At 40.0% G+C, this 47604-nt stretch carries 50 protein-coding genes, 1 other RNA gene and 1 pseudogene; 15 read left to right on the forward strand and 37 right to left on the reverse strand.

The genetic code is table 11. The features are described 5' to 3' along the window. Positions 1-545: 545 nt before the first annotated feature. The 8 genes from DW862_RS26640 to DW862_RS21720 form a co-directional block, all read right to left on the reverse strand. The gene (locus tag DW862_RS26640; protein ID WP_256371942.1) at positions 546-677 is read right to left on the reverse strand and encodes a hypothetical protein; all 132 of its coding nucleotides are present in this window, start codon (positions 675-677) and stop codon (positions 546-548) included. Between the two features lie 248 nt (positions 678-925). After that, complete coding sequence (locus DW862_RS21690; protein WP_120070384.1) at positions 926-2140, reverse strand: clostripain-related cysteine peptidase; 1215 nt, start codon at positions 2138-2140, stop codon at positions 926-928. A gap of 91 nt (positions 2141-2231) precedes the next feature. Then, positions 2232-2633, reverse strand: coding sequence for a hypothetical protein (locus DW862_RS21695; RefSeq protein ID WP_004310274.1), 402 nt, complete (start codon positions 2631-2633; stop codon positions 2232-2234). A 77-nt stretch (positions 2634-2710) separates the two neighbouring features. Continuing rightward, positions 2711-3334: a murein L,D-transpeptidase catalytic domain-containing protein gene (locus DW862_RS21700; RefSeq protein ID WP_118408815.1), complete on the reverse strand. Its 624-nt coding sequence runs from the start codon at positions 3332-3334 to the stop codon at positions 2711-2713. Between the two features lie 130 nt (positions 3335-3464). Beyond that, a complete protein-coding gene (locus tag DW862_RS21705) occupies positions 3465-4325 on the reverse strand; it encodes an RNA polymerase sigma factor RpoD/SigA (protein ID WP_002561589.1) in 861 nt (286 codons plus the stop codon). A 183-nt stretch (positions 4326-4508) separates the two neighbouring features. Further along, on the reverse strand, positions 4509-6044 hold the full coding sequence (locus tag DW862_RS21710; RefSeq protein ID WP_004317638.1) for a trypsin-like peptidase domain-containing protein: 1536 nt from the start codon (positions 6042-6044) through the stop codon (positions 4509-4511). Positions 6045-6263: 219 nt separating this feature from the next. Then, positions 6264-7415: a dipeptide epimerase gene (locus tag DW862_RS21715; protein WP_118408813.1), complete on the reverse strand. Its 1152-nt coding sequence runs from the start codon at positions 7413-7415 to the stop codon at positions 6264-6266. A 113-nt stretch (positions 7416-7528) separates the two neighbouring features. Beyond that, on the reverse strand, positions 7529-8509 hold the full coding sequence (locus DW862_RS21720; RefSeq protein ID WP_008025366.1) for an NlpC/P60 family protein: 981 nt from the start codon (positions 8507-8509) through the stop codon (positions 7529-7531). A 98-nt stretch (positions 8510-8607) separates the two neighbouring features. On the opposite strand from DW862_RS21720, the gene rnpB reads away from it, so the two are divergent. Next, positions 8608-8971, forward strand: an RNA gene (gene rnpB, locus DW862_RS21725) — RNase P RNA component class A. A gap of 22 nt (positions 8972-8993) precedes the next feature. Beyond that, entirely contained in the window at positions 8994-10313 is a 1320-nt protein-coding gene (locus tag DW862_RS21730; protein ID WP_008025368.1) for a YihY/virulence factor BrkB family protein, read from the forward strand. 368 nt (positions 10314-10681) lie between these two features. Here DW862_RS21730 and DW862_RS21735 read toward each other — a convergent pair whose 3' ends face one another. From DW862_RS21735 to pstC, 6 genes are all read right to left on the reverse strand, one after another. Then, the gene (locus DW862_RS21735) at positions 10682-11218 is read right to left on the reverse strand and encodes a nitroreductase family protein (RefSeq protein ID WP_120070387.1); all 537 of its coding nucleotides are present in this window, start codon (positions 11216-11218) and stop codon (positions 10682-10684) included. A gap of 58 nt (positions 11219-11276) precedes the next feature. Beyond that, positions 11277-11879 carry a riboflavin synthase gene (locus DW862_RS21740; RefSeq protein ID WP_008025374.1) on the reverse strand — a complete coding sequence of 201 codons (603 nt, stop codon included), beginning with the start codon at positions 11877-11879 and terminating at the stop codon, positions 11277-11279. Between the two features lie 390 nt (positions 11880-12269). Then, complete coding sequence (phoU, locus tag DW862_RS21745; RefSeq protein ID WP_004317629.1) at positions 12270-12959, reverse strand: phosphate signaling complex protein PhoU; 690 nt, start codon at positions 12957-12959, stop codon at positions 12270-12272. A 75-nt stretch (positions 12960-13034) separates the two neighbouring features. Further along, entirely contained in the window at positions 13035-13793 is a 759-nt protein-coding gene (gene pstB, locus DW862_RS21750) for a phosphate ABC transporter ATP-binding protein PstB (RefSeq protein WP_074559003.1), read from the reverse strand. Positions 13794-13801: 8 nt separating this feature from the next. Continuing rightward, complete coding sequence (gene pstA / locus DW862_RS21755) at positions 13802-14677, reverse strand: phosphate ABC transporter permease PstA (protein ID WP_008025376.1); 876 nt, start codon at positions 14675-14677, stop codon at positions 13802-13804. Between the two features lies 1 nt (position 14678). Beyond that, positions 14679-15875 (reverse strand): phosphate ABC transporter permease subunit PstC, encoded by a 1197-nt coding sequence (pstC, locus tag DW862_RS21760; protein WP_008025379.1) that lies wholly within the window; start codon positions 15873-15875, stop codon positions 14679-14681. Positions 15876-16054: 179 nt separating this feature from the next. Here pstC and DW862_RS21765 point away from each other — a divergent pair, with 179 nt between their 5' ends. The 4 genes from DW862_RS21765 to DW862_RS21780 all read left to right on the forward strand — a co-directional run bounded on the left by DW862_RS21765 (position 16055) and on the right by DW862_RS21780 (position 20885). Beyond that, the gene (locus DW862_RS21765; RefSeq protein WP_008025380.1) at positions 16055-16867 is read left to right on the forward strand and encodes a phosphate ABC transporter substrate-binding protein; all 813 of its coding nucleotides are present in this window, start codon (positions 16055-16057) and stop codon (positions 16865-16867) included. A gap of 48 nt (positions 16868-16915) precedes the next feature. Then, positions 16916-18655 (forward strand): glutamine--tRNA ligase/YqeY domain fusion protein, encoded by a 1740-nt coding sequence (locus DW862_RS21770; protein ID WP_004317618.1) that lies wholly within the window; start codon positions 16916-16918, stop codon positions 18653-18655. Between the two features lie 99 nt (positions 18656-18754). Beyond that, entirely contained in the window at positions 18755-20206 is a 1452-nt protein-coding gene (locus DW862_RS21775) for a lipopolysaccharide assembly protein LapB (RefSeq protein WP_008025382.1), read from the forward strand. 31 nt (positions 20207-20237) lie between these two features. Further along, complete coding sequence (locus tag DW862_RS21780) at positions 20238-20885, forward strand: DedA family protein (RefSeq protein WP_008025384.1); 648 nt, start codon at positions 20238-20240, stop codon at positions 20883-20885. A 68-nt stretch (positions 20886-20953) separates the two neighbouring features. Here DW862_RS21780 and DW862_RS21785 read toward each other — a convergent pair whose 3' ends face one another. Then, positions 20954-21838, reverse strand: a complete 885-nt coding sequence (locus tag DW862_RS21785; RefSeq protein ID WP_004317613.1) for a DUF3078 domain-containing protein — start codon at positions 21836-21838, stop codon at positions 20954-20956. 190 nt (positions 21839-22028) lie between these two features. After that, the gene (tpx, locus tag DW862_RS21790; protein ID WP_004296650.1) at positions 22029-22529 is read right to left on the reverse strand and encodes a thiol peroxidase; all 501 of its coding nucleotides are present in this window, start codon (positions 22527-22529) and stop codon (positions 22029-22031) included. A gap of 137 nt (positions 22530-22666) precedes the next feature. Here tpx and DW862_RS21795 point away from each other — a divergent pair, with 137 nt between their 5' ends. The 4 genes from DW862_RS21795 (at position 22667) to DW862_RS21810 (ending at position 25470) form a co-directional block, all read left to right on the forward strand. Then, positions 22667-23230 carry an HdeD family acid-resistance protein gene (locus DW862_RS21795; RefSeq protein WP_004317609.1) on the forward strand — a complete coding sequence of 188 codons (564 nt, stop codon included), beginning with the start codon at positions 22667-22669 and terminating at the stop codon, positions 23228-23230. A gap of 83 nt (positions 23231-23313) precedes the next feature. Next, a complete protein-coding gene (locus DW862_RS21800; protein WP_004296648.1) occupies positions 23314-23793 on the forward strand; it encodes a DUF4494 domain-containing protein in 480 nt (159 codons plus the stop codon). Between the two features lie 6 nt (positions 23794-23799). After that, positions 23800-24468 (forward strand): YggS family pyridoxal phosphate-dependent enzyme, encoded by a 669-nt coding sequence (locus DW862_RS21805; protein ID WP_008025386.1) that lies wholly within the window; start codon positions 23800-23802, stop codon positions 24466-24468. Between the two features lie 24 nt (positions 24469-24492). Continuing rightward, complete coding sequence (locus DW862_RS21810; RefSeq protein ID WP_049702526.1) at positions 24493-25470, forward strand: dihydroorotate dehydrogenase-like protein; 978 nt, start codon at positions 24493-24495, stop codon at positions 25468-25470. An 88-nt stretch (positions 25471-25558) separates the two neighbouring features. Here the strand turns inward: DW862_RS21810 and DW862_RS21815 are convergent, their stop codons facing one another. Further along, the gene (locus DW862_RS21815) at positions 25559-26884 is read right to left on the reverse strand and encodes a PhoH family protein (protein WP_008643360.1); all 1326 of its coding nucleotides are present in this window, start codon (positions 26882-26884) and stop codon (positions 25559-25561) included. Positions 26885-27016: 132 nt separating this feature from the next. On the opposite strand from DW862_RS21815, the gene DW862_RS21820 reads away from it, so the two are divergent. Beyond that, entirely contained in the window at positions 27017-28507 is a 1491-nt protein-coding gene (locus DW862_RS21820) for a folylpolyglutamate synthase/dihydrofolate synthase family protein (RefSeq protein ID WP_120070390.1), read from the forward strand. Here the strand turns inward: DW862_RS21820 and DW862_RS21825 are convergent. The 4 genes from DW862_RS21825 to DW862_RS21840 all read right to left on the reverse strand — a co-directional run bounded on the left by DW862_RS21825 (position 28475) and on the right by DW862_RS21840 (position 30359). After that, positions 28475-28849, reverse strand: coding sequence for a RidA family protein (locus DW862_RS21825; protein WP_004327226.1), 375 nt, complete (start codon positions 28847-28849; stop codon positions 28475-28477). The two genes, DW862_RS21820 and DW862_RS21825, sit on opposite strands and share 33 nt — an antisense overlap. A gap of 79 nt (positions 28850-28928) precedes the next feature. After that, complete coding sequence (locus DW862_RS21830; RefSeq protein WP_165861959.1) at positions 28929-29222, reverse strand: RyR domain-containing protein; 294 nt, start codon at positions 29220-29222, stop codon at positions 28929-28931. A 133-nt stretch (positions 29223-29355) separates the two neighbouring features. Next, entirely contained in the window at positions 29356-29862 is a 507-nt protein-coding gene (locus DW862_RS21835; RefSeq protein ID WP_120070395.1) for a DUF805 domain-containing protein, read from the reverse strand. A gap of 137 nt (positions 29863-29999) precedes the next feature. Next, positions 30000-30359 carry a hypothetical protein gene (locus DW862_RS21840; protein WP_087323381.1) on the reverse strand — a complete coding sequence of 120 codons (360 nt, stop codon included), beginning with the start codon at positions 30357-30359 and terminating at the stop codon, positions 30000-30002. Between the two features lie 153 nt (positions 30360-30512). Here DW862_RS21840 and DW862_RS21845 point away from each other — a divergent pair, with 153 nt between their 5' ends. From DW862_RS21845 to DW862_RS21860, 4 genes are all read left to right on the forward strand, one after another. Next, positions 30513-32837 carry a DUF3987 domain-containing protein gene (locus tag DW862_RS21845; protein WP_120070397.1) on the forward strand — a complete coding sequence of 775 codons (2325 nt, stop codon included), beginning with the start codon at positions 30513-30515 and terminating at the stop codon, positions 32835-32837. Positions 32838-33095: 258 nt separating this feature from the next. Then, a complete protein-coding gene (locus DW862_RS21855) occupies positions 33096-33581 on the forward strand; it encodes an HU family DNA-binding protein (RefSeq protein WP_008025406.1) in 486 nt (161 codons plus the stop codon). Positions 33582-33655: 74 nt separating this feature from the next. Continuing rightward, positions 33656-33754, forward strand: a complete 99-nt coding sequence (locus DW862_RS26075) for a smalltalk protein (RefSeq protein WP_004303901.1) — start codon at positions 33656-33658, stop codon at positions 33752-33754. 16 nt (positions 33755-33770) lie between these two features. Further along, on the forward strand, positions 33771-34214 hold the full coding sequence (locus DW862_RS21860) for an N-acetylmuramoyl-L-alanine amidase (RefSeq protein ID WP_008025408.1): 444 nt from the start codon (positions 33771-33773) through the stop codon (positions 34212-34214). Between the two features lie 86 nt (positions 34215-34300). Here DW862_RS21860 and DW862_RS21865 read toward each other — a convergent pair whose 3' ends face one another. The 16 genes and pseudogenes from DW862_RS21865 to DW862_RS21935 form a co-directional block, all read right to left on the reverse strand. Continuing rightward, positions 34301-34534 (reverse strand): DUF4248 domain-containing protein, encoded by a 234-nt coding sequence (locus DW862_RS21865; RefSeq protein WP_008025410.1) that lies wholly within the window; start codon positions 34532-34534, stop codon positions 34301-34303. Positions 34535-34936: 402 nt separating this feature from the next. Further along, positions 34937-35641 (reverse strand): WecB/TagA/CpsF family glycosyltransferase, encoded by a 705-nt coding sequence (locus DW862_RS21870; RefSeq protein ID WP_055236187.1) that lies wholly within the window; start codon positions 35639-35641, stop codon positions 34937-34939. Beyond that, positions 35638-36801 (reverse strand): non-hydrolyzing UDP-N-acetylglucosamine 2-epimerase, encoded by a 1164-nt coding sequence (wecB, locus tag DW862_RS21875; protein WP_120070401.1) that lies wholly within the window; start codon positions 36799-36801, stop codon positions 35638-35640. Before wecB ends, DW862_RS21870 begins: the two co-directional genes overlap by 4 nt. 14 nt (positions 36802-36815) lie before the next feature. Further along, complete coding sequence (locus DW862_RS21880) at positions 36816-37868, reverse strand: glycosyltransferase family 4 protein (RefSeq protein WP_055236185.1); 1053 nt, start codon at positions 37866-37868, stop codon at positions 36816-36818. A gap of 27 nt (positions 37869-37895) precedes the next feature. Further along, a complete protein-coding gene (locus DW862_RS21885; protein WP_055236184.1) occupies positions 37896-38843 on the reverse strand; it encodes a glycosyltransferase in 948 nt (315 codons plus the stop codon). A gap of 11 nt (positions 38844-38854) precedes the next feature. Further along, on the reverse strand, positions 38855-39829 hold the full coding sequence (locus tag DW862_RS21890) for a glycosyltransferase family 2 protein (protein WP_055236203.1): 975 nt from the start codon (positions 39827-39829) through the stop codon (positions 38855-38857). Positions 39830-39835: 6 nt separating this feature from the next. Continuing rightward, entirely contained in the window at positions 39836-41131 is a 1296-nt protein-coding gene (locus tag DW862_RS21895; RefSeq protein ID WP_240141823.1) for an O-antigen ligase family protein, read from the reverse strand. A gap of 90 nt (positions 41132-41221) precedes the next feature. After that, positions 41222-42427, reverse strand: a complete 1206-nt coding sequence (locus DW862_RS21900; protein ID WP_055236182.1) for a glycosyltransferase family 4 protein — start codon at positions 42425-42427, stop codon at positions 41222-41224. Continuing rightward, on the reverse strand, positions 42424-43839 hold the full coding sequence (locus DW862_RS21905; protein WP_055236181.1) for an oligosaccharide flippase family protein: 1416 nt from the start codon (positions 43837-43839) through the stop codon (positions 42424-42426). The genes DW862_RS21900 and DW862_RS21905 overlap by 4 nt, the downstream gene beginning before the upstream one ends. Positions 43840-43865: 26 nt before the next feature. Further along, the gene (locus tag DW862_RS21910) at positions 43866-44876 is read right to left on the reverse strand and encodes a glycosyltransferase family 52 (protein ID WP_055236180.1); all 1011 of its coding nucleotides are present in this window, start codon (positions 44874-44876) and stop codon (positions 43866-43868) included. Positions 44877-45382: 506 nt separating this feature from the next. Continuing rightward, positions 45383-45583 (reverse strand): hypothetical protein, encoded by a 201-nt coding sequence (locus DW862_RS21920; protein ID WP_055236179.1) that lies wholly within the window; start codon positions 45581-45583, stop codon positions 45383-45385. After that, positions 45525-45802 (reverse strand): annotated as a pseudogene (locus DW862_RS26495) (transposase); the annotation flags it as partial. The pseudogene DW862_RS26495 and the gene DW862_RS21920, both read right to left, overlap by 59 nt. Before the next feature lie 140 nt (positions 45803-45942). Then, positions 45943-46662, reverse strand: coding sequence for a cytidylyltransferase domain-containing protein (locus DW862_RS21925; RefSeq protein ID WP_055236178.1), 720 nt, complete (start codon positions 46660-46662; stop codon positions 45943-45945). A gap of 64 nt (positions 46663-46726) precedes the next feature. Then, positions 46727-47134, reverse strand: a complete 408-nt coding sequence (locus DW862_RS26500; RefSeq protein WP_243636520.1) for a cytidylyltransferase — start codon at positions 47132-47134, stop codon at positions 46727-46729. A 74-nt stretch (positions 47135-47208) separates the two neighbouring features. Further along, positions 47209-47409, reverse strand: a complete 201-nt coding sequence (locus DW862_RS26505) for a cytidylyltransferase domain-containing protein (RefSeq protein ID WP_225479948.1) — start codon at positions 47407-47409, stop codon at positions 47209-47211. Between the two features lie 72 nt (positions 47410-47481). Then, positions 47482-47604 (reverse strand): sugar transferase (locus DW862_RS21935; RefSeq protein ID WP_133304338.1); only part of this gene is annotated, 123 nt, incomplete at its 5' end.

Genomic DNA, 47604 nt, shown 5'->3' on the forward strand with positions numbered 1-47604 from the left:
ATCCAAATATATTAAACTCTTTTTTCGAAGTTTTTTTGAAAGAATATGCTAAAACGCTGATTCAGAAGTGTGTTGTAGAACATATTTTTGATAGGATTAGGAAAGTTTAGGAACAGATAAGGAAGTGAGGGTAATAGTAGAGCATTGAGAGAGGCGCTTAGAAAAGCATAGCTTTAGAGAACGTAAAGCTATGCTTTAGCACTCGTAAAGCACCGCTTTAGCATTGACAAATCACTGCATTGTTTATAACGGGCGGGTACAGAAGGGACACTTTTCAGGGAGCCCCTTCACACACACCCGCGCGCGTACTAAAATAGTCTCTTCATCATCTACATTGATAAACACTATGCATTGGGTCAGGCGTTTCAGTCAGGTGAGTGCAGTATTTTCCTTTATCCCATGCCGACTGCCATACCTATGCGCGGGTGAAACCTGCTCTCAATTTGCCAAAGAAGAAATTCTCATCATCATCAACATTCATCAGATGGCTAATTTCTGTAAGGGGAAGGAACAACAGGACATGCGTGGCTTGGCAGTAGAGAGATTCACAAGTTGAAGTGCAGTCTTAAAGTCGGCGAAAGAATGATTATATTCTGGCAGCACTTCTTCATCGTCATAGTAGAAGCATCTTCTTCGCCGTACTCTCCTTCTTCTCCCCACGTTTCATCATTTTCCACCTTATTTATACGCGCGCACGTGTGTGAGAAATTATTAGGGTGTCCCTACTGTACCCTTTGTCCCTGCCTCACTGTTCATAACTTTGTTTTTTTGCATAAGGGAACGCCTGCAGTTTCAGCGAGACAGAAGTACAATTGCTCCTTTCACCGCCTTGAAATCAAGAGTTGTTATAGCATTGGCAGCCCATACATGTTCTTTGTTCGGTTCATCTATACCCTCTTTATGCAAGTACATTACAGACTTTTAATTACCAACCAGTCTCATCCCATCCGGCAGCAGAATACCATTGTAATGTTCGATAAAAATTATTTATTTTTGAATCAAAGCTTCCACGAGGTATATAAGTGGACAGCCCTTCCGCCTTTTCCATAGAAAACATACTATAAGTAATTCCCGAATAATTTTTCGGTGTAGTTTTCCTATAAATTACAGCCTCATCAAAAGCTTGACGCCATGACTGATAATCAGCATTATCTTTTCCTCCTGTTAAATTTTGAATCAAATTATCAAAATCATAATTTGCTTTATCACTGCTAAAATCATAAAGCTGTATATCATCACGCTGCACCACTCCCGCATCTTGAATATATTTAGGAATAATAGTTTTAACAACCATAGCTAAGTTATCCAAAGCAGCACTATTAATTACAGATGTTGCAACTCCTCCCGTCCAATTTGTATTAACCGATGGTACCTTGCCAGTATAAAACTTTTCATAATAATTGAAATAAGCACTAGCTATATTTATAGCCAAATTATTCTCTGTAAACATCTCCGGCACAACTACACTATAAGGAGCCCCAGGACCAGGAATTTCAGTTGGTGAACCAATAAAATATTCAGCACAATCACGTAGTTCATAAGCTACTTCCACAGCCTGCATCGAACATGAATCAAACAGAATAAATTTCAAAGGTCTAGGAAAAGAAGATAACAATACATCATGAAAATCCGGAATATTCATTTGAGTTCTACGATAGTACCCGATTGAACGAGAATTCGCATCATTGGTAGCCGGCACCCATGAAGAACTATGAGATAAAAACACAAAGCCATAACTATCTGCCGGGAAATAACTTACCGTTTGAGAAATAACAGAAGACATAACCTCTTTAGCCAAAGGGTTCTGTTCCGAATAGGTAAAAAGAGTGTCTGCTACCACTTTTCCGTTCTGTTTTTTTAATGAAACAAGACGAGGAACATCATTAACCATTTCACTATAAACAACTAAATTACATTTTGAATAATCTACCTCTTTCATACCCTCTTTCATATCTTCAAAATTGGTTTTAAAGAGATCAGATAATTCATTAACGCCATTATCACCTACAATATATACCAACACAGTGCGCCCAACTTGTTCACGCGGTTGAGGTATAATAGGACCTTCTTCATCATCGTGACAAGCTGCCACCAACATTACAACACAGAACAAAAGCGATAATATTTTAATCTTTTCCATAATATTCCTCATTTATAACAGGGACAAAGATAAAAAAATAAGAGATGCAAACCTGCATCTCTTATTATATTAACAATAAAGTTATTGTTTATTACTCTTCCGGTTTCGTAAAGCGGAATTTATCTGAATCAATCCGCGATACCGTCATTCTATTATTCTTCTTATATTTATTCAGAATCTTCGTTGCTTCTTTTTCCAACTTCTTTCTGTTTTCCGAGAAGTAAATCATACATGTACTATTCTGCTGCAGTTGGTTATCCTCCAGATAATTTTTCAACTGATAACTATATAATTCACGATGAGCCAAGAACCCTTCTTTGCTAACCTTCGCACTATCTAATATCTGAATATCCGTGAAATAGACTACCGTATCCGTAAATGAAGCAGAAATTCCAAAAGCATAAACCGGTTTAGAATGGTCTTTTTTCAGAGAAAAAGCGGAGCACATGGTAAACACAAGTGCAATTGCAAATAGTATTTTTACGTATTTCATATCATATAATTTTTAACTTCGCAAAGGTAACAAAAAAGAAGAGACTACCTCGATTTATCTCAAATAAATAGCATTTCTTAATCATAAATCCATAACAATACAGGTTTCTTTTCTGCCTTGAGCAGCCTGTCAACCTTCCTCATCACCTCATCAGATATCACAGGGCACCCTTGACTGATTCCTAATGGAAGATGCAAAGGATACACCTCCGTTTCCGGCATCGGAGTATAAGAATGTAACACGATATACCGTTTAAAAGCATTGTTATTCGTTGCTTCCAATCCATGCAATTTATAATGAACATTAATCCCCCACTTGCTATACGACCGTATCCCTACTTTATATTTTCCTAAAGAAGAGCAATAACTACCTTCCACATTACTAAATACAGGCTTGGACAGCGTACTGTTTTTCCCGTATCCATGCGCACAAAGACTTGCATACTTCACAGAATCTCCCTTGAAATCCCATACAAAGAAACGCCTTTTACCGGAATGAATACTGAAATCTACCAGAAAGCAATAATTTGTATTATACCCGTTCTTATCACAATAAGCCTTTCCCACCTGCGCTTTTTCACGCAAACGTTGCTCTATTTTAACAGGCACCGTGTCAGAAGATAATGTCGCATATCTTGCGTATGCCATCACCCCTGCTCCCAAAACAACCAGAACAAATGATATTAAAACAGATTTCTTCATAAAACTCACATAGCACAAGATTAAATTATAGAATGGGACTTATATAAAAAGTCGCATAAGTACATTCTTCTACATGAAAAGTGCGACTTATGCGACTCAAATTCTTTTTTCAGAAACTGATATTCCTTACTTATCCCAAGTAAGATTTGAGCAATTTACTACGATTACTTTGTCTAAGTCTTCTAATTGCTTTTTCTTTAATCTGACGAACGCGCTCACGTGTGAGGCCAAATTTATCGCCGATTTCTTCTAATGTCATTTCTTGTTGTCCGATACCGAAAAACATCTGAATGATTTCTTTTTCTCTATCGGTTAACGTAGAAAGAGCTCTATCAATTTCCCTCGCAAGAGACTCATTAACCAGAGAGCGGTCCGCCATTGGCGAATCATCGTTAACCAACACATCCAACAGGCTGTTATCCTCTCCTTCCACAAAAGGTGCATCCACCGAAATATGACGGCCGGATACCTTCAGCGTATCAGAGATTTTATCAACCGGAATTTCCAGTTCGTCTGCCAACTCCTCGGGAGACGGACGCCGCTCGTTTTCCTGTTCAAACTTCGAGAAGGCTTTGCTGATCTTATTCAGCGAACCTACCTGATTCAACGGGAGACGAACAATACGCGACTGCTCTGCCAATGCTTGCAGAATAGACTGGCGAATCCACCATACAGCGTAGCTAATGAACTTAAATCCACGTGTCTCATCAAATTTCTCGGCAGCCTTAATCAGTCCTAAATTGCCTTCATTAATCAAGTCAGGCAAACTCAAACCCTGGTTCTGGTACTGTTTAGCCACAGATACGACGAAACGAAGATTGGCACGTGTCAATTTTTCCAATGCTACACGGTCACCCTTACGAATGCGTTGAGCGAGTTCCACTTCTTCCTCGACAGTAATCAGGTCTTCACGGCCGATTTCCTGCAAATACTTATCAAGAGAAGCGCTCTCTCTGTTAGTGATACTTTTGGTAATCTTTAGTTGTCTCATTCTTTAAAAACAGATTTGGAGTGCAAAGTTACGACAAATAATTTGTTAACATACAAAATTAAGTAACTTTTACACTATATTTTTCATCTAATAAAACAAAAAGAGATGCCGACAAGTTGATTGTCGGCATCCTTTTTCTATTTCATTAGCTTATCCTGCAATCTTCTTACTTTATTTTATATATTACTCTTGAGTCAGATCGACTGCGAAGTATCCGCGTTTACCGGATGGGAACACACCGGTCAGGAACAATACCTGATTCGGAGACTTAACAGCAGCTTTCATCACCTCTTCCAGATCGCTGACTTTGCGCATCGGCTGGTCATTAGCTTTTAGGATAATGAAACCTTTACGAACTCCTGCATCTGACATCTTACCGGAAGAAACCCCTGTCACTTGCAAACCGTAACCCAGATTCAATTGTTTCTTCAAATCATCCGGCAATTCTTTGAAAGCAGCTCCCAAGATTTCCATGCCTGCATCTTTCACGATTTTGGTAGTACCTTGTTCGTTCTTCAACGTTACTTCAACGGTCTTTTCCTTCTTATCGCGCATCAGTTTCACTTTCACCTTATCACCCGGACGATGTTTCGCAAGAGCTTCCTGCAAGTCGGCCATATTGGATACTTTCTTATTATCCACACCGATAATTACGTCGTCCACTTTGATGTCAGCTCCTGCAGCAGAACCATTCTCTACGATTTCAGAAACCCACACTCCTTCTACAACACCCAGTTCTTTAGCTTTATCTGCCAGTGTCTTACCGGATTTATCAATCGGTTGACGGTCGTCCATCAAACTGCTACCGATAGAACCACCACGAATACCGAGCAATGCACGTTGTACTGTTCCGTATTGTTTCAGGTCGGCAATTACCTTCGTCATAATGCTGGTCGGGATAGCGAAACCATATCCTGCATAAGCACCTGTCGGAGAAGAAAGCACCGAATTGATACCTACCAGTTCACCTTTGGCATTTACCAGCGCACCGCCACTATTCCCCTGATTGATAGCAGCATCCGTTTGGATGAATGATTCTATACCACCATTATATACACCCAGAGAACGGGCTTTCGCACTTACGATACCGGCAGTTACAGTAGAGTTCAGATTGAACGGGTTACCTACCGCCAATACCCACTCTCCTACTTTCAACGCTTCGGAGTCTCCTACCGGAATAGTCGGGAAATCATCACCTTCTATTTTTACCAATGCAAGGTCGGTGCTGGGGTCAGTACCGATCACGCGTCCTTTAAACTCACGGTTATCATTCAGTTTCACACTGATTTCATCTGCACCTTCAATCACGTGATTATTCGTTACGATATATCCATCTTTCGAGATGATTACTCCCGAACCAAAACCTACACGAGGTTGAGACTGTACCTGACGCTGCTGTCCGCGTCCATCACCAAAAAAGAAATCGAAGATGTCCGGCGCTTGCTGAACAGTTCTTGTTTTAGCTTCTTGAGTAGACCTTATATGTACGACAGCATGAAGCGAATTCTCCGCAGCCTGAGTCAGGTCAACAGGTTGAGCGTTCACAGCGTCAAAAGCAGCCAATTTGACATTGGGATTCTGCTTGAACATCTCATTAAAAGATGTCTCTTTAGCAGCTTCGTTAGATTGCAACAATTTGTAAGTTGTCAATCCTGCAACTCCTGAGCTAAGAAGAATGATTGCTCCTACTCCCAGAATGTTCTTTGTTGTCTGTTTCATGATTTATAATTCTTTAAATTGTTAATATTCGACATTGTTTTAACTTTTACGACGTTAAAATAATAACAAATATCGTTCACTTATTCTACTTGTCACTCTTTTTTGTCCACTTTTAACAGAGAATATTTAGAGCTTAACAGCGGTTAACGACAGCACCTGACAAATTTACATTCGTTGTATGTCAGATGGCTTTAACACTCTGACATTCATTCAGTAAAGTCAGATTTTCATGACACCGATTCCGGGCAAATCATTTAAGGTGATCTTTCCTTTCACTACTTCTACCCCTTTAAAGCGATCATTAGAAATAAGCAAGTTACCATCCAGATCGGCAAAATCGACTAATGGCGAGAACTGTGAAGCTGCTGAAATAGCACACGAGGTCTCTGTCATACAACCCACCATCACACGCATACCGAGCGCATGAGCCAGCGTTACCATCTTCCATGCTTCACGCATACCGGTACATTTCATCAGCTTAATATTAATTCCCGTGAAAGCGTCTTTCAAAGCAGCTACATCTCCCAAACGCTGCAACGATTCATCTGCAAATATCGGCAATGGACTTTGTTGTGTTATCCAGGCAATGTCGTCTAGCTTCTCCTTCGGCATAGGCTGTTCTATCATCACAATGCCTTTTTCTTTCAGCCAATGAATCATATCAAGCGCGTATTGACGGTCTTTCCAGCCTTGGTTGGCATCTATCGCTATCGGCAGATTCGTTACCGAGCGGATGGTTTCAATCATCTCCTTATCATTGTCCCGTCCCAGCTTTACCTTTAATATATTAAACTGATCGGCGCACTCTTTTGTTTTCTCCCTTACCACATCAGGTGTATCAATACCTATCGTGAAGGTGGTAGAAGGCGTCTTTTCTTTGTTCAATCCCCATATTTTATACCAGGGAGCATCCAACAGTTTTCCCACCAAATCATGAAGGGCGATATCTACCGCAGCTTTCGCCGCCGTGTCTTTTGGCGAGAGGCTGTCAACGTATGACAAAATGTCATCTAGCTGAAAAGGATCACTAAACTGTTCCAGATTCACTTTCCCCAGAAAACTCATAACCGATTCTACCGTCTCTCCCAAATAAGGAGGCATAGAGGCCTCTCCGTACCCCGTTATTCCTTCATATTCTATTTCCACCTGTACATCAGGAGTCGTTGTGCGTGAATATGTGGCAACCGTAAACACATGCTTCAACTTCAATTCATAAGGGAAAAAGCTCATTTTCATCTTTCCTCCCAAACCGAGCTTATTTATATAGACGTTAGAAAGCGATGATTCTCCGGCTAATGTCCGACGGACAACCAACCCTGAACCCAAAGCAGCCAAAGTCGCTGTTTTCAAAAAATCTCTTCTGTTCTGCATGCTTTAATAGATGATAAATTACAAATGATAGGTGATAAATGACAGGTGACAGATAATAGATGATAGATATTTATACAAAATACTCACAATAACTATCAAACATCATTTATCGACTATTTATAATAAGGATTATTATCCGTAGTATTCATTCCCTTCTCCTTATTAATATAAGGTAGGAAGCGAACGGCAAAAAGTAGACGTTTCGTGTTGAACTCGTCATAGTTCTTATCCGCAGGGTTCATACTACTGATGTGTACATCGCCCAAAGCGTGGATAAACTGTTTATTACCAAGGTAAATACCAACGTGAGAGATTCCTTCTTTACGCTCCGCAGTTGCTTTACGGCCGAAAAACACTAAATCCCCCCGTTGTACATTGGCAAAATCAGGAGCAATCTCAATATGTTCGCCCACATAAGCCTGTTGAGACGCATCTCTCGGAATAATAATATCATGCATAAAAAGCACGGTACGTACCAAGCCGCTACAATCTACTCCTTTGGAAGAGGTTCCTGCCCACAGATAAGGAATTCCCATCATCGAATAAGCAGTCGCAATGATACTTTCAACATCTTGTTTCAATGAGGCCCTCCATTTTGTTTCCGGTTGAGAAATAGATTTAGAAATGTATGCTTTCCGACCGTCGGGATAAGATACTTTGTAGAAATGCCCTTTGCTTCCCTCCCACTTCAGACGATTGCCTGCAACCACGTCGGACACAGGTTGAGAACTTTCATCCGGTTTTTCATACGCAAATCCGTAGTGCGAAGTAACCACTATCTTTTCCGCCCGGTTCCACTCATCATAACGTTCCTTCGACATGGGGGTAATCACCATCCGGTGTACCCATCCGGTATAATCATCCGGCGTTTGTATCTCGTACCAACCGGTATATTGAAGTACTTTGACCGGCATCCCCAACAATGCCTGCGTACTCATGCCGGAAGTAAATTTGCCTTCTTCGCGCAAATTGCAAACAGAGATATGCACTACCCCATAAGCTGAATCGGCAGGCATGGGACGTATTTCCTGTGCTTTCAGGCTGACTGCCGCAATCACCAGAAAACAAGAGAAAAGGAGGATATTCTTCTTCATTAAAATTCATTTTAATAATAGCAAAGGTAGAAATTATTTCTATTTGTGGTACTTTCTTTGGCTAAAACAAAATAAATGACGTATTTTTGCAGTCTAAAGCAGTTGGCCGGTCTGTCGCGTGCACGTTTCGTGCAGGAGGAAAGTCCGGGCAACATAGAGCATCCTACTTCCTAACAGAAAGCTGTCCGTGAGGGTAGAGTAACGTAGAAGAAAATAACCGCCGCTCCTTTCGGGGAGAGGTAAGGGTGAGAAGGTGGGGTAAGAGCCCACCAGCCGCATGGTGACATGTCGGGCTGTACGTCTTAGGAGTTGTAAGGTCATGTAAACCGGCGTTATGAGAGTTGCTCGCTCCATGTCGGAGGGTAGACCGCTAAAGTGTCGTGGTGACACGCCACTCAGATAAATGACAGACACCTTGTTTTATATAAGGTACAGAACTCGGCTTATAGGCTGACTGCTTTTTCTTTTAATTATCCGTTGAACTATGAAGAAGAAAATCACCGATATATGGAAGTTTCTTACGTATGACATCTGGCGCATTACGGAAGATGAAGTGACCCGAACCAAGTTCTCACTCTACAATATTATAAAGACCATCTATCTTTGTATCAACCGGTTTACCAAAGACCGGATGGCTAATAAAGCTTCCGCACTGACATATAGCACATTGCTCGCTATTGTACCGATACTTGCCATCCTGTTTGCCGTGGCACGCGGTTTTGGATTCGACAACCTGATGGAACATCAGTTCCGCAATGGTTTCGGAGGAAATATAGAAACAACAGAGGCCATTCTCTCATTTGTCAACTCCTATCTTTCACAAACCAAAGGAGGTATTTTCATTGGAGTTGGTTTGGTCATGTTGTTATGGACGGTTATCAATCTGGTCAGCAATATTGAAATCACCTTCAACCGTATTTGGGAAGTGAAAAAAGCACGGTCCATGTATCGCAAGATTACGGATTACTTCTCTATGTTCCTATTGATGCCGATTCTAATCGTAGTGTCCGGAGGACTTTCTCTGTTTATGAGTACCATTCTCAAACAGATGGATGATTTCGTCCTGCTTGCTCCTATAATGAAATTCATGATACGGCTTATCCCTTTCGTCCTGACATGGCTGATGTTCACAGGGCTGTATATCTTCATGCCGAATACGAAAGTAAAATTCAAACACGCGCTCATTGCAGGCATTCTGGCAGGGTCTGCTTATCAGGCTTTTCAGTTCCTGTATATCAACAGCCAGTTGTGGGTATCAAAGTACAACGCCATTTACGGTAGTTTTGCCGCACTTCCTTTATTTCTGCTTTGGTTGCAAATATCTTGGACAATCTGTTTGTTCGGAGCAGAATTGACGTATGCCGGGCAGAATATCCGCAGTTTTAGTTTTGACCAGGACACCCGGAATATCAGCAGACGATACCGGGACTTTATATCCATCCTGATTATGTCGCTCATAGCCAAACGGTTTGAGAAGAACGAGCCTCCCTATACGGCTGCAGAAATCTCGGAAGAGCATCAGATTCCCATCCGGCTAACCAACCAGGTACTTTATCAGTTGCAAGAAATAGAATTGATTCACGAGGTAGTCACCGACGAAAAAAGCGAAGAGATCGGCTATCAACCGTCAATGGATATCAATCAATTGAATGTAGCCATCTTATTGGATCGTTTGGATACATACGGTTCCGAGAATTTCAAAATTGACAAAGACGAAGAATTCAACGACGAATGGAAAGTGCTGACCGAATCCAGAGAAGAATACTATAAAAAAGCAAGTAAAGTATTACTGAAAGATTTATAAGGAAAAGGAAGCAAGCAGTGCAACGATCTCGAAAATCAGACTTTACAACCTGATATTCTTATCTATAATAAGTCCGAAGCCAGCCTGAAAGGAGAAGACGTCCAACTGAAAGCGGCAGTAGACTATTTGCTGAAGGATTTGTCAAAAAAGAAATAAATACTATATTATTAATGCCGCTTATTCAGCGGCATTAATAATAAGTTATATATCAATACTTTAGATAAAACACTTCTGGTTTTAAACAAACAGTCCGTTCCTTTAAAAGGAAAGCATCGTTGGTTTAAAAGGAACGTACTCTTCCTTTTAAACCAACGATGCTTTCTGTTATATGCTTATCCTAAAGAACTAAGAATATAATTATTTTTCAATCAATAACGGTTGTATGAAATCACCTTTTCTTTCGGCTTCCTCATCTTTTTGCGTTTTTCCTTTGCCGGATAGCCAATGACAATATCCAACAATAAACGTTTCGAGGCAGGAATACCGGCAAGCTGTTTCATTTCTTTTTCATCAAACCAACCCAGAATACAAGAGCCCAGCCCTTCGGCTTCAGCCGCCAAAGCAATATGAGCAGCAACTATTCCAATGTCGATCAATGGAAAATGCTTGCCTTTCACCTTTCCACCAAGCAGAGAGGTAATATTAGCAGATTCCTCTACCACCAGAATATGCACAGGAGCATCTTTAGCAAACTTATTCATCCCCAAACCAGCAGCAGCTTTCCCCGCTTTTTGAGCCAGTTCCTTATCCATGATGACTACAAACCTCCAAGGCTGCGCATTACAGGCCGAAGGCGCCAAACGAGCAGCTTCAAGTATCCGTTCCAACTTTTCCGGTTCCACCGGACGCTCCTTATCATACGAACGGTCGCTTTGACGAGCCTGTACCAATTGAAGAAAATCCATAAGATTGCGATTTTATGATTTACAATTTACGATTGAAATTCGCTTTCGCGACAGCCAACTATTTATACTGAATCATCCGGCTGATATACTTACCGATAATATCGAATTCAATATTTACCACACTGCCAATCTCAAACGTATGGAAGTTTGTATGCTCATACGTATAAGGAATGATAGCTACCTGGAAAGTATCATCGGTCGGATTACATACCGTCAGACTAACACCGTTCACAGTTACCGAACCTTTATCCACCGTGATATATCCACGTTTCGCCATTTCCTTATCAAACGCATATTGGAAGGTAAAATACCAACTACCTTCCGCATCCTTAATATCAATACAAGTAGCGGTCTGGTCTACATGTCCCTGAACAATATGTCCGTCCAGTCGGCCATTCATCATCATGCTACGTTCAACATTCACCTTATCCCCCACTTTCAGCAGACCAAGATTAGAGCGTTCCAATGTTTCTTTCATGGCAGTCACCGTATACGTATCATCTGTCAGAGTCACCACTGTCAGACACACACCATTGTGAGAAATACTCTGGTCGATTTTCAACTCATTCACAAACGAACACTTAAATGTAAAGTGTATATTCTCCTGGTCTTTCACCAGTGCTACCAAAGTAGCATATTCTTCTACGATTCCAGAAAACATAATTTCATTTACTATTTTACGATTTACTACTTACTATTTTAAGATTGAGAATACTCTCTTAATGCAAGGGTCAAAGATACGAATTAGAAAGGAGCTTAAAAAATAAGAGCAAAAAAAAATGGGGCTTTTCACAAAGCTCCATTTTTCAGTTTTCAATAGGTATTAGTTTTTTTTTAAGGTAAAAAGATTGTTTTCAGGATAACGGTGCAAATATAGGCGGTTTTACCGATACTATCCAAATTATAAAACATGTCATATAACATCTTTTTGAAAATTCTTTGGATTTATTATCATTTGAAGCAAAATCTCCTGTAACTTGTCCGTTATAGGTGACAAATATAGGATAATTTTTTAAGGAGCCCTAATTTCTGTTTAAAAATCCGCAAAAAATTACTTTTCCGGGTAGTTTTCGTCCGTTTTTCCACGATGTTTTAACACTTTGGCGTCAATGAAGAAAACAATCTCCTCGGCAATATTGGTAATATGGTCTCCCGAACGTTCCAGTTTACGGAACACACTGACCAAATCTACGCAGGTATGTACAGCTTCCGGATGTTCGATGATATAGTCAGAAAGAATACCTGTCGCATCCGCATTGATTTCATCCAGCAAATTATCCTTGGCAAACACTCCCGCTGCCAGGTCATTACTCTCTTCATTCAAGGCACGCTTCGCCAGTTCCAGCATCGACAACACTTCTGCCTGCATCTCTGCCAGACGAAGACGGTTCAATAATTCCGCATCCAACACCGGCTCTTTGCAACGAAGTACAAAGCGGGCAATACCTTCCGCAAAGTCACCCAAGCGTTCCAGATTCGTATTGATCTTCAGCATAGCCAATACAAAACGGAGGTCAATCGCCACCGGATTATATAATGCGATAATGTCTTCCACATCGCTATCTATCTTCAATTCAAAAGCATTCACCCGACGCTCGCGAACCATCACTTGTTGAGCCAACTCCTTGTCGAGGGTCAACACAGCCTCTCCGGCACGGTCAAGCTGGTTGTACACCAAGGTCCACATTTCATCAATTTCCTTCTTCAATAGGATAAGTTCCGATTCTATAAACTTTACCATAGTCTATTATATATAAATGATTAATATTCTGCTAATGACATTTCAGAAATAAATTTCAGGCACGGATTTCACGAATTACCCGAAGCGTCCCGTTATGTAATTCTGGGTAGCCTCTTTCTCCGGATTGGTGAATATCTTTTTCGTTTGATCGAATTCCACCATTTCGCCCATATAGAAAAACGCCGTCTTATCACTGACACGGGCTGCTTGCTGCATATTATGCGTAACGATTACAATCGTATAATCCTTCTTCAATTCATGGATCAACTCCTCCACCTTAGCCGTAGAAATAGGGTCGAGTGCAGACGCAGGCTCATCCATCAGCAATACCGAAGGAGAGACAGCCATCGCACGGGCGATACAAAGCCGCTGTTGCTGTCCGCCGGACAATGCATAAGCCGACTCCTTCAACTTATCTTTCACCTCATCCCAAAGAGCCGCTCCTTTCAACGTTTCCTCCACACGATGGCGAATGAAAGCATTGTCTTTTATTCCATTAACACGAAGTCCGTAAGCTACATTCTCGAATATACTTTTCGGAAAAGGATTCGGACGCTGGAACACCATTCCTACATTCTTGCGGAGTTCGTCCACTTCCACCCCTTTCGCATATATATTATGTCCGTCGATACGGATTTCTCCCTCCAGACGGGTAGCAGGAATCAAATCATTCATCCGGTTGAAAAGCCGGAGGAAAGTAGACTTACCGCAACCGGACGGTCCGATAAAAGCGACAACCGACTTTTCCTCAATCTGCATACTGATACCCTTCAATGCATGAAAATCTCCATACCAAAAGTTCACATCACGCGCATCTATTTTCACTGTATCCATATACTAATCTAGTTTGTTTTTACTCTTTTCTCAAAATACTTTCTCAATGCATTGGCCAGCAGATTCACGAACAGGATAATCATAATCAACACCAATGCCGTACCATAAGCCAGCGGCAATTGTGCCTCCATATCCGTTCCACTCGTGGAAATCACATACAAATGGTAAGGCAATGCCATACACTGATCGAAAATACCCGTTGGCAGTTGTGGCAGGAAGTATGCGGCACAAGTAAACAGAATCGGCGCCGTCTCTCCCGAAACACGTCCCAAGGCAAGAATCAACCCTGTGATAATGTTCGGCATCCCCATCGGCAGAATGACGTGCCAGATCGTCTGCAATTTCGTTGCCCCCAAGGCCCGGCTGCCTTCACGCATACTGTCGGGAATGGCTTTCAGAGCCTCCTCCGTTGTCCGAATGACCAAAGGTACGCAAAGCAAACCTAATGTCAAAGAACCGGCCAAAATACTATCACCAAATCCCATATAATTGACAAACAGCGCCATACCGAACAATCCGAATACGATGGAAGGAATACCGCTCAAGTTATTGGTCATCACCCGGATAAAGCGTACCAACTTACCTTTCGGCGCATACTCATTCATATAAATTCCGCTCATCACCCCTATCGGAAAGGCGAACAGCGCACTCCCCACCATCAGATAGAAAGTACCGACAATGGCCGGCCATATACCGCCACCTGTCATCCCGTCCGTAGGAGCCGAAGTGATAAAATCCCAACTGATAGCGCCGATTCCTTTATAGACGATAAATCCCAGAATTGCAAACAATATCAGTACAATGCAAAGGCTCAACAGCCGGAAAATCCCGAAAGCAACTTTCTGCGAACGGTGTTTAGCTTTATTATTACTCCGTATTTCCATCTTATTTGCTACGTTTTAATCCTTTAGAGGAAATATATTCCACACTAAAGTTGATAATCAATGTGATGAAGAACAGTACGACACCCAACAGGAATAACGCCTGATAGTGAGGTCCTCCCGCAGGAGCTTCTCCCAATTCGGCTGCAATCGTAGCCGGAATGGTACGCAAAGGCTCAAGGATCGTTGTCGGAATCACAGCCGCATTACCCGTCACCATCAATACTGCCATCGTCTCCCCGATAGCACGTCCGATACCGAGTACCACACCGGATGTAATCCCTGAAATAGAATAAGGAATCACTACCTTATATATCGTCTGCCATTGCGAAGCGCCCAATGCCAGACTCGCTTCCCGCATCGCACGCGGACAGTTGCGCATCGCGTCTTCCGTCACCGTTATAATAGTAGGCAATGCCATAATAGCCAGTACGATACTTCCCGCCAAGCCACTCTCTCCCACCGGAAGATCAAACAATTTCTGAATCAACGGAACAATGACAATCAATCCGAAAAAGCCATAAACAACGGAAGGAATACCGCTCAACAGTTCGATAATCGGTTTTAGCCAGTTCCGCACTTTCGGATTTGCCACTTCAGACATATAGATAGAAACCGACAGCCCGAACGGCAAAGCAAAAAGGATGGCAAACAGGCTCACCCACAACGTCCCGGTAATCAACGGCAGAAAGCCGAATTGAGCAGCCGGAGTGGCCGTAGGAAACCATTCGGCACCCGCAAATACATCCTTTACGGAAATAGTGTTATCCTCTATGAAATGTACCGCGTCCGGATGAACAATAAACTTCTGCGGAACAAAAGCTACGATGCCGGGTGTTTTCTCCACCAGCTCCGTAATCTTATCGCCTGCATATTCATAAGCAGGTCCCAACTCCTCTTCCGTATAATACTGCGTTATATCTTCCAAACGAAAAACCCGGATAGGGAGATCTTCCCCACCGAGTTCCTTCCAGTTTGTAATCTCTTCGTCAAAAACATTTTTTATCTGTGCGGGGCTCAACACGCTGACCTTGTTGCTCTTATTCAGCGCCAACACATATCCCTCTTCAATCACTTTACTCTTGAACAGCCCGAAAGCTTCAGTGAAAAGGAAGAGTACAATCAGCAGAATAGTAATACTTGTCACAAAGCCGCTACAAGTCAACATTCCTTCTATAATCTTTTCAAATACCTTTTTCATATACCTGCTATGATTTCTGATGCAAAGAAAGCATCTCTTTATTAAGGAGGTGTGACTAACGTTTGAAGGAAATGTTTCAATCATGTTACGTTTGTGTTACAAGTACCATTTCCACTCCGGATGAAATGAAAATGTAATATCCGATTGCTTAATTTGCAACGTTAATAAAACGAAGAAATATGAAAGTGAGAAGAAACTTATTAATCGCCCTTTCCTTACTCTCGCTCGGTGCCAACGCACAACGTATTAAAGGTAGCGATACGGTACTGCCTGTCGCACAACAGACAGCAGAGCGGTTTATGAACCAGCACCCGAATGCCCGTGTCACAGTGACCGGTGGCGGAACCGGTGTAGGTATCTCCGCTTTAATGGATCATACAACGGACATCGCAATGGCTTCCCGCCCGATCAAGTTCAGCGAAAAGATGAAAATAAAAGGAGCCGGAGAAGAAGTAGACGAAGTGATTGTAGCCTACGATGCCCTTGCCGTGGTGGTGCATCCCTCCAATCCGGTAAAGCAGCTGACCCGCCAACAACTGGAAGACATTTTCCGGGGGAAGATAAACAACTGGAAACAGGTAGGCGGAGACGATCGCAAAATAGTGGTTTACTCGCGCGAAACATCGTCCGGTACTTACGAATTTTTCAAAGAGAGCGTACTGAAAAATAAAAACTACATGGCAAGCAGCCTTTCTATGCCGGCAACGGGTGCCATCATCCAGTCTGTCAGTCAGACCAAAGGAGCCATCGGATATGTCGGACTGGCATACGTATCTCCCCGTGTCAAAACGCTTTCCGTATCATACGACGGCACCCACTATGCCACGCCTACGGTAGAGAACGCCACCAATAAGACCTACCCCATCGTGCGCCCGCTTTATTACTACTATAATGTAAAAAATAAGGAACAAGTCTCACCCCTGATTCAGTTTATTCTCTCGTCCGACGGACAGGACATTATAAAAAAGAGTGGTTATATTCCGGTTAAATAAAAAAAATGTCCTACTTTTGTAGCCTAAATACAGATAACATTAACCGTTATGACAGATATTAAAAACGAAGAAGCAGGCGAAAAGAAAAGCTTGAACTTTATTGAACAGGCAGTAGAGAAAGACTTGAAAGAAGGTAAAAATGGTGGAAAAGTGCAGACACGCTTCCCGCCCGAACCTAACGGTTACCTTCACATCGGCCATGCCAAAGCTATTTGCCTTGATTTCGGCATCGCAGAAAAACACGGCGGTGTATGTAACCTTCGTTTCGACGACACAAACCCGACCAAGGAAGATGTGGAATATGTAGAAGCTATCAAAGAAGATATTCAATGGTTGGGCTACCAGTGGGGAAACGAATACTACGCTTCCGACTACTTCCAACAATTATGGGACTTCGCTATCCGCCTGATTCAGGAGGGAAAAGCATATATTGACGAACAAAGCTCCGAACTGATCGCACAGCAAAAAGGTACTCCTACCCAACCGGGTGTGGAAAGCCCTTACCGCAACCGTCCTATCGAAGAAAGCCTCGAACTTTTTAAGAAAATGAATAGCGGCGAGATCGAAGAAGGTGCTATGGTGCTCCGTGCCAAGATTGACATGGCTAACCCGAATATGCACTTCCGCGATCCGATTATTTATCGTGTAGTGAAACACCCGCACCACCGTACAGGTACTACCTGGAAGGCTTATCCGATGTATGACTTCGCTCACGGACAGAGTGACTTCTTCGAAGGAGTAACTCACTCGCTGTGTACACTCGAATTTGTGGTACACCGTCCTCTTTACGACCTCTTCATCGACTGGCTGAAAGAAGGAAAAGACCTGAACGACAACCGTCCTCGTCAGACTGAATTCAACAAACTGAACCTAAGCTATACCCTGATGAGCAAACGTAACCTGCTCACACTGGTAAAAGAAGGATTGGTGAACGGATGGGACGACCCCCGTATGCCGACTATCTGCGGTTTCCGCCGTCGCGGTTATTCACCGGAATCTATTCATAAATTTATTGATAAAATCGGATATACCACATACGATGCCCTAAACGACATCGCCCTGTTGGAAAGCTCCGTTCGGGACGACCTGAACAGCCGTGCCACCCGTGTATCGGCAGTGATCAACCCCGTTAAACTAATCATCACCAACTATCCGGAAGGACAGGTTGAAGAACTGGAAGCAATCAACAACCCGGAAGACCCGGAAGCAGGAAGCCACCTGATCGAATTCAGCCGTGAACTGTGGATGGAACGCGAAGACTTCATGGAAGACGCTCCCAAGAAATATTTCCGCATGACACCGGGACAGGAAGTACGCCTCAAAAATGCCTATATCGTAAAATGCACCGGTTGCAAGAAAGACGAAAACGGCGTAATAACAGAGGTATATTGTGAATATGACGCTAATACCCGTAGCGGTATGCCGGACGCAAACCGTAAGGTGAAAGGCACGCTCCATTGGGTAAGCTGCAATCACTGCCTGCAAGCAGAAGTACGTTTGTACGACCGCCTGTGGAAAGTGGAAAACCCACGCGACGAACTGGCTGCCATCCGCGAAGCTAAAAATTGCGAAGCACTGGAAGCCATGAAAGAAATCATCAATCCGGACTCATTGAAAGTTCTGCCCAACTGCTACATAGAGAAGTTCGCAGCTACCCTGCCTACACTCTCCTACCTGCAGTTCCAACGGATCGGTTACTTTAATATCGACAAAGAATCAACCCCGGAAAAACTGATTTTCAACCGCACAGTAGGGTTGAAAGATACGTGGGGGAAGATTAATAAATAACCTTTCACCACAGATTACACGGATTAACACAGATTAGAGAAATAAAGAATAAAAATCTGTGTTAATCCGTGTAATCTGTGGTGAACAAAATTAATAAAAATGGGTAGAAAGAACTCACCATCAGCCAAAAAGCAACTAGCCACACTTATCACAAACTACGAAAAAGCAAAAGCAGAAAACCGACAACTTTATCTGGATGCTGACCAACTGGCCGACATCGCCGACTGGTATGCCTCCGAACGGAAATTTGAAGAAGCACAAGAAGTAATCACCTACGGACTTAAGATACATCCGGGAAATACAGCTTTACTCATCGAACAAGCCTATCTCTACCTGGACACCCAAAAACTGCAAAAAGCAAAGAAAGTAGCAGATTCCATCACCGAAGATTTTGACTCGGAAGTGAAACTGCTGAAAGCCGAACTATTGCTGAATGGAGGAAAACTGGAAGAAGCCCAATGGTTATTAAGTACGATAGCGGATGCCGACGAACTGGAAACAATCATTGATGTCGTATTTCTCTATCTGGACATGGGATACCCGGACGCAGCCAAAGAATGGCTCGACCGAGGTAAATCGCGTTATGCCGAAGATGAAGAATATATGGCCCTCACAGCCGATTATCTGGCATCGACCCACCAAGTAGAATCGGCCATCATCTATTACAACAAACTCATCGACAAATCCCCTTTCAACCCTTCCTATTGGATGGGACTGGTGAAATGTTACTTTGTTCAGGAACAAATAGACAAGGCCATCGAAGCCTGTGATTTTGCGTTGGCAGCCGACGATCAGTGTGGAGAAGCCTACGCTTATAAAGCGCATTGTTTTTTCTATCTGAACAATTCGGATAATGCCATCGAGAATTACCAAAAAGCGATCGAGCTTAAATCCATCCCCCCCGAACTGGGTTATATGTTCATGGGAATATCTTACGGCAATAAAGAAGAATGGCAGAAAGCCGATGACTATTACGACAAAGTAATCGCACGTTTTGAAGAAGACGGAGACAGACAGTCTGTCCTATTAATAGACACATATACCAGCAAAGCCTTCGCCCTGTCCCATCTGGAAAGATATGAAGAAGCACATCAGCTCTGCGAGAAAGCCAAAGAGATAAACCCGAATGAAGGATTGATTTATCTGACAGAGGGAAAACTATATCTGGCAGAGGAGCTGGAAGACGAAGCAGCCTTGTCTTTCGAAAAAGCGATAGAGATTAACTCTAACATAGAAATGTGGTATATGATCGCCTCTGCTTATTCGGAAAGTGACTATCTGATAGAAGCCAAAGAATACTTTGAAAAAGCGTACCAGATGAATCCGAAATACGAAGATGTGACGGAGAAATTGAGTGTGCTTTGCCTCATGCACGGTGAAATCGACAACTTCTTTAAATACAACAAAGAATGTGAACATCCACTGGAAGAAGATATGATTCTGGATCTGTTAAATAGTCCCGAACATAGAGAGGAAGATGAAAGAACTCTCAAAGAAGTGTGGGAACGCATGAAAAAGGAGAATAAGAAAAAGAAGAAAGGAAAAAAATAAATCAGATTAATAAATTCTATCCTCAAAAAACATGGAATCAGTAGCAGAACTTCTTAAATGGGTATTAGAAAATTTGAACTATTGGGTAGTCACCATTTTTATGGCTATCGAAAGTTCTTTTATTCCCTTCCCCTCGGAAGCCGTAGTGCCACCTGCCGCATGGAAAGCTATGGCAGACGACAGTATGAATATCTTTCTCGTGGTCCTATTTGCCACCATAGGAGCAGATATCGGTGCATTAGTAAATTATTACCTGGCGCGTTGGCTGGGTCGTCCTATTGTCTATAAATTCGCTAACAGCCGTTTAGGGCACATGTGCCTTATTGATGAAGAAAAGGTACACCATGCAGAAGAATATTTCAGAAAGCACGGTGCAGCCTCCACTTTCTTTGGCCGTCTCATTCCGGCTGTACGCCAACTTATCAGTATTCCCGCAGGATTAGCCGGCATGAAATTAGGACCTTTCCTACTTTACACCACTCTCGGCGCTGCGATATGGAACAGTATATTGGCTCTACTCGGATACCTGATCTACCGGTTTACAGACCTCAAAACCACTAATGACGTCTATGTAATGGCAACCACATACAGCCACGAAATCGGCTATGTCATTATAGCAGTGGTGGTATTGGTCATCGGATTCCTAGCTTATAAGGGACTGAAGAAGAAGAAAAAATAAGTATTAAGTATTAGGTATTAAGTATTACCATGACTAATACTTAATACCTAATACTTAAAAACCAATCCTTAGAAATTGAATTGGACTCCCACTCCCAAGATCTCTTTAAATTGTACACGAGATCCTTTGGTACCATCCTTTTGTACAATCTTCACATCATCGTCATACATCAGGTTAGTAGTGAGCGTGGTTGAAAACCATTTATTGATAATCATATTTATTTGCACTTCCCAGTTCACATCTATGTTCAATGGCTTGTGCAGATAATCGGAATATAAATCCAAACGCGAATATACTGTCATATTCTTCAAAAATTCATATTTGGCTTCCCCTTTCAAGTTAGCACCGAAACTGGATAACAGGTGTTTGCCCGGATCCACTCCATAGGCTCCTTCGTCCGAGAGACGGTCATTGAGAACAAATGTTCCGCGCCATGCAGCAGGAGACAATACAACGGTAAATATCTTACCCGGATCATAGGTAAAGCCCAAACCGGTAGTCAAATAAGCGGGAGCCATAAATTCGGAGATAGCAACATCCTTATTGACGGAATAGTCATATCCGGGAGAGAACTGCGTCTGGAAAGTGGCGAATGCGCTGGCATACCAACTTTTGGCAATAGCATAGCCATAATTCGTATTCAAATAAATCTTATCATTAGCCTTCCTGGTTCCGTCGTCACCAGTCTTATTCAATCCATAAGCCAGTTCGATACGATTATTCCACAGATGTTTTCCTTTCTTATAATTAATCTGATAAGTGCCCTGCAAGTCAAAGGCAACAGAGTTATCACCTCCGGCAGCCCAGTTAGTCAGGCTCACCTGTGTCAGTTTCAGTCCGGCAAATCCTTCTTTTGTCCAGGGAGAAGTTTGTGTACTATCGGCAGTTTGAGCCGACAGGGTTCCAGCACCCATACATAGCAGGGTGATGAATAGAGTTTTCATCTTGTTCATGATAGTTGAGGTTTAGTGTAGAAAAAACACAACCTAACAAGAACGGAGCCTTGGCAGTTTACCAAGCCTTTTTACCAGTTCCCATTAGGTCAAAATCTTTAAGATAAGAGCAGTATTAAGTATTAGCCGTATTCGTTTATTAGCTGCAACTAATAGTTAATACCTAATACTTAATACTCCATATTCTATATTACTTTACAGCAGCTAAGGCTTTATCATAATCAGGCTCCTGGGTAATTTCAGGAACAAGTTCCGTATAAGCAATCTTGCCATCCTTGCCAATTACAACTACCGCACGGGCCAAAAGTCCTGCTAACGGACCATCTGCCATACGCACTCCGTAACTTTCGTCGAAATCAGAGAAGCGGAAATCAGACAATGGAATTACATTTTCAATACCTTCCGTTGTACAGAAACGACCGTGCGCAAAAGGAAGGTCCTTAGAGATAGCCAATACTACCGTATCTTTCAGTCCGGCAGCCATCTTATTAAACTTACGTACAGAGGTTGCACATACGCTGGTATCCAGACTGGGGAAAATATTTAAAATCACATTTTTACCATTCAAATCTTTCAGAGAGAAAGAAGATAAATCTGTTTTTACCAGCTCGAAGTCAGGAGCTACCTTACCTACTTGTATAAATTCACCGATTAGTTTCACCGGTTGTCCTTTGAAATTTGTTGTTGCCATAATGCATCTATATTTAAAATTTACTTTATATAGGAAACAACGATTCCCCCAAATATGTTCACGGAAAACCTTTTCTAAATTGAATTTGTTATTCCACAACGAAATCACCCTAGTATTCAATTTAAAATATAAAATGTATGGAAACTGTATTCAATGAGATTCAACATTCAGTAAAAAATTGGTGGACTTCTCTTCTTTTGGGAATCGTGTATATCATTGTAGCCCTTTGGCTCATGTTCTCACCCGTGAGCACCTATGTAGCTTTAAGTATCATTTTCAGCGTATCGATGTTGATAAGCGGTATTTTGGAAATTATCTTCGCTTTTAGCAACCGGAAAGGTGTCCCGAGCTGGGGATGGTATATCGTAGGCGGACTGATCGACCTTGTTCTGGGTATCTACCTGATTGCCTACCCAATGGTCAGCATGGAAGTCATTCCTTTTATCATAGCCTTCTGGCTTATGTTCCGCGGCTTCTCCTCCACCGGCTATTCCATCGACTTGAAACGTTACGGAACCCGCGACTGGGGCTGGTACATGGCTTTCGGTATCCTTGCCATTCTGTGTTCCCTTTTAATATTATGGCAACCCGCCATAGGAGCACTCTACGCAGTCTACATGATTTCTTTTACTTTCCTCATCATCGGACTTTTCCGTGTCATGCTTTCATTTGAACTAAAAAATCTGCATAAAAGAAAATAAAAATCTTTCGGCACTTACTTTGGTATTTTGTTTATCTTTGTAGGCAATTTACATGAATCAATTAATTAAAAAGGAAGAAAATTATGGCAATGCATACATGGTTTGAGTGCAAGATCCGTTATGAGAAAGTAATGGAAAACGGAATGCAGAAGAAAGTAACTGAACCTTATCTTGTTGATGCACTCAGTTTTACAGAAGCAGAAGCACGGATTATCGAAGAAATGACTCCGTTTATCTCCGGAGAATTTACCGTTTCGGACATCAAACGTGCCAACTATAGCGAATTATTCCCCAGTGACGAAGAAAGTGCCGACCGCTGGTTCAAATGCAAACTTATTTTTATCACGCTCGATGAAAAAAGCGGTGCGGAAAAAAAGACTTCCACTCAAGTATTGGTACAAGCTGCCGACTTGCGTGATGCAGTGAAAAAGCTGGATGAGGGCATGAAAGGAACCATGGCAGATTATCAGATCGGTATGGTATCCGAAACTCCGCTCATGGATGTATATCCTTACAGCGCCGAACCGAATGACAAACCGGAATTTGATCCGTCAAAAGCATAAGTAACAATGAGTATTGCTGACAATTTAAAGCAAGTGCTGGCCGAACTCCCTCAAGGAGTCCGGCTGGTTGCTGTCTCAAAATTCCATCCCAATGAAGCGATAGAAGAAGCATATCAGGCGGGACAGCGTATTTTTGGAGAAAGCAAAGTGCAGGAAATGACAGCTAAATACGAAAGTTTGCCGAAAGATATCGAATGGCATTTTATCGGGCACCTGCAAACGAATAAAATCAAATACATGATACCATACGTAGCGATGATTCATGGAATTGATAGTTATAAACTACTGGCCGAAGTCAACAAACAAGCTGTCAAGGCCGGACGTACTGTGAACTGTCTGTTGCAGATTCACGTTGCGCAGGAAGAAACCAAATTTGGTTTCAGTCCCGAAGAATGTAAAGAGATGCTGAATGTCGGAGAATGGAAAGAGCTGACTCATGTACGCATCCGCGGATTAATGGGTATGGCCAGCAACACCGATTGTATTGAACAAATCAACCGAGAATTTTGTTCACTAAATAGACTCTTTAACGAGATAAAAACAACTTGGTTCACCCACTCTGATACCTTCTGCGAACTATCAATGGGAATGTCACATGACTATCACGAAGCCATTGCCGCAGGAAGTACGCTGGTACGAGTAGGAAGCAAGATTTTCGGAGAAAGAAATTATTGATTAAGTATTAAAAAACATATTGCTATGACCGATTTAAAAACTACTTTCGCAGGGCTTTCTCTTAGAAACCCTATCATCATCAGTAGCTCAGGGCTGACCAACAGTGTCGGCAAAAACAAAAAATTGGCCGAAGATGGTGCCGGTGCTGTCGTTCTAAAATCACTGTTTGAGGAACAGATCATGCTGGAAGCAGATCAACTGAAAGACCCGGCATTCTATCCCGAAGCTAGTGACTATCTGGAAGAATATATCCGTGAGCACAAGTTATCTGAATACCTGACTTTAATAAAAGAAAGCAAAAAGGTATGCCCCATTCCTATCATTGCCAGCATCAACTGTTACACTGATTCCGAATGGATCGATTTTGCAAAGAAGATTGAAGAGGCTGGTGCCGACGCATTGGAAATCAATATCCTCGCCTTGCAATCAGAACTGCAATATACATACGGTTCATTCGAACAACGCCACATCGACATTCTCCGCCGCATCAAGCAGACGGTTAATATTCCCGTTATCATGAAGCTGGGCGATAACCTGACCAATCCTGTGGTATTGATCGATCAGTTGTATGCCAACGGTGCAGCCGCAGTTGTTCTCTTCAACCGCTTCTATCAGCCGGACATCAACATCGAAAAGATGGAGCATATTTCAGGAGAAATATTCAGTAATGCTTCCGACCTCGCCAATCCGCTCCGCTGGATTGGAATTGCATCTGCAGTAGTAGATAAGATCGACTATGCAGCTTCCGGTGGTGTTGCCAATGCTGAATCAGTAGTGAAAGCGATCCTTGCTGGTGCTTCAGCCGTAGAAGTATGTAGCGCAGTCTATCTGAATACAAACGCATTTATTGGAGAAGCCAACCGCTTCCTCTCTGCATGGATGGAACGCAAAGGATTCGAAAATATAGCTCAATTCAAAGGCAAACTGAATATCAAAGATATTAAAGGCGTCAATACGTTTGAACGTACACAGTTCCTTAAATATTTCGGAAAGAAAGAATAAAGGAAATGAAAAATGAAGAATGAAGAATGAAGAATAAGCTGCGCTATTATGCTGCATAGTAAATTCTTCATTCTTCATTCTTCATTTCCTACAGCAGGTTGCTTGCCAGTTCACTCAATTCACTTCGTTCACCTTTCAGCAGATTAACGTGTGCAAAGATATTCTGGTCTTTCATACGATCAATCATATATACCAGACCATTGGACTGACTGTCCAGATAAGGTTGGTCAATCTGCTGGATATCTCCCGTAAATACCATCTTCGTACCTTCGCCTGCACGGGTGATGATTGTCTTTATTTCATTTGGGGTCAGATTCTGCGCTTCGTCAATGATGCAATACATTTCGCTCAAACTACGACCACGGATAAATGCCAGAGCTTCAATCACCAGCTGTTCGCTTTTCTGCATATCTTCTATGCGCTTCACTTCGGTAGAGTTTGCTGCAAACTGACGTTTTATCACGTTCAGATTGTCAAATAATGGTTGCATATAAGGAGCTACTTTCTCTTGTGCATCTCCCGGAAGGAAACCTATGTCTTTATTAGAAAGCGCTACAACAGGACGTGCCAGCAAAATCTGTTTGTAATCGGTCAGTTTACCCAACGCAGCAGCCAAAGCCAGCAAAGTCTTACCTGTTCCTGCTTTTCCTGTCAGAGCTACCAGTTTGATATTCGGATCATTCAGGATCTCAAAAGCAAAACTCTGTTCCGCATTCCGGGGTTCGATTCCATAATTTTTCCCTTTCAGCACGCGGATAATAGAATGTGTGAAAGGATTGTAGCGTGCCAGTACACTGTTCCGGTCACTCTTCAACACAAAACATTCATTGGGATGAACCAAATCTTTAAAGTCGAATTCACTCAAGTCAATACCTTCTTTGGAAGAATAAATGCGGTCGATCAATGCAGGATCTACATTTTCGAAAATCTCATTCGACTTCTCGAACACATCTACATTGACCACCTTATCCGTAATATAATCTTCGCAAAGCAGACCGATTGAACGAGCTTTCATACGCAGATTCACATCCTTGGTCACTAAGATAGATTTCACATTCGGATACTTATCGGCCAGATATTCGGTTGCCGCCAAAATCAGATGGTCGGGTTTCTTTATTGGAAACGATTCCCACACTTTGGTAGCCGGCACATTGCTTGTCACGACAAATAAACGTCCCAATCCTTCGCCAAGTTTCACCCCTTCGGAGAAAAGCTCGTCGCTAGTCAATACATCCAATTCGCGTACGAACTCACGAGCATTGAAATTAATCTGCTCGTTTCCTTTTTTGAACTTATCCAGTTCTTCGAGTACAACAAGAGGGAGGTAAATATCATTTTCCTGAAAATTCTTCAAGCAATTGTAATCGTGAAGAATAACATTTGTGTCTAACACAAAATTTTTCTTAGTTCCCATGATTTCTTAGATTTAAATGTTGATATTTGCAATCTCATTCGCCAATCCCCGCATTTACGGTTAGATTGACGGTTCTAAAGATAAACAAATTAGCGGGCAATAAAGATTGCCCGAAGTTAAATATTATAAAACATGGACTATCAGAACACTTTAAAGTACTTATATGAGAGTGCGCCAATGTTTCAACAAATAGGAAGCAAAGCATATAAGCCGGGTTTAGAGACCACACACAAATTGGACGAACATTTTGGGCATCCTCATCAACAATTCAAGACGATACATATCGCCGGAACCAATGGAAAAGGATCCTGTTCACATACCATCGCAGCCGTATTGCAATGCGCCGGTTACCGGGTAGGACTATTCACCTCCCCTCATTTAATCGACTTCCGCGAACGTATCCGTATCAACGGTGAGATGATACCAGAAGAGTATGTAGTCAATTTCGTAGAAGAGCATCGCTCTTTCTTCGAGCCGCTGCATCCTTCATTCTTCGAACTGACCACCGCTATGGCATTCCGTTATTTTGCCGACCAGAAAGTAGATGTAGCAGTTATCGAAGTAGGCATGGGCGGAAGATTGGACTGTACGAATATCATCCATCCGGATTTGTGTGTTATCACCAACATAGGCCTCGACCACACCCAATATCTGGGTGACACGCTGACGAAGATTGCCAAAGAGAAAGCCGGAATTATCAAAGAAGGAGTTCCAGTCGTTATCGGCAGAGCCCAAGGGGCGGTGAAACGTGTATTTACCATGAAAGCTAAAGAAAAGAATGCGCCCATCGAATATGCCCGTGAAAATACCCGATACTGGGACATGGAAATAGTTCCTTATTCGAAATTGCAAGAAATAAGACCGATGATGGACAACACAATTCAGAGCATGCACGAAATGATCGAAGCAATAGACGAACAATCAGAAGAAGAGGCAAATCAGATGCGGCAAGCATTACTCATGTTAGACCTGCCAGACAGTCTACGTGCGCTAGACCGGATACTCGACAAAAGAAAAGATGCTATCAAAATCCACAATGAGATGTTTCCTTTCGGACTTTTCACAGAGTTGAGCGGAGCTTACCAATTCGAAAATATGTTCACCATCCTAAAAGCCCTTGCGACACTGACCCGTCTGAACTACAACATCAGATCCCAAGACTATCGCGCAGGTCTTGCAAACGTATGTCAGCTCACCGGTCTGATGGGGCGTTGGCAGAAAGTACACAGCTATCCGGATATTATCTGTGACACGGGACATAATGTTGATGGAATCGAATATATCCATGTACAGCTCAATGCCATTCACAAAACCTTCGATCAGGAGATCCATTTTGTATTCGGCATGGTCAATGACAAAGACATCCGGGGAGTTCTGCGAGCATTGCCGAAATATGCCACCTATTATTTTACCAAAGCAAGCGTGAAACGCGCGCTTCCGGAAAATGAACTACTAGCATTGGCAGAAGAAGCCGGATTGAAAGGTACCACCTACCCCACTGTTGTAGAAGCTGTACAGGCGGCAAAAAAGAACTGCCCCCCAAAAGATCTGATCTTTGTAGGAGGCAGCAGTTTCATTGTCGCAGATTTGTTAGCGAACCGCGATACACTCAATCTCTACTAACGCATCCTTGGGCAGAGCTTTTACGGCAACCGCCGAACGTGCCGGAAAAGCTCCGTCAAAATACGTGGCATACACGCCATTCATCCCTGCAAACAGGGACATATCCTGAAGAAATACAGTGGTTTTGACAATGTTTCCCATTGTCAATCCTGCTTCTTCAAGAATGTGTTTGATATTCTCCAACGACTGGCGAGCCTGTCCTTCTATCCCTTCAGCCATCTGTCCCGTAGCGGCATCAATAGGCAACTGACCAGACACAAATACCATACCATTAGCTTCTATCGCCTGACTATAAGGACCGATAGCCCCCGGAGCTTTCTCACTGCAAATTACTTTTTTCATATCTATTTCTTTTTCTGTTTATAATGGATTTCAAAGATAAAAATAAATTCTGAATAAGGTTGTTGCCATCATTCATCATCTATTTTTCATCCTTCGAAATCTTAAACCCCAGTTTCATTATCAGTTTCAAGGTTTCCACTGAAGAATTTCTGTCATATACCTTTTCTTCTTCAGGCAATTCTTCATACGGAACCAGGCACGGATGCTGTTTCAATGCATCATCCCGCTTTTCGCCATACGTCCAACCTTGTTCTATTCTGGTTTTCGACCAGACCTCATGAACATTCTTAGCCATTTCTTCTACCAGGTATTCCAATTCCTTCGGGAGTTGGATGTGTCCTGTATCCACCGGATTGGGAATATACTCTTTCATCTTACAAATCATTATTTATTATGTTACACTTACAAATTTAGACAAAATATTGAATAACAAACAGGTTAATAACAAAAAAACCTCCTGCAAAACGAATTTCGCAGGAGGCTCTATTATTTCTTCTTTAATATGATTATTCAGCCTTTTCTTTATCTTCCTCTACAGGAGCTTCCGCAGGTGCAGGAGCAGCTTCTACCGGCTTGTCAACTTTTACATCTTCTCTTGAAACGTTTACAGTCACGTTTACAGAAGCAGGTTGTGCCTGATACGGCATACGGTTTTTCGGATCTGCACCATAAGGATTAGGACCTACCGTGCCATCTGCAAACAGCATGTACAATGCAAAAATCCAACCAATAATAGGCACACAGCACAACAAAATCAGCCAACCGGATTTGTTTAAGTCGTGCAGACGTTTCACCCCCTGTGCCAGAGAGAACCAAACAGATGCAATCATAGCAGCAAGACCGATCAATAAACCAAATACTGATCCCCCGGCCGATCCGCTGGCAGCACCCAAAACAAATGTACCTACGCCTAGTGCCCATGCAATACTAGAAACTATACCACCAATAATGCCTGACAAGAAGTATTCGATTCTACGAATACGACCGTCAAATGAGAAAGGAGCTTTGAACATAATTTATTAAGTTTATATGAATAAATAAGTGAGTTTTTATCCGTGTTTCTCAATATGAAAGCAAAGATATAAAAAAAATTAAATAAAGAAAGGATTCAGGCAAAAAGATTGAAAAAATGCCCCATTTTCTGTAGAAATCACAATTTCACCCCATCCCATTGCATCACTACCACCCACTCTTTCGGTTGGCAAATCCCATGAAAACGGTGTGGAACCGTAGCAACCACCAAATCGCAATTGGAAGCTAATACGGTTCTTAACTCCTTCAGCAACATATCCATCCGGATGATTAAATGAAGATACTCCGTCATACACCGGATCACGCGCACATACTGATAAATACACATATCCTCTCCCCGTCTTATCTCACTCAGTGTTTTGGGAGAGATATCAAGTTCGCTCGTAAAAAAACTATTACTAAAAATACGATCCATATCCATTAAAGCCAATACCAAATTGCTCAAAAACTCGTATGGTTCCTGTTTTTCTTTTGCCATGTCATTCTATGATTAATAATTTATAATATTTCAGTTTTTATTTGCTTTATCAAGTACTATTCACATAGGGAAGCAACCCTATTTTTAATATCCCGACCTTTGTTCCCGTTATCTGATAGTCAGGTAACTCAATCTTACAAAAAACAATTTTATATGAAAGCCTTAGAAGAAATCAAAGTCTCGGTTTACGAGAACGTGTATTCAAAAAAGCCCAAAGTCATGTCTTTCCTTGAAGTCATCATTATGTGTATTCACCCGGTCTATGCCTCTATCGTAAACGCTATCCGCCGATACTATGCAGAAGGAGACCATGCCGCGGCACAGAAGTTGAAGAGCCAGCTCCCCTGTTTCACTCCGGCAGGTACTTTTGACGGAGCACATGCCATCAAAAACTTCCTCCTCCCCAGCCATATTGTCGGGCTCGATTACGATCATGTAAAAGATCGTCTTCAAGTCATCCAACGTTGTGCGGCAGATCCTCACACGGTAGCGGTCATAGAAAGTCCTACCGACGGAGTGAAAGTTTTCGCCTATGTGGAAGGTATCGAAAACCGCCATCGTGAAGGGCAGCAATTAGTGAGCCGTTACTACAATCAATTGTTGGGATTGGAGAGTGATCCGGCCTGCAAGGACGAAAGTCGCCTATGTTATTTCAGTTATTCGCCCAATGGATATGTTGCCGGTCTTTATCAGGCATTTGTGTTGGAACCACATCTAAAAGAGGAAACAAACGTTTCCTCTGAAAATAAAGTGCTTCCTCCCTTTCCTCTCCAGGATAATACCCCGGAAAACGTGTCTGAAGCAGAAATCGCCCAATTTATTTCGTCCTATATTTTCCTCCATCCCCTGACAGCCGGACAACGTCATTCCAACGTCTTTAAACTTGCCTGCGAAGCCTCCCGCCGACACTATCCGCAAGAAAGCATATTACGTGAGCTTACTGCATTTTTCGAGCATACAGATTTTCGTCCCGAAGAATTGACAAGTGTTTTATCATCTGGATACAAGCAAGTTAACGAGCACGCACCTGCTTCCTCTACAGCCACCTCTTCTTCCTTTCAAAAGGACATAAGGACAAAAATCCCCTATGGTACTTTAGAAAACTCCGATAGCACCGAAGAAGCCTATTGGCTGGGAGAAGAATTCAGGAAAGGAACACCTTTATTCCCGCGCGATTTGTACAATAATCTTCCCGATCTACTGAATGACTGTATCATTGAAGACGCAAGCGACCGCGAACAAGACATCTCCCTCCTTTCCGATCTTACCGCACTAAGTGCGGCACTTCCACAAACTTTCGGAATTTATAACCACAAAAAATATTCCCCCCATTTGTTCAGTGTCATATTTTCTTCTGCCGGCAGCGGTAAAAGCATTGCCCAAACCGGACGCTATCTATTGGAAGAAATACAGACTGAAATACTGTCTACCAGTGAATCCATGTTAAAAAACTACCATACAGCGCACAATACCTGGCAAGCAGAATGTCAGCGGAAAAGGAAAAAAGGAGAAACGTGTTCCGAAGAGCCTCAAAGACCTCCTTTTAAAATGTTATTCATTCCCGCCACTACCAGTTACACCCGTATGCAAATTCAGATGCAGGACAACGGTTCGCAGGGAAGTATCATTTTCGATACGGAAGCCCAAACGCTCTCCACAGCCAATCACCTGGATTGTGGTAACTTCGATGATATGCTCCGCAAAGCTTTTGAGCACGAAAACATTGATTCTTCCTATAAAGCCAACGGTATCATCCCAATCTATATCCGTTATCCCAAATTAGCTTTGCTTCTAACGGGCACTCCCGGACAGATAGACTGTTTGTTAAACAGTTACGGGAACGGACTTCCCAGCCGTATTCTGGCTTACACTTTCCGTGAAGCTCCCCACTGGAAAGAGATGGGTGATGATTGTATTTCATTGGAAGACTCTTTCAAGCCGATTGCCCATCGTGTCTACGAACTATATAATTTCTGCCTGGCGCATCCTGTTTTATTTCATTTCACCCGTCCGCAATGGAACCGTCTGAATGAGATTTTCTCACGTATGCTGTCCGAGGTAGCGATGGAGGGCAATGATGATCTCCAAGCCGTAGTGAAGCGCTATGCTTTTCTGGTGATGCGTATCAGCATGATTCAGACCCGCATCCGACAATTTGAGGCAACCGATCTCTCCTCCGAAATTTATTGTATAGATGCCGATTTCGAACGATCTCTTCAAATCGTTCTATGTTGTTACGAGCACAGCCGTCTGTTACACTCATCCATGCCGGCTCCTGCAGTCCGTCCTCTGAAGAATCCGGACATTATTCGCAATTTCGTCAATGAGTTGCCTGACAGCTTCACTACAGATGAAGCAATTCAGATTGGCGCAAAATACGATTTCAACCTTCGTAAGGTTACACGTCTTCTAAAATCACTTAACGGAATAAAAATCAGCAAGATATCTCATGGTTCTTATACTAAGATGAATAAATAACAGTCATAGGTGTCTTTTTGTCCTTTTGTCCTTTTGGAGAATCGGAAAAACATCGAGAGATTTGAAAAAAACATCTCAATAATTGAAATCAAACATTGGGAAGTTTCGATACAAATCTCCCAATGTTTTTTCTTTTTATCTATGCGCCCGTGTACGTCACTATGCGTCATGTCACTTTTCCAATGTATTACTTTTGTCATGTAATCGATTACAAGAGAATTAAACATTTAAAAATTAGAAATTAAAAATTAAAAGTTTATGGCACAGAATTACACTCTCATGGCTCGCAAGAACCTGTTGAAACCTGATGAAACTCCGAAGTACTATGCAGTGGCGCGTAGCGGTCGCAAAGTAACGGTCAAGGAAGTCTGCAAACGAATTACCGAACGTTCTTCTTACTCCAAAGGAGAATTGGAAGGTTGTATCGGTGAGTTCCTGCTCGAAATCGTTAATGTACTGGAGGAAGGAAACATCGTGCAGATGGGTGATCTGGGAAATTTCCGTATGAGTATCAAAACGGGTACTCCTACTGATACGGTAAAAGAATTCAAGGCATCGTGTATCGATAAGGGCAAAGTGCTTTTTTATCCGGGAAGTGACCTTCGCAAACTGTGTAAGACGCTGGATTATACATTGTATAAAAGTGATTCTTCTGCAGATTCGGATAAAGATCCACTTCCTGATGATGGTGACGACAATCAAGGAGGCTCCGGCAGCGGAGAAGCTCCGGACCCGGCAGCATAATCAACCGGTTGTTGATTGGTTCTTGAGTTTATAGTTTATAATACATGAGTATCTATTCTTTAATTTAAATTCGTATGAAAAAGCAACTTTGGAAAAACATTCTCCAGTTTATCGTGACTATCGCGACTTCTATCATCTCGGCTATCGGTGTAACGTCCTGTGTGGGGCATTAATCTCCTGCTGACCGATATGGAAAATTCAGAAGAAAGCTATCTCCCACGTGAGATTAAGTTGTTGGTGATTCATTGCAGCGCAACGCGCTGCAATGTTCCCTTCACCGTAGAGCAGCTTCGCCAATGTCATCTGCAACGAGGTTTCAAGGATATAGGTTATCATTTTTACATCACCCGCAATGGGGAACTTCACCATTGCCGGCCGGTATCGGAACCGGGAGCGCATGTGAGAGGATTCAACCGGCACAGTATTGGAATCTGTTATGAAGGTGGACTGGATGAAGAAGGCCGTCCGGCAGATACGAGAACACAGGCACAGCGTTTTGCGTTGCTTGACTTACTGACGATTCTCAAACATCAGTATCCGGAAGCGCAAATCATGGGGCATTATCAACTTAGTGCTTCGATTCATAAAGCTTGTCCCTGTTTTGACAGTCGCAAGGAGTATATGGATATATAAAAAGAACTACGGGAGCTGGCGAAAGTGCAGTCTCCCGTAGTTCTTTTTTATGTTTATATCATTTAGAAATTCAATTATTACAGCATTTATAGCTCTCCCGGCTTTCCTAAATAATAGGTAATAAGCCGTACCTCTCTCACAGAAAATGCCTTTGTCTTCGGATGAAAGTCAGTAGACAGTATCTCATTCATCAATGGCTTGCATCTCCTCATCCACCTTCGGAGTTTATTGACCGAAGCACGAATCGTCAAATCAGGAAAATACATCTGCGCCAACTCTTGTTTATTATAACATTTCACAACAAATTCTGAATGTTCCATCGTTTCTTTATTACTGTTTTATATGCTATAAAGTTACAAAAATTAGAACATATAAACAAAGAAAGAAGAGGCTATTATCCGGTATAATGGGAATAAAAAGAAATATCAACGATCTTCACAGACAGTTGATATAGTGGGAAATTCACATCGGCTTTAACCTCCGATGTCAGGGCGTAGATTAGAAATGCGCCGTCGCGCTATTTCTAATCCACAATGTAGGAGAATCATGCTGTAAACAGCATGAAGCTAGGGACCTACATTTTTTTCATCTCACATACGAAACACTCACGTGTTTATTACATCTCAACATTTTCAACATTTATTTTATACCACAATTATTTTCATGAATATTAATTATATAATCCAACGCTTCAACTCTTAGCAGTTTATTTATTTCCTCTATTATAGACGCCCCCCATAATAAGCGCACAAAAACTGCCAATATACAACTTGACGTTTATATCGACTCGGATGAGTAATGAAACGATAGAACCACTCCATCCCTATATTTTGAATCCATCTTGGAGCACGACTTACTTTATTAGTAAAAACATCAAAACTACCTCCCAAATTCAAATAAGTAGCAGTATGAATTCTATATAATTCATACATCAACAATTCTTGTATTGGGAATCCCATTGCCACGAAAACAAAATCCGGCTTCTTTTCCTTCACATCGACCAATAAAGCCTCTTTTTCTGAAGTTTCCTTGATAAAGCCATTACGATATCCTACAATATTAATATCCGGATAAAGTTCTTTCAATTTCTTAACTGTGGCACAAATAGTATCCTCCGTACTTCCAATTAAATAAAATGTTTTCAAAGAGTGATACCTTTTTACTAGTTCCAACCATAACTCACACCCAGGAATACGTTTTAACTCCTTCTCACCTTTACGGTACATAGCTTTTACAGCTCCATAACCATCTGCATACCCAACATTGGAATTGATTATATCTGCCACTTCTCCTTCCGCCCTCATTATAATTTCAGCATTCAATGACAATAACAGCTTCTTTTTATCGACCGTATAATCTATCAATTCCTCCATATCCTGAAATGGATATACGTTTACATTTCTAATTTTTACTGGAACAACTTTCATTTCATTTGTTTTCTAAGAAAATCCACAATGCGCTCACAAGCTTTACCATCGCCATAAGGATTAACTGCCTTACTCATTTGCTCATAATGAGTTTTGTTATCAAGCAATTCAGAAACTTCTGCCACTATCTTATCATAATTAGTTCCTACTAATTTTACAGTTCCCGCCTCCAATGCTTCCGGACGTTCCGTTGTATCACGCATAACCAAAACAGGTTTTCCCAAACCAGGAGCTTCTTCTTGAATGCCCCCGCTATCGGTAAGAATAATAGTGGAATTCTCCATCAAATAGACAAATAAAAGATACTCCAAAGGTTCTATAAAGAACATATTTCCCAAGTCAGTCAGATTTTCACCAAAAACCTCATGAATTGGTTTACGAACATTAGGATTCAAGTGCATTGGGTAGACAAAATCTACATCAGGATACTTCACCGTTAATGCTTTTACAGCCTGGCACATTGAAAGAAATCCATCACCAAAGTTTTCACGCCGATGTCCTGTTATAAGAACCAACTTCTTACCGTTGATTAAACGATCCATATTATAACCGTTCCTCCTTAAAGCATTTTTTAAAGCAGCCTCCAACTCATCATCATTTTTTATCTTATCCACCACTATATGAAGTGCATCGATTACAGTATTACCCGTAATTGCTATTTTTTCTTCCGACACACCTTCATTTAATAAATTCTGTTTGCTCAATGACGTCGGAGCAAAATGACAACCAGCAATACGTCCAGTAATCAACCGATTCATTTCTTCCGGCCATGGACTGTAAATATTATGAGTACGCAACCCAGCCTCTACATGTCCTACCGGGATCTGTTGATAAAAAGCAGCCAATGCAGCAGCTGTGGAAGTTGTGGTGTCACCGTGTACCAATACCAAATCTGGCTGAACGGCCTTAAGTACATCACGCATACCTGTCAAAACACGAGCTGTCACATCATATAAGTCCTGCCCTTGCTTCATAATATTCAAATCATAATCCGACTGGATATCAAATATTTGAAGAACCTGGTCCAACATTTCGCGATGTTGCCCCGTTACACATACTATAGTTTTAAATTCATCAGAATGTAGTTGAAACTCCTTAACTAAGGGTGCCATCTTTATAGCCTCCGGACGTGTACCGAAAACCAACATTACTTTATTCATAAAAACGGTTTTATTTAAATGAGAGATTTGTAATAGCTCTTTAAAATTTCTATATTTTTATCAAGAGAAAATGATTCAGATATCAGTTGATAGGATTCTTGACTAAATTCTTCTCTCAAAGATCTATTTTCTATAATTTCTTTTATAACCTCAGCTAAAGCATCAATATCACCAGGCTTTACCAAAAAGCCATTTTTATTGTTATGCAATACTTCCGGAATAGAAGCTATATTCGTGCTAATATTAGGAATACCATAAGCCATTGTTTCAAGAATAGTCATAGGAAGTCCTTCATTATAAGAAGGCAGAATGTTAACCATTGCATGCTCCATAAAAGTCTTTTTTTGTTCTCCCACAATCCAACCTATATGAGCAATACGATAACTGATACCTAATTCATTTATCATTTGTTGAACTTTATCTATTTCTCCATCACCACATAAATATAACTTTATATTTTTATCAATCTGAGAGTCTAACAATTTTATGGCTTGTAATAAATCGTATATACCTTTACGCTCACAGATCACTCCAAGAAAAAGAATATTTTTCGCATCTTTATTATATGGATTATAAGAATAGACCCCCACTGCATTATGTAAAACTTTTACTTTAGCATTCGGTGCTTTCTCCTTCAATAAACGGACAAAACTTTCACCTAAAACTATATTCAAATCAGTCAACTCAAGGATATGCCTGACATATTTCTTTCTTTTTTCAGGAAGATTTGCATAAAATTGTTCAAACTCTGCCGCATGATGATGCATCACAGTCTTGATTCCTAAAAAACTGAAAGTTTGTACTAAAAATGCTTTTCTAAAAAAACTTCCTCGTTCTGCCGTATGTAAATGCACTATATCAACCTTACCTGCTAAAGTCAGACATAATATCTTAATATATGCCCACATAAAGTACAATATCAGAATATATTTATGTGCATTAATATGAGTAGGTATATAGGATATTTTCACATCCTTCCAATCTTTATAATTAAGATAGTTATTCACAACCGACACCATTCCACCTTTTATAGAAAGAGCAGAGCCACACATTAAAACATTTGTCATATTTTCTTGGCTTTATATTATTCTAAATCATCTAACTCGATAAGTCCAGGATAAAATTTTATAAACTAAAAAACCGACTTTATGCTTCATTCTCTCACTATAAAGCCAATCCCTCCATAACGATTGATCAGCATATTGAGCCAGCACCTTTTCTGTCCCTTCATATATACTTTTAGACTTGCTCAATATAGCCTCTTTCATGACATTACGTCTTAAATCAGATTTTGCTTTATATATAGACTTTGGATTGACAGCTATTTGATGTTGCCTTGTATAATCAAGAATTATATTAAACGCTATCAAAGCATCAGCTCTGACACTACAGATTTTTCTGTTTCTTGTTACACTATTCTGATTCACTCGATATCCGTATAACTCGGCATTGTAATAATAAAAGCTATTCGCATGACACAATAGTTTAAACAACACAATCCAATCTTCACCAATACGAATACCAGGAGTGAAACGAATTTCATATTCAAAGAAAAGAGAACGCTTATAAATCCCGCCCGCAACGCCCAAATTAGCTTTCCGTTGTATCACCAAATCTATATATTCCTCTCTGTCGCAACTAAAAGACGCTTCATATGAATGTATCTTTTTACTGTTTTTAAAAAGATACATTCCAAAACGCGTCAAATCATATTTATAAAATTGTATCTGATGATAAAGAATATTCAAAGCATTCTTTACCAACACATCATCTCCATCTACAAACATAATCCATTCACCTGACGACTGCTCCAAGCCTAAATTCCGAGCGAAACTTACTCCCTGATTTACTGTATGTATGGTCTTTACACTTTTATATCGGGAAGTGTATTCATCACAGATTCTGCCTGAATTGTCGGTACTCCCGTCATCTACCAATATTATTTCCTGTTCGCACGAACTATCTTCACAAAGCAGACTATCTATGCACTGTCTCAGCCAATCTTCACAGTTGTAAACCGGCACTATTACTGATACTTTCATTGATAATAAATTTACACCAATTTAGACAGGCCACGTTCTACTCCCCACTTCATGACATTAATCCGATGAACAGAATATGGAAGATGTAATATCAACCATATTATAATTTTTCCCGTAAATCCACAGTGGAAGTATAAAATCCGTAACTTATTGCGAAACATATCACGATAATGGTTATCTGTTGAATTTACATAATTTGAATAAGCCAATCTGAAAATTAAATCACGTTGGGCACCGATACATAATTCATCCATATGCGCCATAAAATCATTGATAGCTATCAGGCGTGATTCTATATTTTTTTCATTGGGAAGTTGTGTTATACTCCCCTGACGAATGTTATAAACATAGGTATCCATTTTACAGATAGCATATGATTTTACATATTTAGCAGCAAAGAAATTCCAATAATCATCTTCATGCAAAAGTCCTTCTTTGAAAAACAAGTCGTACTGAACCAACCATTCACGTTTTATCAATTTATTCCAGACAGTAGGCGGATAAATCGAACGCAACATATATCTTTTTATAATCTTTTCATCATCAGTATACTCAGATACACGTTTATTATTCATCATACTGAGATACTCATATCCCAGCTTTGTAACTACAGCACCAGCTTGTACAATTTCAGCTTGAGGATATTTATGAGCTATATCCATTAGCCGTTCGATACATTCCGGCACCAGCCAGTCATCACTATCTAAGAAATATAAATAAACTCCATGGGCCATATTGATTCCTTCATTACGTGCCGCAGACAATCCGCCATTTTTTTGTCTGTGTTTTATCGTAAAACGAATGTGACCATTATATCCATTCAGTATTCTTTCTACGATTTCCATACTGGCATCAGGAGAACAATCATTCACTATAATGCACTCTATCCCTCCATCGTATGTTTGATTAATAACAGATTGGATACATTTCTCAATATATTTTTCAACATTGTAGACAGGAATGATTATCGTCAACTCTATTTTCATATCCATTTATTTAGATTCAGCTTCTTGTATAGAACATTGAGGACGATAAATAGAATAAATATAAATCTGCTTGTATTTAATGAACAATGCCGTTACAATCATATAATAAGCAAACGAACAATAAATATTAGTCAGAAAGACAGACAGCACGTATCCCCCATGCAATGAATAATTGTCGAGTTTATTTCGACATGCAATATTGGTTCTATTTATCAACAAAAAGAAAAAGAATATCCAAACCAAAAGACCTATATAACCAGAAGAAGCAATAGCGTCCAAATAAAGGCTTTCAAAGTACCAAGCATCTGTAGCGCCATGATACTTCATGTTATGGACTATCGGGTAACCATATCCCAACCCAGTCAAAAAATGGTCGGAAATAAGATTATTGACATAAATGGCTTGTCTTACACGCATACTTTTATCCGACCCTTTAAAATCATGTTCGGCAGCCAAATCATCATCCCAGAAAAACAAAGCCGTCTCAATATTAGAATGGTAAATCTCGCGTACAACCGGAACATTGATATACAAAACAATACCGATAATCACGATACCTATGCCTCTTATCAGATTCTTTCTAGTGAAAATACCTTTATTCACAAATATATAGCCAAGAAGCAATAACATCGGCACAATGACAGAGCGCTTAGTAGAAAGGAAGCAATTCAGAACCGCCAATATAATAAAGCTATTCTTTAAAATTTTACTGTCTATTTTCTGATAGAATAATCCAAAAGTCAGCATAACCAATGAAATTTGCCCCCAAGGTATGGCTCCTTCGGATTGATTTCCTGATGCACTTGAGCTTAGAACCCCTCTCAATACTTCCGTACCGTTCCCTACATACAACTCTCCAGAATAATCGAATGCATTAGCAAAAAGTAATACGTACAAGTTTATATGGGTGATATAAGTGACAATTCCCCAAACTCCTATTATCAAATAAGAAATGATCAATGTTTTCACACACAAACGAAGTTCATCTTCATTCTTTATGGCAATCATTAACAAAAAAAAGGGTGAAATTTCCGTTAACGCAAACTGTATAAGACTTCGATATTGAAAACTATAATCGACTACACCAAAAACACCCAATATCGCAATTGGGAAAATGAGATAAACGAAAGGAAACGTAGCGGATTTAACATTTTTCTTACTTTTTCTCCATCTTATATGCTTTACCATAGCAAAAAAGATGAGAATAACCAGCATAAAAGTGTATAAACTTAATCCTGCAACCCGCGTCGGGGTAGGTATAATCATTTTTACTGCAATATAAAATGCACAACCATAAGCCAAAGACTTAAAGCATAGGCAAAAATGTATTAATATGATAAGTATTACCAATATATGCAACATACTCAAGAATTATGTTTTATCTCAGATGTTTCATTCGTTTTGCCCTAGCTGATTTATAACATTCTCAAATTCGTTTAGATACATATTTTTATCAAACAAACGCGAACGCTCAACACTATTTTTACTCATAACAGAAAGCTTAGAAGGATCATTATACAACTCCATAATCGCTCTCCGGATATTATTTACAAGATCATATTCTTTATTTATAAACAAAGTTGTTGCTGACGTACCTTCTTCAACCATCCCACCCGAACGGGTTGCAATAGTAGGGATTCCCGAAGCCAAAAATTCTAATATTGCTATATTAAAAGCTTCTTCACAAATGCTTGGTACTACTGCTATATTAGCCGATTTATGATAACGATACAGATTCATATTATCAATATAGCCGGTAAATGCAACCCTGTCTTTATGCTGAGCGGCCATATTACAAACAGAAGATTGATAATCTGTCATTTGGGCTCCTTTAAAATCGGACGATCCTACAATCATCACTTTTATTTTAGGGTTATCTATAGAAAGGACAGCTTCTATCAACTCTTTAACTCCTTTTACTTCAATAATCCTTCCACAGTAAATGATTACAAAATCATCCAATGAAAACCCTAATTTCCGACGTATTTCAGTTTTCTCTTCGAGGTGAATATTCTTAGCAAACTTAGACAAGTCTATCCTGTTTTTTAAAACCGATATAGACATATCTTTTTTAGTCATAGATGACATGAATTGCTTTTTAATAAAATCACCTACTGCAATAATATGACCAAATGTATTTTCCTGAAAAGGGGTGGAAAAAGTCTCACAATGTATATGATTGACAAATTTATCGGCTCCATACATTTTGGAGGGCTTAGAGAAAACACCAATTTCACAACCTTCACTGATTATATAATCAAAATCAGCTCCTCTATTGCACAAAAAATTTCTCACTCTACGATTAAAAGGAAGTATGATTGATATATCATTTCCTGTTAATTTCCTCACCCCTCCTCTTAATTTCCACCAAAGTTTGTTCTCTCTAGATTTAGGATGTTTTAATTGTACAAAATGAGTATACTTGTATTTCTTAAACTCTTGTTCAACTTTTGAATCACAACACTCCACTACTGTAAACTCGAATTTGGGAGTTCTCTCATTTTCGTTTATCAATAGTTCTATTAATTGTTCAATAGCTCCTCCTTTTATAGCCGGTACAGGCAAAGCACCACACGTAACAAAACAAATCTTTCTCATCTTTTCCGTCTTTTCGATATTTTATTTAAGACAAAAGCGCTCATATTCAACACATTCTGCTTATTAAAATATAAATAAAGTAATAAACATGCAGTATAAGCAAAGACGAGCTTCCCATCATTCAAAATCAAAATCACCACATATGCTAACATTAATATTAATAATTGTTTTATCATATACCAACTGCTGGTGAACTTCACAAACCTACGAGAATAATACACTCGAGAAAGAGCAGTCAACAGATGAGATAAACAAATAGCTACACAAGCTCCCCATAACCCCCATTTAGGAATCAATAAAAAATTAAATACTACCGCTGCTACTCCACCTACAACTACTGAATAGAAAGTATATTTACTTTGTCGTACAGCTGAAAATATAGTTCCCAAAAATGCACTAGCATTGGAAAATATTACTGAAATAGTTAGCAGTGGAATATATACCCAAGCCTCATGAAACTCTTTTGCTGTCATTAAATTGATAAAAAGTTTAGCAAACATCAATATGATAAAATAGACCAACATCTGCACAAACATAATCATCTGAAACATCTTATTGTAATAGATAGCAAAATCAAGTTTCTTATATTCTTCAACAACAGTAACAATCCATGCTTGCTGAAAAAAATTAAAAATTAAATTCATAATTCCCGGTAATTTCCCTGCAACCGCCATCAACCCAAGAGCAAATAAACCTACATAATCTTCTAATAAAGGTCTGTTCAACCCCGAAATTAGCCACCACAATATAGAAGTAGGTATCAATGGAATAGAAAAACGAAGCATTTCTGTCAAAGCTTCCTTATCCCAATCATTAATTGACAAATACTTATAGGAGTTAGAATAAAAAAATGTAAATAATGCCGTAGCAATATTGGCTCCAATAGTTGCTAATACAAAACCATATACTCCTTGGGTAGGTATCAAAAGAAAAGAAAGAAGTGTTGTCGTTATTGTCTGTACAATACCTGTAAAACTGAACACAGACATTTGGTTGATACCTCGACAAAAGTCCTGTGTATATTTTTGAAAAACATTAGAAATAAGAATTCCATAGATAAACCATATATTATCTATGAAAATATTTTTCATAGGTAAATAAGAGATACCCCAAAATACAAACAGGCATATTATGGAACACAAAAACTGAAATATAAACCCTGTAGAATAGTAATTACATACTTTTTGCTTCGTGGCTCCTACTGGATATATGTATATGGCATCGCTTATATCACAAGCAACCACATTGAGTAACAAATTTGCATAAACAATCAAAAGATCAGTAGTCCCATAATCAGCGGGTGAAAGCCAATTAGTATAAAACGGCAACATGAAGAACCCCATCAATTTAGATCCAATGTTACCAATTACTATAAAAGAAATATTCTTTACTAGTTTATCACTACGCCCCATAGGTAGTCTTTTGCATTATACTACAATTAATGTAATAAAACCTGTTTAGCTTCTTTCAGCGTCAAGAACCCCTCATCACAAATAAGTTCCTCATCCATCTGTTCACCCCACCAATCTATATTAGCCTCTGCTCCGAAAGATAAAGCAGAAGAAGAGTTTACTGTTACCACACATTCAAACGAAACTCCCATGACAGCAAGCATTTGCATTGGTATATTCTTATTAAAATGCAACGCTTGTGGAAATTCTTTCTCATAATTCCTTCCATCACGAGGATGTTTTTTTATAATGATATTTTTCTCACCATAGTGTTCGATTATTGTACGATACATTTCAATCTGTTCTTTATCTGACATTTTCCCATCTTCAACAAAAGCTTGGGTAAGAAGTATCACTTTACGACTTGCTAATTTTTGAAGATCCTCTTTGTTTAAATCAAATACACCAAGAATATATTGTTTCTTTTCCTTAGAACTACCTTCCCATTCTTCGGATAATCTTTTTACTATATTCTTTTTATTCTTATGATAAGGCTTATTATAAGGGGAAGATGTATAAATAGTTGTAACCATACTGCTTGTTCCTACAGGATGTTGGTAATAATCCCCAAAAAGCAAATGTTTTAGCCTTTTTTTCAAAAGAGAATATGTTTCAAATTCTTTATATTCGCGATAGAGATTTGAATTTTCCCAAATATCTAAAACATTAGGACAATCCTCAATATAATTCATTTTCAATCCTCTCAACAAATCCCAATAAAAATCTAATCCATAAATATCAGCATCAAAAATAAAAGCCCAGTCCTTTTTCCTTTTTACAAGAGTATATAAAGCCAGAACATATTTATTCTTATGCCAAAAATCCTTTAAATCAATAAATGTAGAATTTGGGAACTTATTTCTGATATTTTCAGGTATTGTATGAGCAAAAAAGAAAAATGTATTGTCAATCTCCTTTTGACTACTCATCAATAGATAGAAAGTAAGCACATATGTAGAGCAAGGTATACATACCCTTGAGGTTTTAGATTTATTCATTTTATTAGAACAATAAATTATTATATACAATTACCGTTTCAACTTTCCATTAATAGAGCCTAATACTAATGTCTCACTTCCTTAGACATTTGTTGTTACACCCTTCTTTATCAGATATTATATATACTTTTATACATTATCTCAGTAATAAAAACTCTTTCTCCCAATCAATATCTCAAAAGTAGATTCCTTTGCATAATCAACCGAAGATAAGGAGCCAAAATGCAAATCCTATTAAAATTTCTTTCAGATATATTGTGTTTCAATCTTTTGCCTCATTGCTCACTAAACAATATAATTTTTGGCTAGGTAAGTCGTTATAGTAAGAAGCATGACGAAATGTCACAAAAATAAGAGGCATATAAGAATTCAATAGAATATCTCTTAATCAATCTTTCCAGTGGTAAGATTATCGATAATAACCACTTTGTTTCCAACGCTTAATAAACTTCTTGCAATTGCAGCACCAATAAATCCCTGCTCCTGTTACTAAAACTGTTTTCATCTTATTCATATTTTATACCTTCTTCCAATAACCATCTCTCTGTACGCTTAATATCATCTTCATCATGTACATCAAAACTTTCTTTCACAATTACAGGTTTTATATTATTACCCATAAATGTCCAAGGCTGTTGTCCTTCTTCTTTAGCATATAAAGACTTTGCTAAATTCAGTTTCCAAGAAATCCCATGCAGAACTACCATGAAGTTTAACCGTTCTGATTACACTGTAGTAAATTGCCGTCATCTCAACACCTGCGTCACTGCCATAATGAAGTGAATTATTGCGTTGAATAGTAAGTTTGTGAATCGTTTGTTCTAATAAATTATTATCTATCGAGAATTACCCATCTTTCAAGAAAACAAAGAGCTCATGTCCCCAATGTCCAAATAATTAAAATCTTCGGAAAGCTTTCGAGATCTTCATTGCTATACATAAAATTTCAGTTTTAGTTGACAGCTAAGATATGGCTTTTAAAAGAAAGCCTTCATTTGAGGACTTATCTCTTTCCTTTGCTTATTGACGAAAGAAAAAGGGAATAAATGAACAGGAGCTATATAATTTATTTATCATTTCTTTCAACAGCATTTACCATATATGGATCAATCTGTGACACCGATTCATCCATATCAAGCCAAGCGCGCGCGCAAGCCAAATCAAGACCATCATCAATGTCACACCCCGTTCGTTTATCCACTACAAACTTATAAGGATGACTACCATGAAAATAAGCCCATTCAATCATTTTTTCACGAGGGGCCATTAATATACCGTCCGTCACAAAATATAATGTAGGTAGTTGCTGACTAGGTACATGTTTAAGTCCTAATTCATAATTCAAGGGACCTTCTTCGTTCCAAATATAGCGTTTAAAACTCTCTACACTCATTAAAGAGTCGAAACCATTATTTAGAGCTTCATAATAAGCCTTAATTGCACCCTTATAGTCTTTCGGAAATACTAAAGGAGACGTACATGTAGCCCAAAGAATAGTCTCACCTTCTACACTTTCTGCAATATGACGAACGACTTCTCCAAAAGTTTTAGATTTTTCATCGCAAAATTCAGGAGCACGCTTATGTGTTTTTGCACCAGCCAAATGTGCCATCTCCAACATCAAGTCTGAATCGGAAGAGACAACAATATCTGTTATCTCTGGAACTTGTTTTAACTGCATAATCTTATTAACCAGTAAATTAGTTCCCGCAAAAGGAGCTACATTTTTGTTTTTCAACCGGGTACTTCCTGCACGTACAGGAATAATTGCTGTAATTGTTTTCATAAAATAATATTTTGTTAAAATTAATATTACAACTCATCACAACACATCCGGTACGTTAATCAATCTATTCTAGTAAGCCTTTTTTTTCTATCTCCGTTTTCTTATATAACTGTTCAGCAATATAAAAGTCCAAAGGAGTATCAATGTCAATAGCTTCAATGTCGCTAGTAATAACGAATTGAGGATTCTTTCCAATGATATTTGAATTCTTTATAAGGTCTTCCTTGCGCACTACAGTGACTCCAAAGTTAAGAGCTACTACATTAGGAAGATCTTGAGAATTTGGAGCATTAACTGGATCATAGTTTATAGGCTTGCCTTCAAGCCAAAGGAACTCTTTGACATTTGATACAGTAGCAAGACAATCGTAACCTGGTGCAGTAAGAAACTGATTAATGCATTGCGATATTGTTTCTGATTTAATAAATGGTGAAGTACACGGACAATACACAAAAATATCGGTATCTGTCACTTCACCTAAATGACGAAAAAATTCACTTCCACTACATTGGGAGGAAGCGTAATACTCTTCTCGACGATGGGTTTTTACCCCCCCCGATAACATTTATTAACAATATCTATCGCAAGTTCAGAATTTGTATTGACAACAATTGAAGTCAATTCAGGGACTCGCAACAAAGTGTTAATTTTCAGTTCCATAAGATTAGTATTGGCAAATGCACGTAAATTTTTGTTTTTTACACGTTGTGAACCTGCACGAATAGGAATTACTGCTGTAATTTTCATAATTTTTCAATTAAAATGTTAGCATCCACTTTTGGCGTATAGTATTTATGAATAAATTTTATTATTGTTGTATCAATATGCATTCTTCTCTCCCACAATCACATTCGCCACAGTCTTATATATGATATATATATCAAGCAGTATTGTCCAATGCTCCATATACCAAATATCAGCCTTTACACGTTCCTCCATCTG

The organism is Bacteroides sp. AM37-9, from assembly GCF_003603455.1.
Taxonomy (GTDB): domain Bacteria; phylum Bacteroidota; class Bacteroidia; order Bacteroidales; family Bacteroidaceae; genus Bacteroides; species Bacteroides xylanisolvens.

Bases quoted from the DNA above. Each gene is read 5' to 3' on its own strand.
- DW862_RS21690 (WP_120070384.1), bottom strand. From the start codon at position 2,140: ATGGAAAAGATTAAAATATTATCGCTTTTGTTCTGTGTTGTAATGTTG.
- DW862_RS21695 (WP_004310274.1), bottom strand. From the start codon at position 2,633: ATGAAATACGTAAAAATACTATTTGCAATTGCACTTGTGTTTACCATG.
- DW862_RS21700 (WP_118408815.1), bottom strand. From the start codon at position 3,334: ATGAAGAAATCTGTTTTAATATCATTTGTTCTGGTTGTTTTGGGAGCA.
- DW862_RS21705 (WP_002561589.1), bottom strand. From the start codon at position 4,325: ATGAGACAACTAAAGATTACCAAAAGTATCACTAACAGAGAGAGCGCT.
- DW862_RS21710 (WP_004317638.1), bottom strand. From the start codon at position 6,044: ATGAAACAGACAACAAAGAACATTCTGGGAGTAGGAGCAATCATTCTT.
- DW862_RS21715 (WP_118408813.1), bottom strand. From the start codon at position 7,415: ATGCAGAACAGAAGAGATTTTTTGAAAACAGCGACTTTGGCTGCTTTG.
- DW862_RS21720 (WP_008025366.1), bottom strand. From the start codon at position 8,509: ATGAAGAAGAATATCCTCCTTTTCTCTTGTTTTCTGGTGATTGCGGCA.
- DW862_RS21730 (WP_008025368.1), top strand. From the start codon at position 8,994: ATGAAGAAGAAAATCACCGATATATGGAAGTTTCTTACGTATGACATC.
- DW862_RS21735 (WP_120070387.1), bottom strand. From the start codon at position 11,218: ATGGATTTTCTTCAATTGGTACAGGCTCGTCAAAGCGACCGTTCGTAT.
- DW862_RS21740 (WP_008025374.1), bottom strand. From the start codon at position 11,879: ATGTTTTCTGGAATCGTAGAAGAATATGCTACTTTGGTAGCACTGGTG.
- phoU (WP_004317629.1), bottom strand. From the start codon at position 12,959: ATGGTAAAGTTTATAGAATCGGAACTTATCCTATTGAAGAAGGAAATT.
- pstB (WP_074559003.1), bottom strand. From the start codon at position 13,793: ATGGATACAGTGAAAATAGATGCGCGTGATGTGAACTTTTGGTATGGA.
- pstA (WP_008025376.1), bottom strand. From the start codon at position 14,677: ATGGAAATACGGAGTAATAATAAAGCTAAACACCGTTCGCAGAAAGTT.
- pstC (WP_008025379.1), bottom strand. From the start codon at position 15,875: ATGAAAAAGGTATTTGAAAAGATTATAGAAGGAATGTTGACTTGTAGC.
- DW862_RS21765 (WP_008025380.1), top strand. From the start codon at position 16,055: ATGAAAGTGAGAAGAAACTTATTAATCGCCCTTTCCTTACTCTCGCTC.
- DW862_RS21770 (WP_004317618.1), top strand. From the start codon at position 16,916: ATGACAGATATTAAAAACGAAGAAGCAGGCGAAAAGAAAAGCTTGAAC.
- DW862_RS21775 (WP_008025382.1), top strand. From the start codon at position 18,755: ATGGGTAGAAAGAACTCACCATCAGCCAAAAAGCAACTAGCCACACTT.
- DW862_RS21780 (WP_008025384.1), top strand. From the start codon at position 20,238: ATGGAATCAGTAGCAGAACTTCTTAAATGGGTATTAGAAAATTTGAAC.
- DW862_RS21785 (WP_004317613.1), bottom strand. From the start codon at position 21,838: ATGAACAAGATGAAAACTCTATTCATCACCCTGCTATGTATGGGTGCT.
- tpx (WP_004296650.1), bottom strand. From the start codon at position 22,529: ATGGCAACAACAAATTTCAAAGGACAACCGGTGAAACTAATCGGTGAA.
- DW862_RS21795 (WP_004317609.1), top strand. From the start codon at position 22,667: ATGGAAACTGTATTCAATGAGATTCAACATTCAGTAAAAAATTGGTGG.
- DW862_RS21800 (WP_004296648.1), top strand. From the start codon at position 23,314: ATGGCAATGCATACATGGTTTGAGTGCAAGATCCGTTATGAGAAAGTA.
- DW862_RS21805 (WP_008025386.1), top strand. From the start codon at position 23,800: ATGAGTATTGCTGACAATTTAAAGCAAGTGCTGGCCGAACTCCCTCAA.
- DW862_RS21810 (WP_049702526.1), top strand. From the start codon at position 24,493: ATGACCGATTTAAAAACTACTTTCGCAGGGCTTTCTCTTAGAAACCCT.
- DW862_RS21815 (WP_008643360.1), bottom strand. From the start codon at position 26,884: ATGGGAACTAAGAAAAATTTTGTGTTAGACACAAATGTTATTCTTCAC.
- DW862_RS21820 (WP_120070390.1), top strand. From the start codon at position 27,017: ATGGACTATCAGAACACTTTAAAGTACTTATATGAGAGTGCGCCAATG.
- DW862_RS21825 (WP_004327226.1), bottom strand. From the start codon at position 28,849: ATGAAAAAAGTAATTTGCAGTGAGAAAGCTCCGGGGGCTATCGGTCCT.
- DW862_RS21830 (WP_165861959.1), bottom strand. From the start codon at position 29,222: ATGAAAGAGTATATTCCCAATCCGGTGGATACAGGACACATCCAACTC.
- DW862_RS21835 (WP_120070395.1), bottom strand. From the start codon at position 29,862: ATGTTCAAAGCTCCTTTCTCATTTGACGGTCGTATTCGTAGAATCGAA.
- DW862_RS21840 (WP_087323381.1), bottom strand. From the start codon at position 30,359: ATGGCAAAAGAAAAACAGGAACCATACGAGTTTTTGAGCAATTTGGTA.
- DW862_RS21845 (WP_120070397.1), top strand. From the start codon at position 30,513: ATGAAAGCCTTAGAAGAAATCAAAGTCTCGGTTTACGAGAACGTGTAT.
- DW862_RS21855 (WP_008025406.1), top strand. From the start codon at position 33,096: ATGGCACAGAATTACACTCTCATGGCTCGCAAGAACCTGTTGAAACCT.
- DW862_RS26075 (WP_004303901.1), top strand. From the start codon at position 33,656: ATGAAAAAGCAACTTTGGAAAAACATTCTCCAGTTTATCGTGACTATC.
- DW862_RS21860 (WP_008025408.1), top strand. From the start codon at position 33,771: ATGGAAAATTCAGAAGAAAGCTATCTCCCACGTGAGATTAAGTTGTTG.
- DW862_RS21865 (WP_008025410.1), bottom strand. From the start codon at position 34,534: ATGGAACATTCAGAATTTGTTGTGAAATGTTATAATAAACAAGAGTTG.
- DW862_RS21870 (WP_055236187.1), bottom strand. From the start codon at position 35,641: ATGAAAGTTGTTCCAGTAAAAATTAGAAATGTAAACGTATATCCATTT.
- wecB (WP_120070401.1), bottom strand. From the start codon at position 36,801: ATGAATAAAGTAATGTTGGTTTTCGGTACACGTCCGGAGGCTATAAAG.
- DW862_RS21880 (WP_055236185.1), bottom strand. From the start codon at position 37,868: ATGACAAATGTTTTAATGTGTGGCTCTGCTCTTTCTATAAAAGGTGGA.
- DW862_RS21885 (WP_055236184.1), bottom strand. From the start codon at position 38,843: ATGAAAGTATCAGTAATAGTGCCGGTTTACAACTGTGAAGATTGGCTG.
- DW862_RS21890 (WP_055236203.1), bottom strand. From the start codon at position 39,829: ATGAAAATAGAGTTGACGATAATCATTCCTGTCTACAATGTTGAAAAA.
- DW862_RS21900 (WP_055236182.1), bottom strand. From the start codon at position 42,427: ATGAGAAAGATTTGTTTTGTTACGTGTGGTGCTTTGCCTGTACCGGCT.
- DW862_RS21905 (WP_055236181.1), bottom strand. From the start codon at position 43,839: ATGGGGCGTAGTGATAAACTAGTAAAGAATATTTCTTTTATAGTAATT.
- DW862_RS21910 (WP_055236180.1), bottom strand. From the start codon at position 44,876: ATGAATAAATCTAAAACCTCAAGGGTATGTATACCTTGCTCTACATAT.
- DW862_RS21920 (WP_055236179.1), bottom strand. From the start codon at position 45,583: ATGGTAGTTCTGCATGGGATTTCTTGGAAACTGAATTTAGCAAAGTCT.
- DW862_RS21925 (WP_055236178.1), bottom strand. From the start codon at position 46,662: ATGAAAACAATTACAGCAATTATTCCTGTACGTGCAGGAAGTACCCGG.
- DW862_RS26505 (WP_225479948.1), bottom strand. From the start codon at position 47,409: ATGAAAATTACAGCAGTAATTCCTATTCGTGCAGGTTCACAACGTGTA.